At 67.3% G+C, this 55242-nt stretch carries 56 protein-coding genes (1 of these 56 only partly in view); 27 read left to right on the forward strand and 29 right to left on the reverse strand.

The features are described 5' to 3' along the window. The 3 genes from BLS42_RS18370 to BLS42_RS18380 all read left to right on the forward strand — a co-directional run. Window positions 1-302, forward strand: a 302-nt coding sequence (locus BLS42_RS18370) for an IS30 family transposase (RefSeq protein WP_143019238.1), incomplete at its 5' end; no start/stop codon positions are given. A gap of 112 nt (window positions 303-414) precedes the next feature. After that, window positions 415-900 carry a MarR family winged helix-turn-helix transcriptional regulator gene (locus BLS42_RS18375; protein WP_090583755.1) on the forward strand — a complete coding sequence of 162 codons (486 nt, stop codon included), beginning with the start codon at window positions 415-417 and terminating at the stop codon, window positions 898-900. Between the two features lie 37 nt (window positions 901-937). Then, entirely contained in the window at window positions 938-2164 is a 1227-nt protein-coding gene (locus tag BLS42_RS18380; RefSeq protein ID WP_090583757.1) for an MFS transporter, read from the forward strand. 119 nt (window positions 2165-2283) lie between these two features. On the opposite strand, the gene BLS42_RS18385 is transcribed toward BLS42_RS18380, so the two are convergent. The 4 genes from BLS42_RS18385 to BLS42_RS18400 form a co-directional block, all read right to left on the reverse strand. Further along, window positions 2284-3747 carry a sugar porter family MFS transporter gene (locus BLS42_RS18385; protein WP_090583759.1) on the reverse strand — a complete coding sequence of 488 codons (1464 nt, stop codon included), beginning with the start codon at window positions 3745-3747 and terminating at the stop codon, window positions 2284-2286. 279 nt (window positions 3748-4026) lie between these two features. Next, window positions 4027-5685, reverse strand: coding sequence for an MDR family MFS transporter (locus BLS42_RS18390; protein ID WP_090583760.1), 1659 nt, complete (start codon window positions 5683-5685; stop codon window positions 4027-4029). A 153-nt stretch (window positions 5686-5838) separates the two neighbouring features. Beyond that, complete coding sequence (rraA, locus tag BLS42_RS18395) at window positions 5839-6315, reverse strand: ribonuclease E activity regulator RraA (RefSeq protein ID WP_090583761.1); 477 nt, start codon at window positions 6313-6315, stop codon at window positions 5839-5841. An 83-nt stretch (window positions 6316-6398) separates the two neighbouring features. Next, the gene (locus BLS42_RS18400; protein ID WP_176803537.1) at window positions 6399-7439 is read right to left on the reverse strand and encodes a thermonuclease family protein; all 1041 of its coding nucleotides are present in this window, start codon (window positions 7437-7439) and stop codon (window positions 6399-6401) included. Window positions 7440-7675: 236 nt separating this feature from the next. Here BLS42_RS18400 and BLS42_RS18405 point away from each other — a divergent pair, with 236 nt between their 5' ends. From BLS42_RS18405 to BLS42_RS18430, 6 genes are all read left to right on the forward strand, one after another. Next, window positions 7676-8956: an MFS transporter gene (locus BLS42_RS18405; RefSeq protein WP_090583764.1), complete on the forward strand. Its 1281-nt coding sequence runs from the start codon at window positions 7676-7678 to the stop codon at window positions 8954-8956. 181 nt (window positions 8957-9137) lie between these two features. Further along, the gene (locus BLS42_RS18410) at window positions 9138-9695 is read left to right on the forward strand and encodes a TetR/AcrR family transcriptional regulator (RefSeq protein ID WP_256336565.1); all 558 of its coding nucleotides are present in this window, start codon (window positions 9138-9140) and stop codon (window positions 9693-9695) included. A gap of 305 nt (window positions 9696-10000) precedes the next feature. Beyond that, window positions 10001-11194 carry an NAD(P)-dependent malic enzyme gene (locus BLS42_RS18415; protein WP_090583844.1) on the forward strand — a complete coding sequence of 398 codons (1194 nt, stop codon included), beginning with the start codon at window positions 10001-10003 and terminating at the stop codon, window positions 11192-11194. Between the two features lie 94 nt (window positions 11195-11288). Further along, window positions 11289-11789, forward strand: a complete 501-nt coding sequence (locus BLS42_RS18420; RefSeq protein WP_090583767.1) for a DUF456 domain-containing protein — start codon at window positions 11289-11291, stop codon at window positions 11787-11789. A gap of 33 nt (window positions 11790-11822) precedes the next feature. Next, window positions 11823-12827 (forward strand): hypothetical protein, encoded by a 1005-nt coding sequence (locus tag BLS42_RS18425; RefSeq protein ID WP_090583769.1) that lies wholly within the window; start codon window positions 11823-11825, stop codon window positions 12825-12827. An 81-nt stretch (window positions 12828-12908) separates the two neighbouring features. Continuing rightward, complete coding sequence (locus BLS42_RS18430) at window positions 12909-13265, forward strand: nuclear transport factor 2 family protein (protein WP_143019239.1); 357 nt, start codon at window positions 12909-12911, stop codon at window positions 13263-13265. A 15-nt stretch (window positions 13266-13280) separates the two neighbouring features. Here the strand turns inward: BLS42_RS18430 and BLS42_RS18435 are convergent, their stop codons facing one another. Next, on the reverse strand, window positions 13281-13958 hold the full coding sequence (locus BLS42_RS18435) for a LysE family translocator (protein WP_090583772.1): 678 nt from the start codon (window positions 13956-13958) through the stop codon (window positions 13281-13283). A 118-nt stretch (window positions 13959-14076) separates the two neighbouring features. Between BLS42_RS18435 and BLS42_RS18440 the strand changes: the two genes are divergently transcribed. After that, the gene (locus tag BLS42_RS18440) at window positions 14077-14532 is read left to right on the forward strand and encodes an Lrp/AsnC family transcriptional regulator (RefSeq protein ID WP_218122136.1); all 456 of its coding nucleotides are present in this window, start codon (window positions 14077-14079) and stop codon (window positions 14530-14532) included. A gap of 41 nt (window positions 14533-14573) precedes the next feature. On the opposite strand, the gene BLS42_RS18445 is transcribed toward BLS42_RS18440, so the two are convergent. Then, window positions 14574-15032, reverse strand: coding sequence for an Lrp/AsnC family transcriptional regulator (locus BLS42_RS18445; RefSeq protein WP_176803545.1), 459 nt, complete (start codon window positions 15030-15032; stop codon window positions 14574-14576). Between the two features lie 337 nt (window positions 15033-15369). On the opposite strand from BLS42_RS18445, the gene gluQRS reads away from it, so the two are divergent. Genes gluQRS through BLS42_RS18460 form a run of 3 tightly spaced genes read left to right on the forward strand, consistent with a single transcriptional unit; the run spans window position 15370 to window position 17990 of the window. Then, window positions 15370-16305, forward strand: coding sequence for a tRNA glutamyl-Q(34) synthetase GluQRS (gene gluQRS, locus BLS42_RS18450; RefSeq protein ID WP_090583775.1), 936 nt, complete (start codon window positions 15370-15372; stop codon window positions 16303-16305). Window positions 16306-16314: 9 nt separating this feature from the next. Continuing rightward, window positions 16315-16986, forward strand: a complete 672-nt coding sequence (locus BLS42_RS18455; protein ID WP_090583777.1) for an HD domain-containing protein — start codon at window positions 16315-16317, stop codon at window positions 16984-16986. A 2-nt stretch (window positions 16987-16988) separates the two neighbouring features. After that, window positions 16989-17990, forward strand: a complete 1002-nt coding sequence (locus BLS42_RS18460; protein WP_090583778.1) for an NADP-dependent oxidoreductase — start codon at window positions 16989-16991, stop codon at window positions 17988-17990. Here the strand turns inward: BLS42_RS18460 and BLS42_RS18465 are convergent. From BLS42_RS18465 to BLS42_RS18500, 8 genes are all read right to left on the reverse strand, one after another. Then, the gene (locus BLS42_RS18465) at window positions 17987-18664 is read right to left on the reverse strand and encodes a transmembrane-type terpene cyclase (RefSeq protein ID WP_218122137.1); all 678 of its coding nucleotides are present in this window, start codon (window positions 18662-18664) and stop codon (window positions 17987-17989) included. The genes BLS42_RS18460 and BLS42_RS18465 overlap by 4 nt on opposite strands. A 7-nt stretch (window positions 18665-18671) precedes the next feature. Then, the gene (locus BLS42_RS18470; RefSeq protein ID WP_090583780.1) at window positions 18672-19988 is read right to left on the reverse strand and encodes an ATP-binding protein; all 1317 of its coding nucleotides are present in this window, start codon (window positions 19986-19988) and stop codon (window positions 18672-18674) included. A gap of 130 nt (window positions 19989-20118) precedes the next feature. Then, window positions 20119-21702, reverse strand: a complete 1584-nt coding sequence (locus BLS42_RS18475) for an amino acid permease (protein ID WP_256336566.1) — start codon at window positions 21700-21702, stop codon at window positions 20119-20121. Window positions 21703-21729: 27 nt separating this feature from the next. Further along, complete coding sequence (locus BLS42_RS18480) at window positions 21730-23145, reverse strand: aspartate ammonia-lyase (RefSeq protein ID WP_090583781.1); 1416 nt, start codon at window positions 23143-23145, stop codon at window positions 21730-21732. An 8-nt stretch (window positions 23146-23153) separates the two neighbouring features. Beyond that, on the reverse strand, window positions 23154-24215 hold the full coding sequence (locus tag BLS42_RS18485; RefSeq protein ID WP_090583783.1) for an asparaginase: 1062 nt from the start codon (window positions 24213-24215) through the stop codon (window positions 23154-23156). Beyond that, window positions 24212-24913 (reverse strand): FadR/GntR family transcriptional regulator, encoded by a 702-nt coding sequence (locus BLS42_RS18490; protein WP_090583785.1) that lies wholly within the window; start codon window positions 24911-24913, stop codon window positions 24212-24214. The genes BLS42_RS18485 and BLS42_RS18490 overlap by 4 nt, the downstream gene beginning before the upstream one ends. 134 nt (window positions 24914-25047) lie before the next feature. After that, window positions 25048-25791: a YcnI family copper-binding membrane protein gene (locus BLS42_RS18495; protein WP_090583786.1), complete on the reverse strand. Its 744-nt coding sequence runs from the start codon at window positions 25789-25791 to the stop codon at window positions 25048-25050. 119 nt (window positions 25792-25910) lie between these two features. Beyond that, window positions 25911-26522: a hypothetical protein gene (locus tag BLS42_RS18500; RefSeq protein ID WP_090583788.1), complete on the reverse strand. Its 612-nt coding sequence runs from the start codon at window positions 26520-26522 to the stop codon at window positions 25911-25913. 321 nt (window positions 26523-26843) lie between these two features. On the opposite strand from BLS42_RS18500, the gene BLS42_RS18505 reads away from it, so the two are divergent. Next, window positions 26844-27128: a type II toxin-antitoxin system Y4mF family antitoxin gene (locus tag BLS42_RS18505; protein ID WP_090583847.1), complete on the forward strand. Its 285-nt coding sequence runs from the start codon at window positions 26844-26846 to the stop codon at window positions 27126-27128. After that, on the forward strand, window positions 27125-28393 hold the full coding sequence (locus BLS42_RS18510) for a type II toxin-antitoxin system HipA family toxin (protein ID WP_090583789.1): 1269 nt from the start codon (window positions 27125-27127) through the stop codon (window positions 28391-28393). The genes BLS42_RS18505 and BLS42_RS18510 overlap by 4 nt, the downstream gene beginning before the upstream one ends. A gap of 49 nt (window positions 28394-28442) precedes the next feature. On the opposite strand, the gene BLS42_RS18515 is transcribed toward BLS42_RS18510, so the two are convergent. Both BLS42_RS18515 and BLS42_RS18520 read right to left on the reverse strand, forming a co-directional pair. Continuing rightward, window positions 28443-29060: a uracil-DNA glycosylase family protein gene (locus BLS42_RS18515; protein ID WP_090583792.1), complete on the reverse strand. Its 618-nt coding sequence runs from the start codon at window positions 29058-29060 to the stop codon at window positions 28443-28445. Between the two features lie 554 nt (window positions 29061-29614). Beyond that, window positions 29615-31183, reverse strand: coding sequence for an HNH endonuclease (locus BLS42_RS18520; protein WP_090583793.1), 1569 nt, complete (start codon window positions 31181-31183; stop codon window positions 29615-29617). Between the two features lie 327 nt (window positions 31184-31510). Here BLS42_RS18520 and BLS42_RS18525 point away from each other — a divergent pair, with 327 nt between their 5' ends. Continuing rightward, window positions 31511-33211: a serine hydrolase gene (locus BLS42_RS18525; protein ID WP_256336568.1), complete on the forward strand. Its 1701-nt coding sequence runs from the start codon at window positions 31511-31513 to the stop codon at window positions 33209-33211. 64 nt (window positions 33212-33275) lie between these two features. After that, on the forward strand, window positions 33276-33785 hold the full coding sequence (locus BLS42_RS18530) for a hypothetical protein (RefSeq protein WP_090583794.1): 510 nt from the start codon (window positions 33276-33278) through the stop codon (window positions 33783-33785). 37 nt (window positions 33786-33822) lie between these two features. On the opposite strand, the gene BLS42_RS18535 is transcribed toward BLS42_RS18530, so the two are convergent. Next, window positions 33823-35382, reverse strand: a complete 1560-nt coding sequence (locus tag BLS42_RS18535; RefSeq protein ID WP_090583796.1) for an amidohydrolase — start codon at window positions 35380-35382, stop codon at window positions 33823-33825. Between the two features lie 243 nt (window positions 35383-35625). On the opposite strand from BLS42_RS18535, the gene BLS42_RS18540 reads away from it, so the two are divergent. The 4 genes from BLS42_RS18540 to BLS42_RS18555 all read left to right on the forward strand — a co-directional run bounded on the left by BLS42_RS18540 (window position 35626) and on the right by BLS42_RS18555 (window position 38911). Beyond that, on the forward strand, window positions 35626-35961 hold the full coding sequence (locus tag BLS42_RS18540) for a hypothetical protein (protein WP_143019240.1): 336 nt from the start codon (window positions 35626-35628) through the stop codon (window positions 35959-35961). Beyond that, complete coding sequence (locus BLS42_RS18545) at window positions 35958-37013, forward strand: zinc-dependent alcohol dehydrogenase family protein (protein WP_090583799.1); 1056 nt, start codon at window positions 35958-35960, stop codon at window positions 37011-37013. Before BLS42_RS18540 ends, BLS42_RS18545 begins: the two co-directional genes overlap by 4 nt. Further along, the gene (locus BLS42_RS18550) at window positions 37010-37204 is read left to right on the forward strand and encodes a hypothetical protein (protein ID WP_090583800.1); all 195 of its coding nucleotides are present in this window, start codon (window positions 37010-37012) and stop codon (window positions 37202-37204) included. Before BLS42_RS18545 ends, BLS42_RS18550 begins: the two co-directional genes overlap by 4 nt. A 75-nt stretch (window positions 37205-37279) precedes the next feature. Continuing rightward, the gene (locus BLS42_RS18555; RefSeq protein WP_090583802.1) at window positions 37280-38911 is read left to right on the forward strand and encodes a DUF4389 domain-containing protein; all 1632 of its coding nucleotides are present in this window, start codon (window positions 37280-37282) and stop codon (window positions 38909-38911) included. 30 nt (window positions 38912-38941) lie between these two features. Here BLS42_RS18555 and BLS42_RS18560 read toward each other — a convergent pair whose 3' ends face one another. The 3 genes from BLS42_RS18560 to BLS42_RS18570 all read right to left on the reverse strand — a co-directional run bounded on the left by BLS42_RS18560 (window position 38942) and on the right by BLS42_RS18570 (window position 40949). After that, window positions 38942-39892, reverse strand: coding sequence for a hypothetical protein (locus BLS42_RS18560; protein ID WP_090583803.1), 951 nt, complete (start codon window positions 39890-39892; stop codon window positions 38942-38944). Then, complete coding sequence (locus BLS42_RS18565; RefSeq protein ID WP_090583805.1) at window positions 39889-40371, reverse strand: hypothetical protein; 483 nt, start codon at window positions 40369-40371, stop codon at window positions 39889-39891. Before BLS42_RS18565 ends, BLS42_RS18560 begins: the two co-directional genes overlap by 4 nt. Before the next feature lie 125 nt (window positions 40372-40496). After that, a complete protein-coding gene (locus tag BLS42_RS18570; RefSeq protein WP_090583807.1) occupies window positions 40497-40949 on the reverse strand; it encodes a hypothetical protein in 453 nt (150 codons plus the stop codon). A 337-nt stretch (window positions 40950-41286) separates the two neighbouring features. Between BLS42_RS18570 and BLS42_RS18575 the strand changes: the two genes are divergently transcribed. After that, window positions 41287-42066: an SDR family NAD(P)-dependent oxidoreductase gene (locus tag BLS42_RS18575; RefSeq protein WP_090583808.1), complete on the forward strand. Its 780-nt coding sequence runs from the start codon at window positions 41287-41289 to the stop codon at window positions 42064-42066. A gap of 6 nt (window positions 42067-42072) precedes the next feature. Here BLS42_RS18575 and BLS42_RS18580 read toward each other — a convergent pair whose 3' ends face one another. From BLS42_RS18580 to BLS42_RS18595, 4 genes are all read right to left on the reverse strand, one after another. After that, a complete protein-coding gene (locus tag BLS42_RS18580; RefSeq protein ID WP_090583810.1) occupies window positions 42073-42732 on the reverse strand; it encodes a GntR family transcriptional regulator in 660 nt (219 codons plus the stop codon). 102 nt (window positions 42733-42834) lie between these two features. Beyond that, window positions 42835-43827, reverse strand: a complete 993-nt coding sequence (locus BLS42_RS18585; RefSeq protein ID WP_090583811.1) for a transketolase family protein — start codon at window positions 43825-43827, stop codon at window positions 42835-42837. Next, the gene (locus BLS42_RS18590; RefSeq protein ID WP_090583813.1) at window positions 43824-44723 is read right to left on the reverse strand and encodes a transketolase; all 900 of its coding nucleotides are present in this window, start codon (window positions 44721-44723) and stop codon (window positions 43824-43826) included. Before BLS42_RS18590 ends, BLS42_RS18585 begins: the two co-directional genes overlap by 4 nt. A gap of 70 nt (window positions 44724-44793) precedes the next feature. Continuing rightward, window positions 44794-46131 carry an MFS transporter gene (locus BLS42_RS18595; protein WP_090583814.1) on the reverse strand — a complete coding sequence of 446 codons (1338 nt, stop codon included), beginning with the start codon at window positions 46129-46131 and terminating at the stop codon, window positions 44794-44796. 194 nt (window positions 46132-46325) lie between these two features. Between BLS42_RS18595 and BLS42_RS18600 the strand changes: the two genes are divergently transcribed. From BLS42_RS18600 to BLS42_RS18615, 4 genes are read left to right on the forward strand one after another with little or no spacing between them, the layout of a single operon-like run. Then, a complete protein-coding gene (locus tag BLS42_RS18600) occupies window positions 46326-47150 on the forward strand; it encodes a sugar phosphate isomerase/epimerase family protein (RefSeq protein WP_090583816.1) in 825 nt (274 codons plus the stop codon). Window positions 47151-47183: 33 nt separating this feature from the next. Beyond that, window positions 47184-47957: an SDR family NAD(P)-dependent oxidoreductase gene (locus tag BLS42_RS18605; protein WP_090583817.1), complete on the forward strand. Its 774-nt coding sequence runs from the start codon at window positions 47184-47186 to the stop codon at window positions 47955-47957. A 60-nt stretch (window positions 47958-48017) separates the two neighbouring features. Continuing rightward, window positions 48018-49775 (forward strand): dihydroxyacetone kinase family protein, encoded by a 1758-nt coding sequence (locus tag BLS42_RS18610; protein WP_090583819.1) that lies wholly within the window; start codon window positions 48018-48020, stop codon window positions 49773-49775. A 14-nt stretch (window positions 49776-49789) separates the two neighbouring features. Beyond that, on the forward strand, window positions 49790-50254 hold the full coding sequence (locus tag BLS42_RS18615) for an RpiB/LacA/LacB family sugar-phosphate isomerase (protein ID WP_090583850.1): 465 nt from the start codon (window positions 49790-49792) through the stop codon (window positions 50252-50254). Between the two features lie 7 nt (window positions 50255-50261). On the opposite strand, the gene BLS42_RS18620 is transcribed toward BLS42_RS18615, so the two are convergent. From BLS42_RS18620 to BLS42_RS18635, 4 genes are all read right to left on the reverse strand, one after another. Next, window positions 50262-51383 carry a sulfite oxidase gene (locus BLS42_RS18620; protein ID WP_090583851.1) on the reverse strand — a complete coding sequence of 374 codons (1122 nt, stop codon included), beginning with the start codon at window positions 51381-51383 and terminating at the stop codon, window positions 50262-50264. Window positions 51384-51555: 172 nt separating this feature from the next. Then, window positions 51556-52410: an SDR family oxidoreductase gene (locus tag BLS42_RS18625; protein WP_090583821.1), complete on the reverse strand. Its 855-nt coding sequence runs from the start codon at window positions 52408-52410 to the stop codon at window positions 51556-51558. 4 nt (window positions 52411-52414) lie between these two features. Beyond that, window positions 52415-53419: an aldo/keto reductase family protein gene (locus BLS42_RS18630; protein WP_090583822.1), complete on the reverse strand. Its 1005-nt coding sequence runs from the start codon at window positions 53417-53419 to the stop codon at window positions 52415-52417. A 40-nt stretch (window positions 53420-53459) separates the two neighbouring features. Beyond that, on the reverse strand, window positions 53460-54125 hold the full coding sequence (locus BLS42_RS18635) for a hypothetical protein (RefSeq protein WP_090583824.1): 666 nt from the start codon (window positions 54123-54125) through the stop codon (window positions 53460-53462). Between the two features lie 230 nt (window positions 54126-54355). Here BLS42_RS18635 and BLS42_RS18640 point away from each other — a divergent pair, with 230 nt between their 5' ends. Continuing rightward, window positions 54356-54754 (forward strand): YchJ family protein, encoded by a 399-nt coding sequence (locus tag BLS42_RS18640; protein ID WP_090583825.1) that lies wholly within the window; start codon window positions 54356-54358, stop codon window positions 54752-54754. A 25-nt stretch (window positions 54755-54779) separates the two neighbouring features. On the opposite strand, the gene BLS42_RS18645 is transcribed toward BLS42_RS18640, so the two are convergent. Next, on the reverse strand, window positions 54780-55242 hold the 3' portion of the coding sequence (locus BLS42_RS18645; RefSeq protein ID WP_090583827.1) for a hypothetical protein. It continues 422 nt past the right edge of the window; 463 of the gene's 885 nt are visible here — the last part of the coding sequence; its start codon lies beyond the right edge, outside the window; it ends in the stop codon at window positions 54780-54782.

A 55242-nucleotide genomic window follows, 5' to 3' on the forward strand; every position in this document is an offset into this window, starting at 1 on the left:
ATCACCTGCGCCGCTCGATCACCTGGGACCGCGGAACCGAACTCGCCGAGTATGACCGGATCCAGACCGCCCTGGACACCACGCTCTACTTCTGCGACCCGCACTCGCCCTGGCAGCGCGGGTCCAACGAGAACACCAACCGGCTCCTGAGGTTCTGGTTCGAGAAAGGCTCCGACCTCTCCGTCCACACCACGGAGGACCTCCGCCAGATCGCCGCGAAACTCAACCGCCGGCCCCGGCCCACCCTCAACCTGCAGACCCCGGCCAACCGGCTGAACCAGCTGCTGCAAGCGGCGGCTTAAACCCCGGCGTTGCTCCGACTCCTTGACTTTGCCCCGGTTTTGGCAACCCAGAGTGATAGGGCAACGCGCCTTCCTTGACCATTAGGTAGCCTAACTGTTAGGCTACCTAACTATGAACGCCAGTGAACCGGCTGACTCCGGCCTCCTCGCTCTCGCGCAGGACTTCCGCGAAGCCCTCCGCCACAGCATCTATCTCGTCCGCCGCCTCGACGCCGACGGCGAACTCAGTGCCGCCCAGCTCAGCATGCTCAAGATGCTGATGGACGCCGGCCCCGCAGCAGGTGGCGGTGCTTCCTCCGCCAGCGGCGTGCGGGTGGGCGAAATCGCCCGGAACCTCGGCGTCAAGGTGCCCAGCGCCACCGAGCAGATCATCAAGCTCGAGCGTGCCGGCCTCGCCCGCCGGGAGCCGGACCCCAGCGACTCCCGCGCCGTCCGCGTGACCCTCACGGAAGCCGGCCTCGCCGCCGTCGCAACCGCCAATGAGCGCCGCAACGCCGTCATGGCAGGCGTCCTCTCGTCCCTTTCGGACGATGACCGCGCCGCCCTCGCCGCCGCACTTCCGGTCATCGGCAGGATCAACGCGACGCTCCAGGCCTGATATCCAACCAAAATTCCCATCATTTAGGAGTGCCCCCATGCACGGCCACCCCGCCGACACCCTGCCGGCCGCCGAAGCTACCCTCGAGGCCGAGAAGGCCTCACTACTCAAACAGCCCAAGGCGGTGTGGGCCACGGCCCTCGCAGCGGTGTTCGCCTTCATGGGCATTGGGCTGGTGGATCCCATCCTGCCGGCAATCGCCAAGAACCTGGACGCCTCCCCGAGCCAGGTGTCGCTGCTCTTCACGAGCTATTTCCTGGTGACCGCCGTCGCCATGCTGATCACCGGCTACGTCTCCTCCCGGATCGGCGGGAAGCGGACGTTGCTGATCGGACTGGCCGTGATCGTGGTGTTCGCCTCGCTATCCGGCACGTCGGGCAGTGTGGATGAGCTCATCGGCTTCCGGGCCGGCTGGGGACTGGGCAACGCCCTGTTCGTGGCCACGGCGTTGGCCGTGATTGTCGGCGTCGCAAGCGGCGGGGCCGGCACGGCGATCATCCTGTACGAGGCCGCCCTCGGCCTGGGAATTTCCCTCGGCCCGCTCCTGGGTGCAGTGCTTGGCGGCTGGCAATGGCGCGCCCCGTTCTTCGGTACCGCCGTGCTGATGGCCTCCGCCTTCATCGCGCTCATTGCCCTCCTGCCCAAGACTCCGTTGCCTGCGCGGAAAGTCCGGCTCCGGGATCCGCTGCTTGCCCTGGGGCACAAGGGACTGCGGACGACGGCGGCCAGCGGCCTGTTCTACAACTACGGCTTCTTCACCGTCCTCGCCTTCACACCCTTCATCCTCGGCATGGACGCCTACGGGATCGGCGGGGTGTTCTTCGGCTGGGGCGTCGCCGTCGCCGTCTTCTCCGTGTTTGCCGCCCCGGTGCTGCAGAACCGCTTCGGAGCGGTGCGGGTCCTCACCGGCACCCTGGCCCTGCTGATGCTGGACCTTGTGGGACTGGGCCTGGCCGCCGGGCACTCGGTGCCCGCCGTCGTCGTCCTCGTGGTCATTTCCGGGGCGCTCCTGGGCGTCAACAACACCATCTACACGGAGCTGGCCATGGGCGTTTCAGATTCGCCGCGGCCGGTGGCCTCCGCCGGCTACAACTTCGTGCGCTGGATGGGCGGCGCCCTGGCACCGTTTGCCGCCGCGCAGCTGGGCGAGCACTTCGGCCCGCAGGTGCCCTTCTTCGCCGGCGCGCTGGCCATGGTGGCCGCGATTGCCGTGGTCTTCGGCGGACGCCGTTACCTCACGGCGCACGAGCCGCACGTGGTGTAGCAACGCCCGGCTTCGTGCAGAACCCGCTGCGGTGACAGAGAACGCCCATGCTTCCGAGGAAGCATGGGCGTTCTTTGTCATGCCGCTGAGTAAAGCCGGCGTCCTCAAGCGGTGCCGGATCAGACTTTCGCGGACTCCTTGGCGGAACCCTTCGCGGAACCCTTGGGCACGAACAGGGTTTCGGCCTGTTCCAGCGACATGCCGTTGGTCTCCGGCACCTTGAACATGACGAAGAAGAACGACGCCGCCGCGAACAGCGCGTACATGGCGTACGTCAACGGCAGCGAGGTCGCGGCCATGACGGGGAAGCTCAGGGTGATGGCGAAGTTGGCGATCCACTGTGCGGCCGCGGCCAGGCCCAGGGCGCGGGCGCGGATGCGGGACGGGAAGATCTCGCCCAGCAGCACCCACACCAGCGGGCCCCAGGAGGCGCCGAAGCTAATGACAAAGACGTTGGCGGCGACCAGCGCGGCCGGACCCCACGCGCCGGGCAGCGAGATCGCGTCCCCGGACCCGGTGGCCGAGCTGAAGGCCAGGGCCATGGTGCCGAGCGAGAGGGCCATGCCGATGGAGCCGGCCAGCATGATGGGACGGCGGCCGATCCGGTCCACCAGGGCAATCGCCACGAGCGTCACCACGATGTTGGTGATGGCGGTGGCCACGGAGATGGTGAGCGAATCCTTTTCCTGGAAGCCCACGGCCTTCCACAGGGTGGTGGAGTAGTAGAAGATCACGTTGATGCCGACGAACTGCTGCAGCACGGACAGGATGATGCCGATCCAGACCACCGGCTGCAGGCCCAGGGCTTTGCCGCGGAGGGATCCCTTCTGGCCGGCGACCTTGTCCTCGTCGATGGCCTTCTTGATGTCGCGCAGGTGCCGGTCCGTGTCCTCGTCCGGGGCGATCGACTTGAAGACCTTGAGGGCTTCCTCATCCTTGCCCTGGAACACCAGGAACCGCGGCGATTCGGGCAGGGTGTAGGCGATCCAGCCGTAGACGACCGCGGGAACGGCGGCGGCCATGAACATCCAGCGCCACGCTTCCAATCCAAACCACAGGGCCTGGTCGGCGCCGCCGGCCGCAGTCGCGAACAGCGCGTCGGAGAGGAGGGCGGCGAAGATGCCGGTGGTGATGGCCAGCTGCTGCAGCGAGGCCAGGCGGCCACGGACGTGGCGGGGGGAGATCTCGGAAATGTAGGCCGGAGCTATCACCGATGCCAGGCCGATGCCGAGCCCGCCCACCAGACGCCAGAAAATCAGGTCCCAGACACCGAACGCGAACCCGGTGCCGATGGCGCTGACGAGGAACAGCAGTGCGCCCAGCTTCATGGCCGGGATCCGGCCGTAGCGATCGGCGATCTTGCCGGCCAGGTAGGCGCCTGCCGCGCAGCCGAGGAGGGCCACAGCGACGGCGAAGCCGGTCACGGCCTCGCTGAGCGCGAACTCGTCCTTGATCGCGTCCACGGCGCCGTTGACGACGGAGGAGTCAAAGCCGAAGAGGAAGCCGCCGACGGCGCCCGCCACGGCCAGCCAAATGACCCGTTTAGGGATCTTGGCGGCGGTCTGGTCCTGGGTGATGGTCATACGGCTCCCTTGGCAGTTCGCGGTCCACGGCCTTCGCCGCAACTACCCAGTCTTACACCCGACGCGGCGTGCCGCCTGTCACAACCACCGGAAAGTGAGACGAAACATACACTTTGCCCGTGTCATCGTCCGTGCTTGCCGGGCCGGGAACCGAAGGCATCACGCAGAGCAGGTTTTCGGCGTCGGGCCCCTTCCCGGGACCCGGTTTTGCGGGCAGACGACGACGGCAGGCAGTCCAAAGATTGCCTGCCGTGACGTGACCTAACTGTCGGAGCGGCCCTAGTGGGCTGCGGCCGTGGCGACTTCCCTGGCGGCCACCTTCGGGTCCGTGAGTTTCTTGTTCGGCAGGGCGAAGGTGATCAGGAAGGCGATGCCGGTGAGCACGGCGGCCGTGAGCATGACGGCGTCGATCGACTGCGCGAAGCCCTCGATGATCGGGCGGGTAAGCGTCGGGTTGGCGGTGTGCAGCCAGCTGGTGTCGTTCAGCGAATCGTTGCTGGCACCGTTTTTGAAGAACTCGTAGAGGTTGGCGTTGGCAGGGTCGGCAGCCACGGCCGGGTCCTTGAGTACCTTGAGGTAGTCCGCATTCTGCGCGGCGTCCTTCATGCCCGTGGCGATCTTGTCCGCCGCGAGGCTGAAAAGCATCGAGATGAACACGGCCGTGCCCACCGCGCCGCCCATGGAGCGGAAGAACGCGGCGGAGGAGGTGCCCACGCCCATGTCCTTCGACGGAACGGAAACCTGCATGGCCAGCGTCAGCGGCTGCATGCAGAAGCCCAGGCCCAGGCCGAAGAACACGGCGATGGCGCCCGGAACCCACAGCGGCGTGTCGACGCCAAGGGAAAGTCCCATCACGACGGCGGCCACCGTCAGCGTTGCGGTGCCGAGGATCGGGAAGATCCGGTATGTGCCCGATGCGGAGATGGTCCGGCCGGCCGTGATGGAACCGGTGAGGATGCCCACCGTGAAGGTGATCATCATGAGGCCGGCCTCAGTGGGCGTAAGGCCCTTGACCAGCTGCAGGTACATGGGAAGCATCGCGATCGCGCCGAACATGCCGATGCCGATGATGAAGTTCAGCAGCGAGGACAGGCCGAACGTCATGTTCCGGAACAGCCGGAGCGGGATCAGGGCGTAGTCGGCGGCATGCCGTTCGGCCAGCAGGAACGCGATGATGCCCACAACGCCGAGTCCGTAGCAGAGGTAGGAGTTCGCGGAGCTCCAGCCCCAGCTGCGTCCCTGTTCGGCCACGAGGAGGAGCGGAACGATCGCCAGGGTGATGGCGGCGGCGCCCCAGTAGTCGATCTTCTGCTTCACGTGCTTGGCCGGGAGGTGGAGGTACATGAACACCACCGTGAGGGCCGCGAGGCCGATCGGGATGTTGATGAGGAACACCCAGCGCCACCCGTCGATTCCGAGGATGGTTTCGGTGCCTGCGAAGGCACCGCCGATCACCGGACCCAGGACCGAGGAGACGCCGAAGACCGACATGAAGTAGCCCTGGTACTTGGCGCGGTCCTTGAGCGCCACGATGTCGCCGATGATGGTCAGGGCGAGGGCCAAGAGGCCGCCGGCGCCCATGCCCTGGATGCCGCGGGCAATGGCGAGCTCGGTCATGGAGTGGACCGAGCCGGCGTAGAGCGAGCCGGCGAGGAAGATCAGGATGGCAATGAGGTACAGCGGGCGGCGTCCGAAGATGTCGCTGAGCTTGCCATAGAGCGGCGTGCTCACCGTGGAGGTGATGAGGTACGCGGTGGTGGCCCAGGCCTGCAGGGAAAGGCCGTCGAGGTCGTTGGCGATCGTGTAGATCGAGGTGGACACGATCGTCTGGTCCAGCGAGGACAGGAACATGCCGAGCATGAGTCCCACCATGACGGTGATGGTCTGACGGTGGGTCAGGACCTCTCCCGCGGCGCGCGCGGAGGTGGTTTTGGACATGACTGCTCCAGGGTGAATTGTGGGGATCGGTGAAGTGTGGGGAAACAAGCGGATAGTTGCTTTCAGTAACTATGTTACTGGCTCAAATGTTCCCGCCCTTACCTCCCGGCGAAAAATGTCCCCGGCGAAGAAAGTGCCCAGCGAAGAAAGTCCTCAGCGTTCGACCAGGATCCCGTCCGGATCGCACCAGATCATCGCACCGGGCCGGATGGCCACGCCGTCGATCTCCAGCGGCACGTCGATTGCCCCCGCGCCTTCCTTGGCGGTCTTGCGCGGGTTGCTGCCCAGCGCCTTGACCCCCAGCGGCAGCCCCGCGATAGCGAGCCGGTCCCGGATGGCGCCGTTTATTACGACGCCGGCCCAGCCGTTCGCGACGGCGCTCGCCGCGATCATGTCCCCCATCAGCGCCGTGCGGAGGGAACCGGCGCCGTCGACCACCAGCACAGAGCCGTTGCCGGCAGTGGCCAGCAACGACTTGACCAGCGCGTTGTCCTCGAAGCACCGAACGGTCCGGACCGGCCCGCTGAAGTGCGACTGGCCGCCGAGGGACTGGAACTGCACGGCCAGGGAGCTGAGCTCCTCGCCGCGCTCGTCGTAAAGGTCGGCGGTGCTGACGGCGGAAGCGTTCACAGTGACTCCTTATAGGGTGGCGGCGGGCTCAACCCCGAGACTCGCACATGCCGAACGGATCTGCCGAGTCTCGGGGGTTGGGGCTACCTTTTGCTACAAGGTGTCCAAGTCCTACCGCCCGGGGCATAACAGCGGGGGCCGGTGTATCCCGGATACGGGTTGGGCGCCGGGGCGGGGGGAACATAAACAGGTGGTACATAGGCGGGCGGGACGTAGGGGGCAGGTGCCGGGGGCACGTAGGGCGCCGGCGCGGGCGGCAGGTTGCGGATCCGTTCGGCCTCAGCGGCAGCAGCCGCTGCTGCGGCTTTAGCGGCTTGGCGGACGGCGGCAGCAGCAGCTGCGTCCCCAAGTTCCTTCTTCTTCGCGCCTATCGCGGTCTGCTTGGCTGCCCCGGCCGTAGCCGCCGAATCCAATCGGTTCATCATCGCCGCCAGCTGCGCCGGCTTGTACGCGGCCCAGTGGATGCTTTCCTTGGCTTTGGCCACTGCTTTCAGCGCGGCAAGCGTTGCGAGGGCCGTGACCAGTCCGGCGTGGCCCTTGTCCAGCCCGGACACGGAATCGGAAAGGGGTGCGGCGGCGAGGGCTTCGACAGCGTGGGACGCCTTTTCGACCTGCTGGGCCGGCAGGCATGCGAGGTCTGAGGAGTTCAAACCCACACCCCGAGTGCGAGCCTCGTCAAAGGCCGCAACAACCGGCGGATAAAACTTCTTGTTGAGCTCGAACAGGACTGGAACGCCGAGTCCCAGACGAGCGACCTCAGCATTGACCAGCTTCCCTGCTGAGTCGAAGACCCCCGCCAGGGTGCGTCCGTACTTGTCCAACGGCTCGACGTCCAGTTCGAGCCTGACCGTGGCTCCGACGGGCAGAAGTTGTTCGAGGCCTTTGGTCGCCTCGGGACCCATGCATTCGACGGGTGCGTTGGGGTCCTTGGTCTCTGGAGTGTCGACGTTCAGGAGCCGGACAGTCTTTTCTTCGCCGTCTATTGAGGCCTTGAATGTGTCGCCGTCGATGACACGTACCACTGTGGCCTGAGCTGCGCCGGAGCCGGCTTCTTCGCTCGGGGCAGAGTTCCTCTCTGCTGCCGGGCTGGAGTTACAGCCACTGAGCGCCATAAGTGCTGCCATGGCGATCCCCACGGCCTTCGTTCGGGCATGACTGCCCGTCATTGGTGAAAACAAAAGGTATTCCCCCACGGAATGAGTGATGATGATCTTCTCCATAGTTGGAGGTTCAACGATGACCTTACTGTGCCGGAATGCAAATGCGTGGATCGGGCACATTGCTTCCAGATTTGCCGAGTCCCGATAGTCTGGCCCCACAGAGATCATCAGCTTGAGCCGCCAGTTCCGGGGGGAACCACATGAGCTTGTCCGACCTACCGAGCGCAGCTCCGACGTCGGCGGCGCTCGCCGAGCCGGAGCGGCGTGTCCGTCCGGTCTGGACCGCGGGCGTGGTCCTGGTCAACCTCGGCATCAATGCGGCGTTCTTCGGCCCGATCCAGGTGCTGCTCGGACAACAGGCGGCGGCGTTCAGCGAAGGGGACAAGGAGGCCATCCTCGCCCTCGTGACGGGCGCCGGTGCCGCGGTATCGCTCGTGGCCAACCCCCTGTTCGGCGCCTTCAGCGACCGCACCACCTCGCGGCTGGGCCGCCGCGTGCCGTGGGTGTTGTTCGGCGCGGTCCTTGGCGCCGCAGCCCTTATCGCGCTCGCCGGGGCGCCGAACGTGGCCGTCATGACGCTGCTCTGGTGCCTCGTGCAGGCCGGCTGCAACGGCGCCTACGCCGCCATCACTGCCGCCATCCCGGACCGCGTGCCGGTCCCGCAACGCGGCACGGTGGGCGGACTGGCCGCCACGGGCCAGACGGTCGGGATCCTCGCCGGCGCGGTGATCGCCGCCGCCGTCACGGGAAACTTCGCCGCCGGATACCTGGTGTGCGCGGTGGCGCTGCTGGCCGGCGTCGTGCTCTATTACTTCAAGAACGACGACGTGCCGCTGCCCGCGCAGGTCCGTCCCCCGTTCAGCCTGGGCGGCTTTGTGCGGGGCTTTTGGATTTCCCCGGCCCGCCACCCGGATTTTGCCTGGGCCTGGCTGACGCGGCTCCTGGTGAACATCGGCAACCACATGGTCACCCTCTACCTGCTGTTCTTCCTCCACGACGCCGTCCGGGTCCGCGAAACCCAGGGCATCGAGCCCGAGTTTGGTGTCCTGATCCTCACGGGCCTGTATGCGGTCATGGTGATCATCACCAGTGTGATCGGCGGCCGGGTGAGCGACCGGATGGGCCGGCGGAAGCCACTTGTCATCATCTCCTCCGCCGTGATCGCCGCGGCCTCCCTCATTCTTGCGTTCGCCCCCACGTGGCCGGGTGCGCTGATCGGGGCGTCGGTGTTAGGCATCGGCTTCGGCTGCTACCTGGCGGTGGACTTCGCCCTCATCACCCAGGTGCTTCCCACGGCCCTGAACCGGGGCAAGGACCTCGGCGTCATCAACATCGCCAACTCGCTGCCCCAAGTGCTCGCCCCGCTCATCGCGTATCCGTTTGTGACCCTCTGGGGCGGCTATGTTGCGCTGTATGTCGCGGCCGCCGTGATCGGGCTTCTCGGCGCCGTGTTCGTGGTCAAGATCAAGGGCGTGGACTGACCCGCGAGCGTCCCGTGGCGGGGCTTCCTGCGCCCCCGTTTGACTGGCGGGAGGCCCGGGTTCGTGGCGTATAGTGGACCGCAATTGCCGCGGCAGCGCTGTGGGGGATCACTCCCGGCTGCCGAGAAAAACGACTCCCGGAACGCTGCTGATGCCTGACTTTTACTCAGATCTTCCACCGATGGCCCCGCCTCCCACTCTGCCCCGGCAGCGGCTCCGCTACGTGCGGATCCTGGACGTCGCCGCGGGTTTTGCCCGCAAGGGCCTGGACTCTGTGGTCCTTTCCGAGGTGGCGGCCAAGGCGGATGTTCCTCTGGGGACGCTGTACCGCTATTTCCCGTCCTCCACCCAGCTGGTCCTGGCCCTGTACCGCAAGCAACTGGGCGAACTGCTGGCGGGCAGCGGTCCGGCGGCGGGGAAGGCTGCGGCCCAGGGCCTCGTGGGGGTGGTGATGGAGATCTTCCACATGCGCCTCATGCAGCCTGCGGTGGAGCAAAGCCTCAACCGGGCCGTTTACGCCAAGGACACCGACACCACCAGGCTGCTGCGCGAGATCGATGCGACGGCCGAGAAGGCAGTGACGGCCGCGTGCGACGACGCCGCCGTCGCCCGGGTCCTGCTGCTGACGGTTACGGGCCTGGTCCAGGCCGTCCGCTGCCGCCGGCTGTCCCTCTTCGAAGCGGAGGAGGACCTGAAGAAGGCCTGTTCGCTGCTCCAGGGCGCCCGGCAGGCCGCGTAACCGGTCTAGACCAATGACCCGGAAAAGCCGCGCTTGCACGTGATCCGGGTCACTTAATCATGCAGGGAAACGTTTCACCACAGTGCGCTACCCCTCCCGCCCGGCGTAACCGGCGGGAGTCGTTGCTTACCATTGCTGGACCGGATAGACGGCTGACGCCAGCAAATCGGGGGCTCCACCGGCGACCGCCACCTCTGGTCGCCACGGCCCCCGCCAGACCAACTCGAGCATCCGTGCTTGAGCTTCCATGAGCCGTGCGCCCACGGTGAGTCCCAGGAGACAACGACGTGTCCACTGAAACGATCATTCCCGCCGATTCCACTTCCCCCGCTGAGGCAGCAGCCGTGCTCAGCGACGAGGAAATCTTCGCATCCCACGAGGGCGGCAAGCTTTCGATTTCCAGCACCGTCCCGCTCGCCAGCAAGCGCGACCTCTCCATTGCCTACACGCCCGGCGTAGCCCAGGTCAGCCGCGCCATCCACGCCAACCCGGAGCTCGCCAAGACGCTCACGTGGGCCCAGCGCCTTGTGGTGGTGGTCAGTGACGGCACCGCCGTGCTGGGTCTGGGCAACATCGGCGCCAGCGCCTCGCTGCCCGTGATGGAGGGCAAGTCCGCGCTTTTCAAGGCCTTCGGAGAACTTGACTCCATCCCGCTGGTCCTCAACACCACCGACGTCGACGAAATCGTCGAGACACTTGTCCGGCTCCGCCCCAGCTTCGGCGCCGTCAACCTCGAGGACATCGCCGCGCCCCGCTGCTTCGAACTCGAGGAGAAAGTCATCGAGGCACTGGACTGCCCGGTCATGCACGATGACCAGCACGGCACCGCCGTCGTGGTCCTTGCCGCCCTGACCAATGCCGCCAAGGTGACCGGCCGGACGCTCGACAGCCTGCGCGTGGTGGTCTCCGGGGCCGGGGCGGCCGGGATCGCCGTCGCCGAAATCCTGCTGACGGCCGGGATCGGCGACGTCGTTCTCCTGGACTCCCGCGGCACCATCAGCAAGGACCGCGCGGACATCGCCGCCGATCCGGCAAGCAAGAAGGCCCAGCTCGCCGCCCGCAGCAACCCCCGCGGCGTGGCCGGCGGCCCGGGCGAAGCGCTGCTCGGCGCCGACGTGTTCGTCGGTGTCTCCTCCGCCAAGCTGGACGAGGAGCACTTGAAGCTGATGAACCACAGCTCGATCGTGTTCGCCCTGTCCAACCCGGACCCGGAAGTCCTGCCGGAGGTCGCGAGCAAGTACGCGGCTGTGGTCGCCACCGGGCGCAGCGACTTCCCGAACCAGATCAACAACGTGCTGGCGTTCCCCGGCATCTTCCGTGGCGCCCTCGACGCCGGCGCCCGCCGGATCACGCCGGCCATGAAGCTCGCTGCAGCCCGGGCCATCGCGGAACTGGCCGAGGACGATCTTTCAGCGGACTACATCGTGCCCAGCCCGCTGGATCCGCGCGTGGCCCCGGCCGTCTCCGCTGCCGTCGCGGCGGCGGTGGAAGCCGAGTAGATCCGCGCACACTGCGGCCCACACGGCGGCGCTGCCTTCGGGGCGCCGCCGCTGGCGGGCCCGGTGGGGTCCGTTCCCCGCCTAGACTAGGCCCATGAACCCCGAGATTCTGGTGACTGTGCTCTGCGGCCTCGCCATCCTGGTCGGCGTGGCCGGGACCATCATTCCCGTCCTGCCCGGCAGCATCCTGATCGGGTCGAGCCTGCTTGCCTGGGCACTGTGGGGCGGCGCCGGAACCACCGGCTGGGTGGTCTTTGGGATCGGACTGGTGTTCGTCCTGGCCGGCATGGCCGCCAGCGCGGTCCTGACGGGCCGGAAGCTTAAAGAGCACAGCATCCCCAGCCGGTCCGTGGTGGTGGGCCTGGTGCTGGGCGTGGCCGGCATGTTCATCATCCCCGTGGTGGGGCTCGTCGTGGGCTTCGCCGCTGGGCTCCTGCTCAGCGAGCTGCAGCGCACCCGCGCGTTCGGCACGGCGGTGGCCTCGAGTTGGGCCGCCCTGAAGGCCACAGGCTTTGGCATGATCGTGGAATTCGGCCTCGCATGCCTCGCCGCGAGCACCTGGGTGATCGGCCTCTGGGTGGCCTCGGCCGCCTAGCATCGGCGTGCCGGAGCCTACTACGATGGGGGCATGAGCGCCGGACCTGGCGAATCCGCCCCCCGCATTTCCGACGACCAGCGCAGCCCGTACACGGACACCCGCGACCTGACGCCGTTCCGCAAGGCTGTGGTCCGGACACCCGTCCGCGGCCTGGCCGGGAACGTGGGCTCCGTGGTGACCGGCCTCATGGCGGGCCGGGCCCCCGGGACGCTGGCCGCCGAGGGCGGGGTGCCCCGCCTGGGCAGGGTGGGAATCCGGGCGTCCGCCAAGAGGACGAAATCCGTGCACGCCGCCATCTTCGGCAGCACCGATCCGGACCGCCTGATCACCCTGGCCCGCGCCTACCCCGGCTGGGCCGGAGTCTGCTACCTCATGGCCGGGCTGCTGGCTTACGCCCACGACGGGCATTTGCGCGCATCCGAACTCCTGCAGCACGGCCTGAGCCTGCGCAACGACGAGGAAGCCAACCGCTACGCCGCCATGTACCTGGCCGGCGTCGTCACGAGGGTGGAGGTGGCCGAGCGGATCGAGGTTCCGGTGCTGTTCAGTGAGGAGGCCGTGTTCCTGGCCTTGTCGCATTCCCTGCGCGAGACCGGCCAGGCGGAGGCGGCGCTTGCGGCGCTTGCCGGCCTGCCCCCGTCGCTGCCGCTGGCCCTGGCCCGCTGTTCGCTTGAGGCCGAGCTGGGACGCGACGCTGAGGTAGTGGCGGAGACGGAGGGGCTGCTGAACGCGGACGACCTGGCCGCCGCGCTGTTGCTGATCCGGGCCCGGTCCCTGCGCAGGCTCGGAGCCTACAGCGCTTCGCGTTCTGCCCTGCAGGAAGTCCTGCGGCGCAGGAAGACAGACTTCACCCTCCGCAGCGACGCGCTGACGGACACCGCCCTGCTCCTCCTGGACGCGGGCCGCAAAACCCTCGGGGCCCGGGAATGGCCGCGCCATAAACCGGCACAGCTGGAGGCCGTGAAGGCCATCCGCAAGGACGCGGAAATGCACGAACTCTGGGACCGCGAATACGGGCGCACTGACGACGACTGACAGGTTTCCGCGCACGATCAGGGCCAAATACACGTATCCACTACTCTTGCGGGCCCCTGTGGCGGGGAGTACAAACGAGGCATGAGAGATGCGGTGGAGCGCTGGATGCAGCACTACCTCACGGCGTGGACCACGAATGATCCGGGGGACATCCGGGCGCTGTTTACCGAGGACGCCATCTATGCCACCAGCCCGCAGGAAGCCGAACCGTGGTGGGGCCGGGACGATATCGTCGAGCACTGGATTGCCGGGCGCGACGAGCCGGATGACTGGACGTTTGAGTGGAAGCTGCTGGGGGTCGACGGCGGCCGAGCCTTCGTGCAGGGCCTGACGACCTACCGCGGCAACAGCAGAAGCTATGACAACCTGTGGATCATCCAGTTGACCGCGGACGGCCGCGCGTCGTCTTTTACCGAGTGGTACATGCAGCGCAAGTAGCCGGGATTCGCGCCCTCACCCGCGGTTCATGGCCGCGCTGACGGCGGGCACAATCTGTTCGGCGAGGAGCACGGCGCCCAGGATTAGCATGATGATCCCGCTGGCCAGCGTCACTTGGCGTGCTGCGCCCGGCCTGGCCTGCAGCAGTTTCCGCGCCAGAAGTGCCACGCAGCTGTAGATGACGCCCACGAGCAGGACGAAAGTCAGCCCGAGCAGTCCCGACTGGACCGGAACCGGCAACGCGGCGTCAGGGCTGACGAACTGCGGCACCAGGGCCACGAAGAACAGCAGGCCCTTGGGGTTGATCCCGCTGATGCCCATGCCCTGGAGGAAGATTCGGAACTGGCTCGCGGGCGCAGCCGCACCGGGGGCAGCCGTACCGGTGCCGAAGCCGGGGCCGTTGAAGCTGGCGCCCCGCCAGGAGCGTAGGGTGCTGAAGCCCAGCCAGAGCAGGTAGAGGGCGCCCGCGGCCGTCAGCCAGCCGAGCACGCCGGGCATCCCGGCCAGCAGTGCCGCCAGTCCCAGCACTAGGAGCGCAGTGTGGAGGGCGTAGCCGCCGCAGAGCCCGGCGACGGCGGGCGCGAAGCTGCGCTGCCTGAGCCCGGCCGCGATCGAATAGGCCCAGTCGACGCCCGGGGTGCATGCCAGTGCGACGGCAACAACTAGGAAGGCGAGGAAAAGCTGGGGGTTCATGGCGGGCTCCAGGGGGTGCGGCACCTCGTAGTGGGTACAAGGAAAACTCTAGGCAAAAACGGCCCCAAGGTGTTCGCCTATTTACTGTAGAATCGCCGCTTTTGGGTAAGATAATTGCGTGATGGACAACATTGACAGAAGTATTTTGCGTTACCTCCAAGCGGACGGCCGAATGACTGCCACGGCCCTGGCGGCCAAGGTCGGGCTGACCGTGGCGCCGTGCCATCGCCGGCTGCGGGATCTGGAGGTCGCCGGGATCATCCGGGGCTACCGGGCGGACATTGATCCGGCCGCCGTGGGGCTCGGTTTCGAGGCGATCGTCTTCGTGACCCTGCGGCAGGTGGACCGTTCCACCATGGAGATCTTCGAGAACCGGGTGGCCGAGAATCCCAACATCGTGGAGGCGCAGCGGCTCTTCGGGTCGCCGGACTATCTGCTCAAGGTCATCGCTGAGGACCTTCCGTCCTACCAGCGTTTCTATGACAGCGAACTGACCTCGCTGCCCGGCGTCGAGCGCCTGACGTCAACGCTGGTCATGAAGAACCTGAAAGCCAACGCCGGGCCGCCGGTCTAAACCAAGGCTGGAAGGCCCGGGCGCCGGCCTTGACGAAGAGTTCAGGCGCCGAGCAGTCCCGTGGTCCGGTAGGGAATGACCTCGCGCAGGAACATGCTCGTTGAGGTCCGGACGATGCCGGGGCACAGCCGGATTTCCTCGGATACGCGGTAGAGATCGTCCGGGCTTTTGGCCACCACCCGGATCAGGAGATCGGTGTCGCCGGCCGGGGCGTGGCATTCGAGGACTTCCGGGATGTTGCGCAGGGCAGCGATCGCCTCGTTGAGGTGGCTCTGATCCAGTTCCGCGCTCACCGCGGCCGCCACGCCCCGGCCCAGGGCGGACGGCAGCACCCGGCTGCTGTTCGGGCGGAGCGCGCCCGACGCCGACATCCGCTCCAGGCGGGACTGGACGGTGCCGCGGGCCAAGCCCAGCTTTTGCGCCAGCACCATGACCGGGACGCGGGGATCTTCGTCCAGCGCGGCGAGGATCCGCCGGTCCGTCGCGTCGAGCTCCTGCAAAATGACCACTTCCTGTTCACTGTCCCGGCTGTAGTTGATCAGATTGACCACTCCAGCGCCGGTCCGTTGCACCAACTGTAGGGCTTCTGCTCAAATGGTGACAACAAGGGAACGAGACCACCGCCACGATCCCGAAGGCTACGGACATCCCGGCACACCACCCGGACCCCGGATGAGGCTCCCGCAAGGAACCCGCCGCTGATTGACTCTTGTTCACGCATCGTCATTCCGCACATCGCACCATCACGCGGCAAGAGCCCCTGAGCCACCGACGTCGGATTTCCCGAAGTCATCGGTAGCTGAGGGGCTCTTGTGCTGCTCCGCATAGGCTTGTCCCATGACCTCAGCTGGCCGCTTCGCTCCCAGTCCCTCCGGCGAACTGCACGTGGGCAACCTCCGGACGGCCATTCTGGCGTGGCTCTTCGCCCGGTCCGAGGGGCGGCGGTTCCTGATGCGGGTGGAGGACCTGGACCGTGCCCGGGCCGGCGCCGAGGCTGAGCAGCTTCGCGACCTTGCGGCGATCGGCGTGAGCTGGGACGGAGGCGTCGTGCGCCAGACGGACCGTGAGCACCTGTATGCCGAGGCGATCGCCCAGCTGACGGCCGCGGGCCTGACCTACGAGTGCTTTTGTACCCGTCGGGAAATACAGGAGGCCCCCTCCGCGCCGCATGCTCCGCTGGGCGCCTACCCGGGGACGTGCCGGAACCTCACCGTCGCCGAGCGCGAGGCCAAACGGGCCGCCCGGCCGCCTGCTGTCCGGCTCCGTTCCACCGTGGCTGAGGTGACGGTGCGGGACGTGCTCCACGGCAACTACACGGGGGTGGTTGACGACTTTGTGCTCCGGCGCAACGACGGCGTGACGGCCTACAACCTGGCCGTCGTGGTGGACGACGCCGCGCAGGGCGTCGACCAGGTGGTCCGCGGCGACGATCTGCTGCCGTCCACGCCGCGGCAGGCATATTTGGCGTCACTCCTCAATATGCCTGTTCCGGAATATGCGCATGTGCCGCTGGTCCTGAACGCCGACGGCGCCCGGCTGGCCAAACGCGACGGCGCCGTGACGCTCGCCGACCTGGCGCTGGCCGGCGTGACCGCGGACCAGGTCCGGGACACATTGCTGGCATCCGTGGGCCTCCCGCCCGGCCGCCTGGAACACGCACTTTCTGCCTTCGACCCGGCCGCCCTGCCGCGCGAGCCCTGGGTGTGGCCCGGCATGCCGGAAGCGCACCCGGGAACCGGCAGCCGGGCCCGGACGGACAGCCGCGGCGCGTAGGCTGGATTCATGACCGAGCCCGCACACCCCCAGCCCCGCTTCACTGTCGAGACAGCCAAGGTCCTGGCCGAGGTGGCCCACAACCGGCAGAAGGACAAGCTCAAGCGGCCCTACCGGGAACATGTACTCGCCGTCGGGGATGCCCTGGCGGACTTCGACGACGACATCCAGATCGCAGGGTACCTCCACGACATCGCCGAGGACACCCCGATGACACGGCAGGCCCTTTTGGACATGGGTGTCTCCGAGCGCGCCGCGGACATCATCGAACGGGTCACGAAGCGCCTGCATGAGAACCCGGACGACTACCAAGCCGGCATCCGGTACATCGCCGAGGACCACGACGCCACGCTAGTAAAGATCGCCGACAACGCGCACAATTCGCTGCCCGAACGGGTGAAGGCGCTGGCCGAAAAGTGGCCGGACAAGCCCCCGGTCACCCGCTACGACGACGCCCGGCCGGTGCTCTACGCCGCCGTCCCGGTCGAGGAAACCCGGAAAATCCTGGCCCGGATCAATCCGTGGCTGCTGAACGAACTCGACGACATGCTCGACGAGGCGGACGACACCGACTACGAGAACCTCTCCTACGACGCCCCTGCAGCGGTCACGGCGGCAGGAGTCACGGCGGCTGCGCCGGGCGAGACTCCCTCCGGCGAATCCGAGTCTGCCCGGAATTAAGCGTGCGTGCCTATGTCCTCACGCGCTACGGCGGCCCGGACGCCATGGAATTCCGGGATGTTCCGGCTCCCCAGCCGGGCCCCGGTGATATCCGGATCAAGGTCGCAGCGGCCGGGCTGAATCCGGTGGACTTCAAGTTCCGCCGGGGCGCGCTCCGTCCCATCAGCCACGTCCGCCTGCCGATCGTCGCCGGCTGTGAAGTGGCCGGGACGGTAGAGGCCGTCGGACCCGGGCCCAACCGCTTCGCCATCGGGGACAGCGTCTACGCCCGGGTGGACAAGCGGAGGCTGGGAGCGTTCGCCGAGCTGGTGTGCGTGCAGCAGGAATTCGTGGCCGCCATGCCGTCCTCGCTCGGGTTCGCCGATGCCGCAGGACTGCCGCTGGCCGGACTCACGGCGCTGCAGGCCCTCCGCGATGAACTCGGCGTGGGCCGTGGCACCAGACTCTTCATCTCCGGCGGCGCAGGCGGCGTGGGAACGCTGGCCATCCAGCTCGCAAAGTATTTCGGGGCCGAGGTCACCACCACGGCATCGGCCCGCGGCGAGGCGCTGGTGCGGCGGCTGGGGGCGGACCGCGTCATCGACTACAACCGGGAGAACTTCGCCGAGGTACTGCACGGCTACGACGCGGTGTTGGACCTGGTGGGCGGCAAGACTCTCAGGGATTCTTTCCGCATTCTCAAGTCCGGCGGTCGGGTGGTATCCATCGCCGGCGTTCCGGAGCCCCTCACCGCGACCAAAGACCTGGGCGCTCCGCCGTTGATCACCGCCGTGTTCCGGCTGATGAGCATGGGCATCCGCCGCCGCGCCCGCAAGGCGAAAGCCAGCTACCGCTACCTGTTCATGCACCCCAGCGGGGATGATTTGCGGACCCTGGCCGCAATCGTCGACGGCGGCCACGTGCGGCCGGTCGTGGACAGCACCTATCCGTTCGCGGAGATTGCGGAGGCCTTCGCTGCGCTCGAACAGGGCCATGCCAAGGGCAAGATCGTCGTCACCCTCTAGGGCTCCCGGCTTCCGGTGGCGGCCGCCAGGCCCCCGCGCCCGCGGGGACCGACCGGAGCCATCTGCCGACGGTGCCGCGACCCCCACAGCAGCCCGATGTACGCCAGATCAAAGATGCTGCAGAGAATCCCCACGCCCAGGATCAGCGGAGAGTTGCCGTACCAGCCGAGGGCGATGGTGGGCGCGAGGGTGCCGATCCACTTGGCCACGGCGATCAGCAGGGTCTGGCCCCGGGGCCCGCCGCGGGCGACGAACATCGCGATGAACAGCCCGGACATCAGCAGGTTCTGCAGGAAGGCCGCATAGCGGGCCGCCTGGCCCCAGCCGAACTCGGCGATGAACAGCAGCTGCACGGCGAAGGACGTGACGCCCAACAGGACGGCCCAGCCGATGAACAGCCGCCGCGTCACCCAGGCCGGCAGTTCGGAGCGGCCGAACTTCAGGAAGGTGAACACGATCACGACGTCGGCCAGTCCCCACGCAATGTTGAAGACCCCCTGGACGGTAATTCCGGTCGCGATGGAGCGGGCTGCGTAGATGGCCTCCCAGGCGAAGTTGAGCCCGAGCGCGGCGGCCGGAATCGCGTAGCTCCTGTCCCTGAAACCGATCCGGATGGCATCGACGTAGACCGCGGTCCAGGCCAGGCCGCTCGCGATCGTCAGAAACAGGATCACGCTTCGCCTACACCCGGCCCAGGGCGTCGATGTCCTCGAGGAAGTCCTGGTGCACCTCGTCGCTGACCGTCGTCCGGGTGTCCCGGATGGCATCGAGGTAGTCCTGGGTCGAGGGGCCCTTCCGGACAGCCGCGCGGGAGGCGGGGTCGCCCCCGGATGCCGCGCCGCCGTCGTCGTACACCGCCTTCTCCAGCGCCCGCTGGGAGGCGCTGCGGGCGGCATACTCGATGTCCGCGGGGGAGAAGCCCTCGGTGCGGTCGACCAGAAGCTCGACGTCGACGTCGTCCACCACGGCAACGGGGATGAAGCGCTGCCACATGGCCTCGCGGGCCTGCCGGTCCGGCAGGCCGATCGGGATGACGTAATCGAACCGGCCGTGGCGCAGGAACGCCGAATCCAGGGCGCGGATGAAGTTGGTGGCGCAGACCAGGAGCCGGCCGGGCTGTTCCCGGAAGGCGGGGATGATCTTGAGGAGCTCATTGGTGACGCCCTGCAGGGGAGAGGGCGGTTCGCCCGAGCGCTGCGCGGCGATCTCCTCGACCTCGTCGATGAAGACCACGGCGTGCTCCAGTTCGGCGATTTCCAGGAAGGTCTCGCGCAGCGCCCCGGCCAGTCCCTTGGGGTCGGAGGCCAGCCGGGAGGGGAAGACCTCCACGAACGGCCATTCGAGCCGGGACGCGATCGCCTTGGCAAACGTCGTCTTGCCGGTACCGGGCGGCCCAAAGAGGACCACGGCCCGCGGCGGCACCACGCCATATTCGTCGGCGAGGTCGGCCTCGGCCAGCGGAAGGACCAACCGGCGTTCCAGCAGTTCCTTCTCGTTGCGCATGCCGGCCACGTTCTCCCACAGGTCGCGGGCCAGGATCCGGCCGCCAAGCAGGCTGAGGGGTTCCAGCTCCTGGCGCTGGACCGGGATTTTCCGTTCGAAGTAGCGCAGGTTCTTCTTCAGCGCGAAGCCGCGGCCCAGGAACGCCTCCACCCGGGTTTCGGATTCGGGCATCAGGGCCGAGAGCTTGTTGAGCCCGTGCGGGGCCATCCGGTTCTCGACCGCGGCCAGCAGCGAGGTGCCGATCCCGCGGCCCCGGAACTCGGGCAGCGTGGCCAGGAAAACGATCCAGCCCTGGTCATGGGCGGCCCGTCCGACGGCGGCGCCCACCACCTGCTCGCCCTGCACCGCGACGACCGCGTGGTCCTTTTCGCACGAGGCCAGGACCTCGGAGAGCGCGTAGACGGGCTCCACGTTCGATTCCTTGAGGGATTCCCAGAGGTGCAGGATGCCGTCGAGGTCGGCCGAGTGGAAGTCCCTGATCCGCCAATTGGTCATGAAGTGTCTCCCGGTTGGTTCGTCGCTGAGCCAGTGGGCGCCAGTGTGGGCTCCTCTGCTGAGCATATGCGAACCATCCGGGCCGGGACGCTGCGCGGCGTTCCGTTACGGGGTGGTGGAATGCCGGGTGTTATTCCGAATTGCCGCCGGCGTTGCCCGTGGGGCGGCTGGCCACCAGCGGGTACGGGCCGGTGAAGCCGTCGCGGACGGCGGCGATTTCCAGGATGCGGTGCCGGCAGAGCCGCCAGCCGAGCATCAGGAGCGGGACGATGACCACGAGGGAGGCGATGGTCCACGTTCCCACGGGCGAGTCGAAGGCCATGAGGACCAGCACCGCCAGGAGGAAGGCCAAGGTGATCCAGCCGGTGACGGGTGCGCCCGGCATGCGGAACGCGGGCCGGAGCAGTTCTCCGCGGGCTGCGAGCCGGGCAAGCTGCATCTGGCACAGCACGATCATGGCCCAAGTGCTGATGATGCCCAGCGATGCGACGTTCAGGACGATCTCGAAGGCCTCGGTCGGGACCGCGGCGTTCAGGATCACGCCCAGGACAGCCACGCCGGCTGTGAGGGCGATGCCGCCGTAGGGGACGCCGGACTTGTTCATCCGGGCGGCAAATTTCGGCGCGGAACCCGAAACGGACATCGAACGCATGATCCGGCCGGTGGAGTAGAGGCCCGCGTTGAGCGAGGACAGCGCCGCGGTAAGGACCACGAGGTTCATGATGGCGTCCACGCCGTCCACCCCGATGGAGCCGAAGAACGTCACGAAGGGGCTTTCGCCGGCCTTGTAGGAGCTGTATGGCAGTAGCAGGGAAAGCAGCACGAGCGAGCCGACGTAGAACACCGCGATGCGCACGATCACCGTGTTGATGGCCCGCGGCATGATCTTCTCCGGGTTTTCGGTCTCGCCGGCGGCGGTGCCGATCAGTTCGATCGAGGCGTAGGCGAACACGACGCCTTGCATCACCACGATGGCCGGCAGCAGGCCGTTGGGGAACATGCCGCCGTTGTCCGCGATCAGGCTGAAGCCTACCTCCTGCCCGGCCACGGGCGTGCCGAAGATGACGAAGTAGATGCCTACGAGCAGGAAGGACACGAGCGCCACGACCTTGATGAGCGCGAACCAGAATTCAAGCTCGCCGAACACCTTGACGCTGATGAGGTTCAGGCCCAGGACCAGAATCAGGGCCGCCAAGGCCCAGGCCCACTGCGGCACGTCAGCGATGGGCGCCCAGTACTTCTTGAAGAAGTTCATGTATAGCGCGACGGCGGTGATGTCCACAATCGCTGTCATGGCCCAGTTCAGCCAGTACAGCCAGCCGGTGACAAACGCGGCCTTTTCACCGAAGAATTCCCGGGCGTAGGAGACGAAGGAGCCCGACGACGGCCGGTGCATCACGAGTTCGCCGAGCGCGCGCAGGATCATGAAGGCGAAGAACCCGCAGACGGCATAGCTGATGATCAGGGCCGGTCCGGCGGTGGCGAGACGGCCGCCTGCGCCCATGAACAGACCGGTGCCGATAGCGCCGCCGATCGCGATCATCTGGACCTGCCGGGGTTTCAGGCCCTTGTGGTAGCCCTGGTCCTCGGCATGGAGCGCGGCCCCGGAGGCATGGGCATGCGCCGGAATGGTGTGGTCGGAGACGGCCCCTTGTTGGGCCGGCAGTTCTTGGGTCGGCTGTTTTTGGGCGCGGGCAGTGTCGGGATGAGTCATGGGGGTCCTTCGGGGTTCGGAGGTGCGCTACTTGCTCAGGTTGGCCAGGCGCTGCGGGCTGAGGAGCTCGGTGAGCTGCTCTGCGGTGAGCAGCCCGTGTTCGAGCACGAGCTCCGCGACCCCCTTGCCGGTGGCGAGGGCTTCCTGCGCGATGGCCGTGGCCGTGGCGTAGCCCAGTTGCGGGTTGAGGGCGGTGACGAGGCCGATTGACTGTTCCACGGTGAGGCGGAGGTGTTCGGTGTTGGCGGTGATGCCCCGGACGCAGCGGGCCGTGAGGGTGCGGCAGGCGGCTTCGAGGTGGGAGATGCTCTTGTGGAGGCTGTGGACGATGATGGGTTCGAAGGCGTTGAGCTGGAGCTGGCCGGCCTCGGCGGCCATGGTGATGGTAACGTCGTTGCCGATCACCTCGTAGGCGACCTGGCTGACCACTTCCGGGATGACCGGGTTGATCTTGCCGGGCATGATCGAGGAGCCGGACTGCACGGCGGGCAGGTTGATCTCGCCGAAGCCGGCGCGCGGGCCGGAGGAGAGCAGCCGGAGGTCGTTGCAGATCTTGGACAGTTTCACGGCGACGCGCTTGAGTACCCCGGAGAGGTGCACGAAGGCGCCGACGTCCTGGGTGGCCTCGATCAGGTCCACCGCCGTCACCAGCGGCAGGCCGGTGATCTCGGCGAGGTGCCGGCAGGCGGCCTCGGCGTAACCGGCCGGTGCGTTCAGGCCCGTGCCGATCGCCGTGGCGCCGAGGTTGATTTCGTGGATCAGCAGGTCGGCTTCGGCCAGGCGGAGCCGGTCCTCGCCGATCGTGACGGCATAGGTGCCGAACTCCTGGCCGAGCGTCATGGGGACGGCGTCCTGGAGCTGGGTGCGGCCCATCTTCACCACTGTGCGGAACTCGAGGGCTTTGGCGGCGAAGGCGTCCTCGAGCTCGGTGAGGGCTTCGAGCAGTTCCCGGGCCGCGAAGATCGTGCCGAGTTTAACCGCGGTGGGGTAGACATCGTTGGTGGACTGGCTGAGGTTGACGTGGTCGTTGGGGTGCAGCCGGGTGTAGTCGCCCTTCAGGTGTCCGAGGATTTCCAGGGCCCGGTTGGCGATCACCTCATTGGCGTTCATGTTCGACGACGTCCCGGCACCGCCCTGGATGACGTCCACCACGAACTGCTCGCTGAGCTTACCGTTCATGACGTCGGTGCAGGCTTCCCCGATGGCCGCGGCACGCTCGGCGTCGAGGAGCCCGAGCTCGTGGTTGGTGCGTGCGGCGGCGAGTTTCACGGCGGCCAGCCCGCGGACCAGGTACATGTTGGAGGACAGCGGCTGGCCTGTAATGGGGAAGTTCTCCACGGCGCGGAGGGTGTGGACGCCCCAGTAGGCGTCGGCGGGAACATCCCGGTCGCCCAAGAGGTCGTGTTCGGAGCGGAATTCTGCGCGTTCGTCGAGCGAGGTCATGGCGGTCCTTACAGGTCTTCGGGGGCGTTGGAGGTCTTGGTGGCGGCGAGGAAATCGGTGGCCTGCAGCATCCCGACGGGGCGGCCGCCGCCCAGCACAGGGGTAGCGGCGAGGCGCGCCAAGGGTGAGGTGTCGACGTCGAGCGCGGCAAGGACCCGCACGGTGACGGGCATCCGGGCGCGGTCGCCGCCGTCGGAGACCTTCACGGCGACGGCGCGGCCGTCCGGAAGCCCCACCAGCTGGACGCCCTCGAAGCCGTCCTTCGCCAACAGGCCGGGAACCAGGCGCATCAGCGCGGTGACGTCCCGGTCCTCGCCCGCAACCATTTCGGGGTGGCGGCGCATGGCGCGGGCGACGGCGGCTTCCGCGCCGCCGCCGCCCTCCTCGCCGTCGCCGGATCCGGCGGAGGCGGCCAGACGGCCGAAGGCGCGGGCCATGCCGCGCAGCGTGAGGGCGAACAGCGGGGTGCCGCAGCCATCGGTGGTGGTGGCCTGCGGGTCCTCGCCGGTCAGGTCCACCACGGTTTGGGCGATGAGTTGCTGCAGCGCGTGCGCCGGGTCAAGGTAACCCTGGACCGGCCAGCCGTTGATGACGCAGGTGGCAGCCATCGCGGCATGCTTTCCGGAGCAGTTCTGCGCCAGCTGGGTGGCCTGGCCGCCGCCACCGAGCCAGTCCCCGCGCTCGCGGGCGCCGTAGGGAAGGTCGGTGCTGTTCTCGAGGTCGCCGGGCGTCAGGCCATGCAGGTCCAGGATGCGGCGCGCGCCGTCGCGGTGGGTGGCGGCTCCGGAATGGCTGGCGGCGGCGAGGGCGAGGAGATCATCCGGGACATCCAGGCCGGCACGGACCATGGCGACGGCCTGCAGGGGCTTCAGGGCGGACCGCGGGTAGAACGGGGCGAGGGGCTCGCCGGCGGCCAGGAGAATCTGGCCGTCCGCTGCGGTGGCGATGACCGAGCCGTAGTGGACGCTTTCGACGATGCCGTCCCGGGTCTGGACCGCAAGCGGGGCGTGCTGCGGGAGCCGCTCCGGGGCAAGCGGGGTCGGGGTGTGTGCGAGAGCAGAAGAAATCATTGCGTCCTTTGGAGGATTGAGTCGAGGGCAATGCCAACGGCATGGAGGTGTTGGCTCATGGCGATGCGCGCCGTCGCCGCGTCGCCTGCTTCGATCGCGGCCAGGATGCGCCGGTGTTCCTCGTCGGAAGCGAGCTGGCGGTCGGCCACCATGTTCAGGGTCTCGGACTGGTGGGCGAGGGCATCGCGGATGTCCGCGACGACGTTTTCGAACACCTTGTTCCGGCTGGCCCGCGCGATCAATGCGTGGAAGCTGGAGTCCAGGCCCACCCACACTTCGGGGTCGTCCTCGCCGCTCATCGCGGCAACAATGTCCCGCATGGTGTCCAGTTCCTCGGGCGAACGGCGTTCCGCAGCCAGCCCGGCGGCAGGTACCTCGATATGGGGACGGGCCTCGGTGAGGTCGCGTGCGGAGTATTGGCCCAGGACCAGGTCCTTGGCCACGTGGTTGGCGACGACGAACGTGCCCCGCCCGGTTTTGGTGACAGTCAGGCCCAGGGCGGTGCAGGAGCGCAAGGCCTCGCGGACCACGGAGCGGCTCACACCGTACTGCTGGGCGAGGCTGGCCTCGGAGCTCAGCTTGGCGCCGATGTCGAGCTTGCCGGATTCGATTTCGGAGCGGAGGACGTTGAACACGGCTTCGGCGGCGCTGAGGCGGGCCAAAGGCTGTCCTGCTGTCCGGCTGTCTGACAGGTTCACGCTTCAAATATGGCAGGGATCACAACGGGGTGTCAATTGTGACGGCGGCCCCGGGTGTCCGGGGCCGCCGTCGTGTCTCGCGCCGGAGGTCCGGCGGCGCGTTACTTGTTACTTGATCGGGTTATCTGCCTGGGTTACTTATTTCGGGACGGGCGGGTGCGGGCCAAGGCGGTCAGGCCCGCGGCGAGTCCGATCAAGCCCGCGGCCAGCCCGATCCAGCCGGCCACGGAGCCGGCATCACTTGATGTGCTCGCTGCCGCGGCGGGGGCGTCGGACGGCGAGGGGGCCGTTGTTCCGGTGGATCCTGCGTGGGCTGCGGTCTCGGCGTCCTTGGCCGTGGTCACGAACGAGGGAGCCGGGTGCTCGGGTTCCGCCTGGCCCTCGACCGTCTTCTCGTCCCACTTCACAACCGTCCCGTCGGTGTAGGTCTGGGCCGTCGGCAGCGTCACCGTGGTTCCGGCGTCCGGCAGGACTCCCACGGAGAGGGAGAACGCCTGGTATTCGTTCTGGCCGATCTGGTGGGCGGCGTCGGCGGTCCAGACCACGGAGCTGGGGGCCTTGGTGACGGTGGCGCCGGCGATGGTGATCGGCTTCGGCAGGTCGCTCGTGGTGATTTCGGCCTTCCAGCCCTCGACAGGCTTCACCGACACTGAGGTGAACGGGGTGTCCGTGGGCAGCGTGACCTCAAGTTTGCTGGTCTTGGCCGAGGCGGACTCGGTGGGGACATTGAACGTCAGGTGGCTGTAGCCGCCCGCGGCCGGGTCATCGGAGTCGACGTGGACGTGAGCCGAAGCGGCCGCCGCGCCGGCGGCGAGCAGGCCAGCGGTCATCGTGGCGGCCGCGGCGATCTTGAGGGTACGGCGGAAGAAGGATTTCATGGCAAAGGTGCCTTTCACTAACGAAATAAACGGTGGGGAGCCGGCCGGTGCGGTGTCCGTCCGGCGGTAGCAGCGGGTGGCCGCCTGCTGTCCCCGTCCGTTTGTGAAAGGGGTTGGTATCAGGCGGCGGCCAGCAGCTGCGGAGGTCCGCGCCGGCTCGGCAAGCGACGGCCAACCCGGACCTTGGGGCGGGCCACGCTGACCGTGCAAGGGCCGGGGACACGCATCGGTACGACGGCGCAGGGCCGGGGCACCTGCACGAGGGGTCGCAGCCAGGAGGCCAGTGCGGACAGGGCCCGCTCGCCGCGGGCGAGCAGCAATGCCGTGCCGAGGGTCGTCACCGCGTGGGCGGCGAACATGGCCCCGTCCATGGCGGCCGCGGAAGCCCCCATGGACGGGTCGACCATCTCCGGAGCAATCGCAGCCGCCGCATGGCCCGGATGGTTGGTGGCCATGCGTGCGGGCCCGTTCACGGGCGCCGAGATGGACAGTGCGCCGAACGACCAGTGAAGCCACATTTGCCCCACGCCGAGGAGGCCGGCCAGGGCGGGAAAGGACAGGCGGAAGCGGGTCAGGACCGCCACCGGGATCATTGCCACGGCACACAGCGCCGTCACGATCGCGGGCTCGGGCAGCCGTCCGCCGCCGGCCAGGTGGCCGCCGGCCGCCAGCGCCACGATGATGGATCCAATCAACCCGGTGCGGAACAGCCGGAAGGAAGCGCGCGTCATCGTGAGCTGTCCTTTCCGGATTCCCTGGGCGGGCGGGGCGGTTTTCTTGGGTTCCTTAAATCCTACGGGCCATTGCGCACCGCCGCGCGCCACCTGACAGAAGCCGTCCGCTCTGTGACGGCGGCATAGATCCCCAATCAGGGGTGCGGCGCAGCAGCCCATGCCAGCTGCGCCGCACCCCTCGCCGCCGGTACGAACGTGCCGGAATGACGCTGTGCAGACGCGTTTGTTCGTTCTATACTGAAAATGCCGGCAAAACGGCACGTTCGTACCTACGAGGCCAGGTCTATTGGACGTATCTTGATCGACGGGGAGGCGGCCATGGGGAACTCGTTTCCGGACGAACTCGCTGACGAGGCCCGGGCCCGGCGCGGGTCGCTCCGGCTGAGCCAGCGTGAGCTGGCCGAACTGGCCGGAGTCTCGGAGCGCTTCGTCCGGTTCGTCGAGCAGGGCAAACGCACGGTGCAGCTGGATTCCCTGCTGGCGCTCCTGGACACGCTGGGGCTGGAGCTCCGCGTCCAGACCCGGACCAGCGCCGCAGCCCGAGCCCTCGCCGGCCCGCGGGCCGGCAGCGAACTGCGGGACGGCCCGGAAGCCCGGCCATGAGGCACCGCATCGCGGATATCTACAAGGCTGGCGTGCTGGCGGCGCGGCTGGAACGGCACGACGGCGGCACCAGGTTCAGTTACTTGCCGGCTTATCTAGCATCCGGGGGCCCCGCCGTCGCGAGCTCCCTGCCGCTGACTCCGGACCCCGTGCTGTCCGCGGCGGGGGCAGCCCCGCCGTACTTCACCGGGCTCCTGCCGGAGGGAAGGCGGCTGAATGCATTGCGCCGCTCCATCAAGACCAGCGTGGACGATGAGCTGTCCTTGCTCATCGCGGCCGGCGCCAACCCCGTGGGTGACGTCCAAATCGTTGGCCATGGCGAGAAGCTGGACCCGGACGAGCACGCCGTCGAGCTTGACCCCGGCACGCCCCTGGATTTCGAGGCCCTGCTGGGAGACTCCGGGCTGATCGACCCGGTGGCGCTAGCCGGCGTGCAGGACAAGCTGTCCGCAGGCATGATCTCCATGCCGGTGGCCAGCGCCGGCCGGAGGTACATCCTCAAACTCAACGCGCCCGAGTTCCCGCACGTCGTCGAAAACGAATTCCTGATGTTCCGGTATGCGGAGCGGCTGCGGATTCCCTTGAGCCGGGTCCAGCTGATCCGCGATGTCGTCGGCCGGCCGGGGTTGCTCGTGGAGCGCTTCGACCGGGTGCCTGTTTCCGGGGTGCCTGTTTCCGGTATGTCCGGGCCCGAGGCGGCGGCCGCGTCGCCGCGGGCGGTGCAGCGGCTGGCCGTCGAGGACGGGGCACAGGTGCTGGGGCTCTACCCTGCGGACAAGTACAACGTGGGATACGGGCAGGTGTGCCATGCGCTTGCGGCGTATTGCGCGGCGCCGCTACCCGCCCTGCGGAATTTGGCTCTCCAGGCGGCATTTGCGTGGCTGACGGGCAACGGTGACCTGCACGCGAAGAACGTTTCCATGGTGCAGCAGCCCGCCGGGGAGTGGTCCATCGCGCCGGTCTACGACATTCCCTCAACTGTGGTCTACGGGGACAAGACGCTGGCCCTGACCCTGGACGGCAAGCGGACTGGTATCTCCCGGAAGCACTTCCTGGGCTGGGCCGCGGGGATGGGACTGTCTGAGCGTGCCGCCGTCCAGGTGCTGGAGCTGGCGCTGAGGGCGTCGGCGCCGCTGCTGACGGACCTTCAGGCGGGCACGGCGTTCCGCTCCATGACCGACGACGGCGACTCGCCGTTTTCGGCGCTTGTCACCCGCGACTGGGCCAAGGAACTCAAGCACCGGCGCAGGCTGCTGATGGGGTGAGGCCGCCGGCGTCGGATAGTGCTGGCGTTGGCTGCTGCTGCGTGAAGCCTCAGAGGTGTTGGATGCCGGCCCGCTGCATAGCGTCTTTGTAGACTTCAACGTTCTTGGCGAGGAGCTCTTCTTGCTTGGCCGGAGAGATAGCGAAGGCCCGGCCGCCGAGCGCGGTGGCCTTGTAGATCTTGACGCCATGGTTCTTCAGCGAGGAATGGTAGGTCTTCTCGAAGAGCGTCAGGAAGGAGTGGGCGTCCGCGCCGTGGGCAATAACGGCCGAGACGCGCTTGTTGATCTTGAGGAACTGGCGGAAGGGCCGCAGGCCGTCCGTCTTTTCCTGGACGTTCAGGGCCGAGGAAGCGTCAGGATCGCGGATCCACGGATAGGCGTTCCACGGCATCACATAGCGGGGATCCAGCTCTGCGGCCTCGTAGATAGAGGTGGCGCGGCGGGCGGCCTCGTCGTCGTTGAAGTGCGAAACAAAGCCCGATTCCGTGCCCTTGCCGGGGCTGATATGCAGGCTGACGATCCGGCATTCGTCCTCATCATGGATGGGGTCGATGTACGGGACCACGGATCCAGGCTTCTTTTCCATGAGTTCGTCGCACAGCTGCGTCACGGCGGCGATGTTCGGCTCCTGCAGCAGGGTCTTTTTTTCGTCCCAGTCAATCGTCACGATTTCTCCCTCAGCACTTGGCGTCCAGAATCAGGCGGCTTCCTCCACTCTACGCTTTCGCGGCAGGGGGTGTTTCGGCCGGGGCCCTTGTGGCCGGGTCTTCATGGTGGGGGTCGTCACGATGGGCCTTCATAACGGAGCCGGTGGCTCTCGGCCTCTGGTGATGGCCATGAGGCGGGCGTAGGCTTAAATCGCCTGCAGGTAACCATCTGATGACGCCGGGTTGTTCGGGACATTGAAGTGTCCGAGCCATCTCATAGCGAGATCGCGAAGGTACCTGCAGGCCTGACGTCAGGCTCCCACCCGAGGTGGGGGAGGTCATTCTGTGACGTCCGCTGGCGGCGTCACCCAGCAGTCGGTCCACCTGTTGGCCGGCGACCCAAACGCCGCCCTACGCTCCACTGCTTCGGCTCAGTCGACGATGTACGGTCCTTCTTTGCCAACCCGGACTTGCTGGACGCCATGAAGCGTGGCGGGGTCCAGGGCGAGCCGCGGATCGACTTCTTCGAATAGCGGCCGGGCCCCGGCAGGCGCGCACGGCAGCCACCTGCTCCCTAGGCTGCAGTCGTCTCTTTGAGCCTGCTCTCTTTGAGCCTGCTGCGTTTGAGCGTTTTGGCGTGGCGCCGGAGCTGGCGCCGTTGGCGGGAGCCGGGCTGGGAGCCCGTTTGGTCCGTGGCTGATGAGCGAAGCGACGACGTGCCGGGCAACACTGTCCCGGGTAGGGGTGGTGCGGTGGAGTGGTAGGTGTGGCCGGTGGGGGTGGTGAGTTCGATGGTGTGCCGGGGACCGGGCCGGGGATGGGCTGCCCAGCCGGGGGTTTCTTTGGTGTGGTTGCAGGCCTCGCAGAGTCCGGCGCCGTTGGCCTGAGTGGTTTCTCCTCCGTGGTGCCAGGGGATGATGTGGTCCAGATGCCGGATCGGGGCGTCGCAGTAGGGGGTGCGGCAGGTGTCGTCCCGGGCCTGGATGAAGCGGCGCAGCCCGGTGGGGAAGATCCGGGTGCGGGAGTCCAGGCCGATGAGGTCGCCGGTGCGCGGGTGGGTGTAGAGCCGTCGGAGCCAGACACCGAACGCGGTGTCATCCGCTGTCCCGGCTATGCCGCCAAGTTCAGGGGGACCGCCGGTCGCGTCGCCCGATTCCGGGAATCGGGCGGTGTCTTTAGCCTTGGTGCCGTTGATGAGGGTGCGGGCCCAGCCGGCGGGGACGGTGCCGTAGCCGGGCAGCCGGGCCGGTTCGGAGTCTCCCTGGAAGAGGGTGCGATCCGTCATGACGAGCTGGATCTCGACCCCGCTGATCCCGGCCGGGGTGCCGGTGGCGCGTTCGACCAGGGTGTCGGCCATCAGCTGCCCGCGGGAGCGGGGGTCTCCGGTGTTGCGGAGGGTGTCGGCGTGCCGGGTCAGGGCGGTGTAGACGCCCACGCCGGCGCTCATCGGGAGCAGCGCGGTCAGATAGCACATGGTGTCCGGGGCCGGGCGGAGGCTGATGTGCCGCTCGTTTGCGGCGTGCGCGGCGCGTTCGGTGACGGTGCGCGGGTCGAGCCGGTATGCGGCGGCCCGGGCCCGGGCGGTGAGTGAACGGTCACCCACGCCCTGGAGTGTGCCGGTGTCGGCGGCGAGTTCCTCATCGACCGCGCACCGGTCCGCGGCGGTCAGGCACGCGGTTTCGCGCACGAGCAGGGTGGCGCGCCATTCGTTCAGCTGCCCTGTCTCGAGCGCGGCGAGGGTGTGTGGCATTTCGGTAACGAGGGCTTTGGCCAGGCCCAGGAGCCGGCCGCCTTTGGCCGGGGATTCGTGCCGGGCGAGGGCGATCTGCGCGCCGACCCCGGCGCCGAGTTTCTCGGCCGGGACGCCTGCGGCACGCTGCTCGTGGCGCTGGATCAGGTCGAAGGCGACGGCGAGGCAGGCCTGCTCCGCGGCCAGAGCGGATTTCCGGTCTTCCAGTTCCCGGATCCGATCAATGATCTCGGCGGAGGTCGTTGCCGGCGGGAGGGCGGCCAGCAGGCCCGCCGCGTCCGAGACGGCCGTCTCCACGGTTCCCAGGCCGGCGGCCGCACCACGCCCGGCGCGACTGAGGCCAGCCTCGCCGTGTCCTGCCGGAGCCATTTCGGGCCCCTGATTGCCGTCCATGAATCAAGTCTCCCTTGGGGGTCAGACATTAAAAGGAACAGCCAGAGGAGGCAAAAGGAACAGCCAGAGGAGGCCGGGAGGTTAGCGGAGTTAGTGAGTTTCGTTGACGTATGGGCGGTGCGGACAGTGCGGGCGGCGCGGAGACCGGGATGCCGTGCGGACGCCAGGATGTGCTGGGTTCCAGACGCAGAGCTGGCGAGGGTGAAAATGTCGGAGTTCCCCACCGGCTGACAGACCAGAACTCCCTGTCTCAAACACCGGCGCGGGTCCATCATGGGAGAGGGCGTCAGCTCGGCGCCCCAGGCGGTATCGGGTGGAGGATTGTCTATGAACCAAAGGGAATATATCGCGATGAAGATCGGCTCGCTGCCCTCGGACCGCCGTTCACTACTCAAGGCGGTCGGTGTCGGGGCTGTGGGCATAGCGGGGATGCCGATGCTGGCCGCCTGCACGACCCAAAGTGCCCCCGCCGGTGCCGGAAGCAGTGACCCTGGCGCCTCCGGTACGCCGTCGGCGTCGCTGCTTCCGGCGCCTGAACCGCAGGTCAAACCGCTCCTGGACCAACAGAAGGTCAACGATGCCCTGGCCAAGCTCGACGGAATGGTCCAGAGCGCGATGGAGAGTACCGGCGTGCCCGGCGTCGCCGTGGCTGTGGTCTACAGAGACCAGATGCTGTACGCCAAGGGCTTCGGCGTGCGGGAGTCGGGCAAGCCCGAAACAGTGGACGCGGACACCGTCTTTCAGTTGGCCTCGGTGTCCAAACCCTTGGCCTCCACGGTGGCGGCCGTGGCGGTGGGCCGCAAGGCCATCTCCTGGACGGAGCCGGTGATCAACCACAGCCCCGGCTTCGCCCTGAAAGACCCCTACGTCACGCGAAACGCCACGGCTGCCGACCTGTTGTCACATCAGGGCGGTCTAAAGACAGGGGCGGGGGATCTGCTGGAGGATCTCGGATTCGACCAGTCCTACATTCTCAGCCACCTCAACCAGCAGCCGCTGGACTTCTTCCGCTCGAGCTACAACTACAGCAACTTCGGCTACACAGCCGGCGCGCTGGCTGTGGCCGACGCCATGAAATTGCCCTGGGCAGACCTCGCCGAAGAAGTCTTGTTCAAGCCCCTCGGCATGACATCCACGAGCTATCGCCACGCGGACTACCAAAAGGCGTCGAACAGGGCACTGATCCACGTGCCTGCTGGGAACAAGACCTGGGTGGCCAAATACAGCCGGGACGCCGACGCCGAAGCACCCGCCGGCGGGGCCAGCTCCTCCGTGCACGACCTGGCCCGCTGGATCCGCCTGCAGCTCGCCAACGGCAGCTTTGAGGGCAAGGAGGTCATCGACCCGGACGCGCTAGGTGTCACGCATGTCCCGCACGCGGTATCGGGCCCTCCCCCGACACCTGCCGCCCGCACCCGCTTCTACGGCCTGGGCTGGAATGTCTCCTACGACGACCACGCCCGGCTCTCGCTCGGGCACTCTGGAGCCTTCAACCTGGGCGCCGCGACCGCCGTCTCGCTACTGCCCGGCGAACAGTTGGGCATTGTGGCCCTGACCAACGGCCGGCCGCAGGGCATCCCCGAAGCCATCTGCGCCGCATTCCTTGACACGGCCCAGAACGGCGCCCCGACAGTGGACTGGTTGGGATTCACCGCGGGCGTTTTCCAGAAGATCGATGAGGCGGAGAAGCCAAAGGTCGATTACTCCAAGACGCCGCCGCGGGTCGAACCGGCGCGCGGCAACGATTTCTACGTCGGCAGTTATGCGAACTCCTACTACGGCCCGCTCAGCGTCGCGGTGGAGAGCGGCGTGCTGTCCCTGGAGCTGGGGCCGGCCGGCAGGACCACCAAGTTCGCGCTCAAGCACTTCGACGGCAACACCTTCAGCTTTGAATCCATCGGCGAGAACGCCAACGGACTAGCCGGGGCAATCTTCGCGCCCGGCGCGGACGGCGCCGGCGGCACGGCGTCGAGTGTGAGGCTCGATTTCTACGATCAGACCGGACTGGGCACCTTCACCCGCGGCTGAGCCCGGACTTCCGTGAGCTTCTTCCGTAAGCTTCTAGGGCGAACACCCCCGAGCCAAGGAACCTATGCCGATCAACAAACAGTCACTCAAGGAAGACGGGTTTACGGGGTTTAGGACTCTCGCCGCACTGGACATCAACCGGATCCCGCAGCGGACCGGGATCTTCGCCGTGCTGCAGCCTGCAGGCTATGAGCCGCGGTTTCTGCCCAAGAGCACGGCAGGGGTCTTCAAGAAGAAGGACCCGTCCGTCCCGGAGCCAGCGCTGACTGCCGAGTGGGTTGACGGCGCCGACGTCGTATATCTCGGGAAAGCGGGTGCCGGCAGCAAGGGCAACCGCGGCCTTCGCCGGCAAATTCAGGAGTTCATCGATTTCGGCAAGGGCAAGCCGCCGGGCCACTGGGACGGCAGACTCGTCTGGCAGCTCGCCGATCCCGGATCCCTCCTGATTGCCTGGAAGGAGCTGCCAGCGGAGGCAGTCAACGAGGCGGAGGCCGGATACCACGCACGATTCCGCGATGACTACGGCCGGCTGCCGTTCGCCAACCTCGTCCAGGCCCGCGTGAAGGGCAAATAAGTGAAGGACAAATAGGTCAAAGGCAAATCGCAGGCAGCTATTGACTGCCGTGCGTGAACCGACCCGCCACCAACGTGGCGGCCACCGGCATCGCGGCAAACTCCGCGTCGGAAACCGTCAACGGGTCGCCGTCGAGCACTGCAAGATCGGCGGGGTCCCCGACCCGGATCAGGCCCCGACCGCGGGTCGACGCCGTGAGGGCCTCCTGCCGCGTGAGCGCCTGCTCGGCATGCCATGGTCCGCGGCCATCCTGCCGGGCTCGCGCCGTGGCGGCGGACATGGCAATCCACGGGTCCAGTGGGGCCACCGGAGCGTCGGAGCCAAGGGCCAGCGTCGCACCGGCAGCTACCAACGAACGGAGCGGGAAGGACCGGTCTGTGCGCCCTGGCCAGTTCGCCTCGGCGGCGTCCCGGTCGTCGAGGGCCTGCGCAGGCTGGATGCTCGCAGTCACACCCAACCGGCCGAAGCGGGCGAAATCCTCGCTCCGGACAAATTGCGCATGTTCCACCCGCCCGGCAATGCCCGCCGCCTCGAACGCATCCAACGCGACCCGGTTGGCGGCGTCGCCAATCGCGTGGACCGCCGGCACAAAACCCGCCTGCCGCGCCCGGACCAGCAGGGCGAGCAATTCCGGCTCGCTCACCGTCAGCAGGCCGTGGCCGCCGTTCGGATAGGGGTCAACGCAGTACGCTGTACGGGTATTGAGCGAGCCGTCGATCAGCACCTTCAATGGGCCCACGGTCAGGAGCCCGCCGCCGCCGGCCACCGTCAAACCTGTCCGCAGCCCCTCGGCCTCGGCCCGGTCCAGATCCTGCGGATAGACCCCCGCCTCAACCCGCAGGGCCGCGAAGCCGCCGGAGATCCTCCGGAGCCAGGCGTCGCGGTTCCAGGTCATCTCGAAGTCCACGATCCCGACCACGCCCCGCGTCGCAGCAGCCCGCCCCGCCTGCTGCACCCACGGATCCACCACCGTGTCCGGAAGCTGGCCGAGCTCGCGGGTCAGGGCGAACGCCGGATCTTCCCGGAGCAGTCCGTCCGCGTCCACCCGCACTCCGTACCGTTGGGCCGCTGCGGAGTTGAGCCAGACACAGTGGAGGTCGTGGCTGATCAGCGCCGTCGGCCGGCCGCGCGTCACGCCGTCGAGGAGGGCCAAGCTGGGCAGGTCCGGCCAGACGGCATCGCGGAAACCGACACCCACTAACGTCTGGACAGCTCCCGGAGCCGCAGTGCCGCCGCTGACCCCGCTGCCGCCGCCCTCGGCGACATGGGACTCGGCGACATGGGACCCGACGACGGCGGCCGCCTCGCGCGCCGAGCCGGCGTCGGAGAGGTCAAGACGGTTGGAGGCCAGCGCCCACTGCGTCATGTGGACATGCTCATCCCACAGCCCTGGTATGACGTAGCGGCCGTCCAGGTCCACCACACGGGTCGCGGCGGGGAGCGCAGGCGCGTACTGGCGCGACGGGATGATCGCAGACACGGCACCGCCGCGGAGATGAACGTCGAAGCATATGTCGACGCCGGGTTGCCGCACCGAGGCCAGCACGAGGTCCGGCACGAGGTCCGGCGCGAGGCAGGGATCGAGCGGATCAGACATAGAAACAGGCTAGGCGTGCAACGCCGAAGGACCTAAAACATACACAAGGGACTTTTGCCCCTTACCCCTGCCATGCGTGCCCACCAAGCTGAATTTGGGGAGGTTCCTGCACGGCCAGTTGGGGTCGTAGTTGAGGGAGGAACCGCTTCATGGAATGCAGCACTGGTCTCATCGCGAATTGGGGAAGGAAATGGCGTTTGCACTTTCCGGCTTCAGCAGGAAAAGGCAGGAGACCACGGCCACATGACTATGCGCCACCATTCGGGGGACCCCAAACTGAAGGTTTTCATCCGCCTGAACGCCGACGCCGAAACAGCTCGGATCGAAGTGCACGGCGTGGTGACCGTAGCCAACGTGCGGGCACTGTACGTTGTTTGCCGCCGGGTCACGAGCAAGCTACCCACTTTTGAACTCGTGCTCGACCTCGCCCATGCCCGCGTCTCGGCCGCCGCAATCGAGGAACTCCGTGAGCGCGCCCGCGCCTCGCTGATGTCTTCGGGGATCGATGGCACCGAGACGCCCTGCCGTCTGCGGCTCGTTGACCCGCTGGTCATCCTCAAAGCTAAGGAACACGTATGAAAGCCCTCGTCTACGGCGGGCCCGGGGAGAAGTCCTGGACCGACGTCCCTGATCCCACAATTCAGAGCCCCAGCGATGTGATCGTCAAAGTCGACACGACCACCATCTGCGGCACCGATCTGCACATCCTCAAAGGTGACGTCCCGGCCGTGGCCAAGGGCCGCATCCTCGGGCACGAGGGGGTCGGCACCATCACGGAGATCGGCGCGTCCGTCACCAGCCTCAAGGTCGGGGACCGCGTCATCATTTCCTGCATCAAGTCCTGCGGGCACTGCGCCAACTGCAAGACAGGCCTGTATTCGCACTGCTTGGGGGAGGAAGGCACCTCCGGCATCGGCTGGGTTTTCGGGCATCTGATCGACGGCACCCAGGCCGAGTTCGTCCGCGTCCCGTACGCCGAGAACTCCCTGCACCTCCTGCCTGACGGAGTCAGCGACCAACAGGCCGTCATGCTGTCCGACATCCTGCCCACCGGCTTTGAGATCGGCGTGCAGTACGGCCGGGTCAAGCCCGGCGACACGGTCGCCGTGATCGGCGCCGGGCCGGTCGGACTCGCCGCGATCTGTACCGCCGGACTATACGGCGCCGCGACGATCATCGCCGTCGACCTCGACGCGAACCGGCTCGAAAAATCCCGCGAATTCGGCGCCACGGATATCGTCCTCTCCAGCGATGCCGACTGGAAAGAACAGGTGATGGTCCTGACCGACGGGCAGGGCGTGGACGTCGCGATCGAGGCCGTCGGCGTCCCGGCGACGTTCACGATGTGTACAAACATCGTGCGGCCCGGCGGCAACGTGGCCAACGTGGGCGTGCACGGCAAAGCCGTGGAACTGCACGTCGAAGACCTTTGGATCCGGAACATCAACATCAGCATGGGCCTGGTGAACACCAACACCACACCCATGCTGCTCAAGCTCGTGGCACAGCAAAAAATCCCCGCGGACAGCTTCGCCACCCACCACTTCATCTTTGACGAATTCATGGAGGCGTACGACACTTTCGCCCGCGCCGCGGAGACGAAGGCCCTCAAAGTGGTGATCACGGCATGAAAGCGTTCTTCGTCCACAGCCCTGACTTCGGGCGGCGCCGGCCAACGGCAGTCCAGGGGGCCGCCCGCGACACACGCCTGCGCACCTTCAGCCACGGCGACGCCGTCACGAAGATTGCGCGTGTCCTTCGTGCCGGCGGTGCCGACATCATCGCCGAAGCCAAGCCCTTCCTGGCTTCCCTCGGGCGGTAGCGGCCCCGGCCGCCAGTTTCCGGAAGCCCCGCCCAGCCGGGCGTGGCAAACGGACCATCTGAAAGGACGGCGGCCATGAAAGCAGGCCGGATTGTCATGCTGGTGATCGGCTCGCTGTGCGCGCTGGTCGGGCTGGGACTGCTGGCGGGTGCCGGCGTAGCGGGCTGGGTCAATTACCAGCAGCGCGACGGCAGGTACTTCATTACGCCGGCGGAGCAGTTCTCAGGCAATTCTTACGCGCTGACGACCCCACGGCTGGACCTCATGACCGGAGGCGGCGTGAACGACGACGCCCCAGTGGACTTTGCGGGCAGCGTACTGCTCCGCGGTTCCACCACGGATCCCGGCAAGGAAATCTTCATCGGAATAGCCCCGCGGGCCGACGTCGCGGCGTACCTGGCCGATGTCCAGCGCACCGAAATCGTCGACGTCAGATTCGACCCCTTCCGCGCCCTGTACCGCGAAGTCAACGGTGCCAAAATCCCGTCCGATCCGGCACAGCAGAACTTCTGGGCCGCGACTGCCACGGGCCCGGGGGAACAGGAACTGACATGGGACCTTCGCTCCGGGGCCTGGGCCGTGGTGGTCATGAACGCCGACGCGAGTTCCCCGGTGAGCGTGAATCTGCAGGCAGGGGCACGCACCGATCTGCTCTTGCCGGTGTCCATTGGCCTGCTGATCGGCGGCCTAGTGATGCTGCTGATCGGAGTGCCGCTGATAGTGCTGGGCGCCGCAGGACTCGGCCGTGGCGGGCCGGGCCAAGGCGGTACGGGCAGCGGCGTTCCTCCCGGCTACCTGCCGGCCCAGCCCGGCCAGCCGTATCCGGCGGGCCCCCATCCGCCCGGGGCCGCCCCCGGCCAGCAGAACACTGCTGCCCCGCCCGGTGCTGTAGCGGCCTACGCTGCCGCGCCGGGAGCTCCGTATCCGGTAACGCCAGGAGCGACTCCACCGTACGTTTACCCCGCACGCCTCCACGGCTACCTCGACCCGAACCTGTCACGGTGGATGTGGCTCGTGAAGTGGTTCCTGGCCATCCCGCACTGCATCATCCTGTTCATCCTCTGGTTCGCCTTCGGTGTGGTCACGATCGTGGCATGGTTCGCAATCCTGTTCACGGCGCGCTACCCCCGCTCGCTGTTCAACTTCAACGTCGGCGTGATCCGCTGGAACTGGCGCGTGGCCTTCTACGCCTTCAGCGCGATCGGCACAGACGCCTATCCGCCCTTCACGCTCGCCCGTACCGATTACCCGGCAGACTTCGACGTCGACTATCCCGAACGGCTGTCCCGCGGCCTGGTGCTGGTGAAATCGTGGCTGCTGGCCATTCCGCATCTGCTGATTATCGGCGTGCTGACGGGGACCGCGAGGACGTGGGAGTTCCAGGGCGGCGAGTGGGAACTGCAAGGAGTGGGCATCTCCCTCCTGGGGCTGCTGGTCCTCATTGCCGGCGTGATTCTGTTGTTCACGGGCCAATACTGGCGGGGGATCTTCGACCTCCTGCTCGGCCTGAACCGCTGGATCTACCGCGTCATCGCCTACGTTGCCCTCATGCGGGACGAGTATCCGCCGTTCCACCTCGACATGGGTCCCGTCGATCCGGGTGAGCTGCCGGTACCGGCCGACGCAGGACCTGCAGGGGGTCCGGCCGTCGGACCGGCAGCAGGACCCGGCCCCGGACCCGCCGTCGGACCGGCAACAGGTGGGTGAAGCGGGCCCGGATGGCCGCCGCGGGACCTGTCACGAGAGCCGGTTCAGATCGAGCTGTTCCTCGGCAGCAAGGAGGAATGTGCGCTCTTGCGCAGTCAAGGTCCCGCCGGACGCGAGCTCGGCGTCCCAGACCTCGACGATCATCCGGTGAAGCCGTTCCCGGGCCGGCGCGGCGGGGTCGGTTTCGAGGAGGCGATCGGGGTCGACGTTCTGCAGGATCCGTTTCCGGATTGGTTCGACGCCGGCGAGGGTGTCGGCCTCCCAGCGGGCCCGGCGTCTGCGTCCGGTCCGGCCCGCCAGGGCTGGCAGCATCAGGCCCGCCCCGACCAGAATGAGGGCGAGCATCTCCACGACTCGGATAACTGAGTCGGAGGGGAGCGGAACGGCCGCGAACGCCGGCAAGGGGATCGAGAGCAGCCCGATCGTGAACTTGATCGTGACGAACAGGCCGAGGACGCAACCGGCGCCGGCCATGGTGAAGCCGGCTTTGAAAGACCGGCGCATCCGCGGGACATACCGGAAACACGCGACGGCGCCGCCGCCGCAGATCCAGCCTAAGAATCCGACGAGCACGGCGGAAAACAGGGCGGCGGGCAGACGGTCGTGGTACAGGCCCCAGCTGTCCGTGGTGGTAGTGGGCCCCGTCAGGACGAACAGCATGAACTCCAGCGCTAACGTGAGCGTTAGCGGCAGCGTGGGGATCACGGCCCGGCGGGTGTCGGCCGGCATGATCGCCTCAAGGACGGCCCGCCGGAGGTACCAGAGACTGAGGATAACTGAGGAATGCAGGGCAAGCTTTGAGAGATTGATGCCGCCGATGTACTGATCAACCGTGGCGTACACCTCAGGCGACATCAGCACCGAGCCGGCACCAGCGAACACCGCTGCAAGGAACACCGTGTCCCGGCGGTTCCGAACCATGGCCGGGACGCGGACCGCGGCCAGAACAAAAAGAACAGCGGCCGTCAGGAGCTGGATCATCCGAACACTGAGCTGAAGTTGCCCGGCTGGCCGCCGGAGCGGTCCCGGGAGTTGCGGATACGCGCGGCGAGACGGTCGGCCAGGAGCTCCGCGGTGACCTCGACGTCATTGAGGAAATCAGTCCTCTTGAGGGCCCTGACGACCCGCTCGGGATCTAGGTCCGGGAAGAAAGTGCCGGCATAATCTGCGGATACGATGTCCTGCTCGTGGTGCAGGACCATGTGGGCGAACTCGTGGAGGACTATTTGCTGCCGGTGGACTTCGGAGGCTGCCCGGGCGTGCATGATGAGGTCCATGTGGTCAAGGCCGAACCACAGCCCGCAGACTTTATCGGTTGCCCCTTCGATCGGCTTGATGACGATCTTGCGGCCCCGCTGGAGTTCAAGGTGCTTCTGGATTGAAGCCAGCGAGACCGGCTCGCTGAGACGGAGGCTGGCCTCTGCTTCCCGTGCCCGCGACCGGGCGGCGTCGTAATCCATGTACCGAGTCCTTGGCTGTTGATAGAGCGTCAGCCTGGATACGCCACTTCCTAACGGCCAGACCTCGCCAGAATCCTATCAGTGCAGGCCGAAGCCTGATTTAGGGGCTCAGGGGAACACAGGCGTCAGGGCTGGTCAGAATCCCCGCGGGAGAGCTGCTCGTCGATCAGGTCCCGGATCTGGAGCAAGGTTTCCGGGGAGAGTCCATCCAGCTGGCGGGCGGCGAAGTTGCGCACCTTGTTGGCCCGCATGGAGGCGAGTAATTCAAGCTGGGCCTCCACCCGGGGCGGAAGTTCGTCCTCGCCGTCGATCAGGTAGTTCTCGTTTACGCCGAAGAACCTGGCCAGATTCTGCAGGAGTTCGACTTTCTTGACGGCCGGACCCGAGCCCGATCGCATGTAGTGCCACCTGGCCCGCGAGAGCGGCGTCCCCGCCGCGGACATGGCGTCGCGGACGTCATTGAACGTGATTTTCCGGCCCTCGGCTTCGGCGGTGTCCAAGAGGACGTTCAGCTTGCGGGCCAGGGCTAGACCTGGCGCGGAGGTCGGCTGGTCGTCGCTCACAGTGGCTTCTTTCATCAGACAAATGTCATCAGGCACGGGTTGTCACAAAACGTCAGGTCGCCTGCGAGTCTAGCAGATTGGACATGTCTAATCTGTTCCGTGTACGCTCAGGGCGGAGAATTGGACGTGTCCAATTCTCCGTGTGCAGGGGCGGCAACGGCCCGCCCGGCACGTCGTGGTTCGGTCAGGAGTGTGCATTGGGGGGACGCCTGGCCGGGTCCCGGCGTGGCCATCATCCCTGTCACGCCTCTGGCCGCGACTGTCTGCGCGGCTCCCGGTACTCTTGCCACCTGCCCTCCGCAAGAACATAGTTGAGGGAATTCACGAACTCCGCGGCACTAGGCAGGCGAACATGCTGAATATCGGGATTCCGGACAACGGCTTGCTACACGGCAAGACCGCCCTGATCTACGGTGGCGGAGGGGCGGTCGGCGGGGCGGTGGCGAGGGCTTTCGCGGCCGACGGCGCCACGGTCCACATCGCCGGGAGGACCGAATCGCGGCTGGAAAAAGTAGCCCATGACATTCGCGCGGCCGGCGGCACAGCCGAAACCGCCGTCGTCGACGCCCTCGACGAAGAGCAGGTGGATGCGTTCGTAAGCCGGGTGGCGAAGAAGAGCAAGAGGATCGACATCTCCTTCAATGTGATCTCGTTCGGCGACGTCCAGGAGCCACTCATGGAGATTGATGTGGATGACTTCACCCGGCCCATCACCCTGGCCGCGCGCACGCACTTCCTTACCACCCGCGCGGCCGCCACCTACATGGTCAAGCAACGCTCCGGCGTCGTGCTCATGTTCGGCGGCTCTGGCCCGCAGACCATCCCCGGCCTGGGCGGTTTCAAAGTGGCGCTCGACGCTATGGAGGGGCTGCGCCGGCAGTGGGCCCTCGAGCTGGGAAAACACGGCATCAGGGTGGTCACCATGGTCACCGGTGGCATTATCGAAACCATCCCGTGGCAGACCGAGGGCCGCGAGGAGATCGTGGTGGAGATTGCCAGGACCGCACACCTGAACAGAACGGCCACGCTGGCGGACGTCGGAAACGTGGCTTCCTTCATCGCCTCGGACAAGGCGGCGGCCATCACCGACGCGACCGTCAACATCTCCGCCGGCGCGATCGTGGACTACTGACGCGGGCTAGGCAACCAGGTTGGCTGCGGCGACATCCATGTGTTCGAGGACCGTTGTGCGGGCCAGGGTCGCGTTACCGGTCTCGATCGCGGCGACGATGTCGTGGTGCCGGTCCACGCTCATGTTCTTAACGGCCCGCTCGATGCCGGCAAACATGATGGACATCCGAATGGAGCCCTCAAGCGACTCCCAGGAGTGCAGCAGGGTCTCGTTTCCGCTGAGACGGCACAGTGTTCGGTGGAACTCTAGATCTGATTCAATCCGTTCCTCCAGGCTCGCCTCGGCGGCCGCGGCCATGGCATCGACGGCCAAGCGCAGGGATGCAATCACCGAGGTCCGGTCCGGCAATTCACAAAGCGTCCGGACCGCGAGCGATTCGAGCGCCGCCCGGACGGCGAAGATGTCCCGGATTTCCTTGTCGTCCAGGTGCCGCACGGACAGCCGGCCGCGCGGTCCTGCCGACAGCAGTCCTTCCTGTTCCAGCTGGCGCAGGGCCTCGCGCAGTGTTCCCCGGCTGATCTGGAGCATGTCGGACAGCTCGGTCTCCACCAGATGCCGTCCGGGCTCCAGTTCACCGCTCGTGATGGCCGTGCGCAGCGCGGATAGCGCCTGCTCGCGGAGGCTCTTCTTTTCCAGTCCGAGAAGCGGGGCTGTTGCTCCGGCCATGGGTTGTCCTCACTGTCAGTGGTCAACTGTCTACAGTTGGTGTGTTAACAGTTGATGGTACGGCACGGACGCGGGACCGGCAGCTGCCGGCCCCGCGCATCATCAGGCAAGCTCGGCGAGGACCTTGGCAACGATCCGCTGAACCGAAAGCCCGTACCGTTCGTGCAGGGTGGGCAGTGCGCCCGCGTCGAGGAACTCATCGGGCAGCGCCACCGGCACCACCCGTTTGCCGAGTCCCGCCGTGACCACGGCCGAGGCCACTGTCTCGAACAGGCCGCCCACCACGCTGTGGTTCTCCAGCGTCACCGCGAGGCGGTCGGTGTTCAGCTCGGCGAGGACCGTTGCGGTGTCGAACGGCTTGATGGTGGGGGCATGGACGACGGCGACATCCACGTGGTGCGCCGCCAGTGCCTCTGCCACCTGAAGAGCCCGCATGGTCATCAGCCCGCTGGAGATGAAGACGACGTCGCGGCCCCCGCGGAGGACTTTGGCCTTGCCGAGCTCGAAGCTGTAGTCGTACTCGTCCAGCACGGTCGGAACGTTGCCGCGCAGCAGGCGCAGGTACGTGGGCCCTTCGCTGGCCGCCAGCTGCGGGACGGCCTGCTCGATGTCCATCGAGTCGCAGGGATCCACGATGGTCAGGTTGGGCATGCCGCGGAAGATCGCCATATCCTCGGTCGCCTGGTGGCTGGGCCCATACCCGGTGGTCAGCCCGGGGAGCCCGCCGACGATATTGACGTTGAGGTTCGGCTCGGCGGCGTCCAGGCACAGGAAGTCATAGGCGCGGCGGGCGGCGAACACCGAGTACGTGGACGCGAACGGGACCAGCCCTGTCTCAGCCAGACCGGCCGCGGCGCCGAAGAGCAACTGCTCGGCCATGCCCATCTGGAAGAAGCGTTCCGGGAAGGCCTGGGCGAAGATGTGCATGTCCGTGTATTTGCCTAGGTCCGCGGTCAGTCCCACGATCTTGTCGTTCTCCTGCGCGGCCTTGACCAGGGCGTGCCCGAACGGCGCGGATGCGGTTTTCTGGCCCGGATCCGCGAAGGACGCGATCATGGCCGACGTCTTTAGCTTCGGTGTGGTGGCGGTGCTCATCGTGCGGCCTTTCCTTCGTATCCTGCGGTCAGTTGCTCGCGGCAGAGCTGCCATTCGTGTTCTTCGATGCGCATGAAGTGGGCTTTTTCGCGGTCCTCGAGCAGCGGAACGCCGCGGCCAACTTTGGTGTCGCAAAGGATCACGGAGGGACGTCCGACGGCGGCTGCCTGGGTGGCAGCGTTGTCGAACGCGGCCAGCAGCGCGCTGACGTCGTTCCCGTCCACACGCTGGGCGTACCAGCCGAACGCCTGCCATTTTTCGGTGATGGGTTCGGTGCGGAGCACGGTGTCGGTCTTGCCGTCGGCCTGCAGGGCGTTGATGTCCACCATGGCGGTGAGGTTGCCGAGCTGGTGGTGATGGGCGCCCATGGCTGCCTCCCACGTGGAGCCCTCATCGAGTTCGCCGTCGGAGAGGAAGTTGTAGACCCGGGAGTCCGAACCCTGGTACCGCAGGCCCAGTGCGGCGCCGACGGCGATCGAGAGGCCGTGGCCGAGGGAGCCGCCGGAGATCTCCATGCCGGGGGTGTAGGTGGACATTCCGGACATCGGCAGCCGGGAGTTGTCCGAGCCGTAGGTCTCCAGTTCTTTCACGGGGATGATCCCGGCCTCGGCGAGCGCCGCGTAGTGGCCGATCGCGTAGTGGCCGGTGGAGAGCAGGAACCTGTCCCGCCCGTCCCATTCTGGGTCATCGGCGCGGAAGCGGAGCTGGTCCGCATAGACAACCGCCAGCATGTCGGCCGCGCCGAGGGCCTGCCCGACATAGCCCTGGCCCTGGACCTCGCCCATGTTCAGGGCGTGGTGCCGGATCCGGAACGCGGCCCCCTCGACCCGGTCAACCCGTTCTTTCCCGACGCCGGAGGCTTTGCCTCGGGCTGCTTTTTCCTGTGTGAGAACCACAATTCTGCCTTTCAAAAGTGATGTGACGAGCTTGCGGGAGGCCGTCGACGGCGTCCCGGGGGGTGCGCCCCTACGCGCTCACGTGGGCGGGGGTGCTTTTGGTGGCCTCGTCCGCGAGCTGGCGTTCGCGCTTGCCCCAGGTTTCCCGGGTGGCGAGGGCTGCCCAGAGGCCGATGGCGGCGTAGGTGCCGAAGAGCAGCGCCGGGCCCATCCAGCCGAAGCTGACGAACAGCAGGGTGGTGATGAACGGGGTGAAGCCGGAGACCATGGCGGAGATCTGGTAGGCCAGCGAGGCGCCGGAGGCGCGGGTCTTGGCCTGGAAGAGCTCCGGGAACCAGGCGCCCTGAGCGCCGGCGAGCGAGTTCTGGCAGACGGCGTAGGAGATCACCAGGGTGGCGATGATGAAGATGAACAGGCCGGTGTTGACCAGGAGGAACATCGGTACGGCGAACGCTACCGCGAAGGCGCAGGACCAGATGTAGAGCGGGCGCCGGCCGATCCTGTCGGTCAGTCGTGCCCAAGCCTGCGTGGCGAAGATGCCGATTGCGGAGGCGATGCACAGTGCTACGAGCGTCTGGGTCTTGTCGGCCAGGTGCTGGCTGTTCAGATAGGAAATCATGTAGGTGATGGACACGGCGTAGCCCGCGGTCTCGGCAATGCGCAGGCCGATGCCCTTGACGATGTTGCGCCAGTCCGTTTTAAGGACCTCCGTGATGGGCGACTTCACGATGTCGCCGCTGTCCTTGACCTCGTCGAAGACGGGGGACTCGGGGACTTTGGAGCGGATGATCAGGCCGACGATCACCAGCACGATGCTGGCGAGGAACGGAATGCGCCAGGCGAGTTCGCCGCCGAGCTGGACGCTGAAGAGGAAAACCATGTTGGCCAGCAGCAGCCCGACCGGGAAGCCGGCCTGGACCATGCCGGTGTACTTGCCCTTGGACTTCCACGGGGCGTGTTCGTAGCTCATGAGGATGGCGCCGCCCCACTCCGCGCCGAAGGCCAGGCCCTGGACGATGCGGACGAACACCAGCAAAGCAGGGGCCATCAGGCCGACCTGGCCGTAGGTGGGAAGCAGGCCGATCACGAAAGTGGCGACGCCCATGAGGATCAGGGAGGCCACCAGGACGGGTTTGCGGCCGACCTTGTCGCCCAGGTGGCCGCCGATGATGCCGCCGATCGGGCGGGCCGCAAAACCCACACCGAGGGTGGCGAAGGCGGCCAGGGTTCCGGTCACCGGGTCGCCGGTGGGGAAGAAGGCCGTACCGAAGTACAGGGCGGCCGCGGTGCCAAAGCCGATGAAGTCATAGGTTTCGATGACTGCGCCGACGCTGGAGCCGATCGCGACGCGCCGGGCCGCATTCGTGCCATGCACAGGGCCCCGCATGCTGAGAGCTTCGTTGCTCATGTCAATCCCTTTCGAAGAGAGCTGCCGACGCTTCCGCATCGACACTGTCGACTGTTAACAGATGATATGCCCAGTGTGACCCGCGTCATAGGCAATGTCAACAGTCAACTTCAAAGGTTGACTGTTGACAGTTGAATTTTGTAATGTGGTCCATATCACCACCGCCCGAGGGCGCAACCAGAGGATCAACGACGATGTTCAATTCCCGACTCGGCTGCTCGTCCATCAGCTTCCGCCACCAGGACCTGTCCGAGGCCCTGCGTACCATCGCGGGCCTCGGCTTCGAGGAAATAGATCTCGGCGCCCTCCCCGGTGTGTGCGACCACGTTCCCTACGACCTCGATGCCGAGGCCGTAGCCGCCGTGACGGCCGAGGTCCTTGCGTCCGGGCTGCGGGTCCGGTCGGTCAACGGGGACATCGGGGACCTCAACGCCGTGCTCGACGCCGCCGCACAGTCCGCCCGGAACCGGCACCTTGATGCCCTCCTCACCTTGGCGGCCGGCACCGGCGCCAAGGCCCTGGTCCTGCCCTGCGGCGCCCTCGGCCACGACCCTGTCCGCAGCCTCGACGAGGACCTGGACACCATTGCCGCGCAACTTATCAGGGCCAAGCGGCGGGCGGACGAGTTCGGCGTCGAACTCTGGACCGAGTCACTGCACTTCCTTCGGTTCTGCTGGAACCTGGAGCGCGCGGAACTGCTGGCCCGGCGGCTGGCCGGTTCCGGCGTAGGGATCGTCATGGACTTCAGCCATATCGTGGCCGCAGGCGAGGACCCGCTGGACTACCTCACGCGCCATCAGGGCCGGATCGCCCATGTCCACCTACGCGATGCCGTGCCGGGGAACATCAACCTCAGCATTGGCAACGGCCAGGCCGATTTCGCCGCGGGCCTGGGCGCCCTCGCAGCCGTTGGCTACACGGGGCACTTTTCCCTGGAACTGGAGACCCGGGACGTCACACACGGGGAACGCCCCGCCGCGGCCGCCAAGGCCGCCAGCTGCATCACTGACCTCATCTGACTTTCCACACCAACGAACAACCCAAGGAGCATCATGAGCACCATCCAGCGCACCGCCGTCCTCACCGGGGCAACCTCGGACCGGGGGATCGGCATCACCACCGCACGCCGCTACGCCAGCCAAGGCTGGGCCGTGGTGATCCTGGACCTCGACGGCGAGAAGTCCGCCAAGGTCGCAGCGGAGATCGGCAACGAGTTCAACGTGCCCGCGTTTGGCTACGAGGTCGACGTCGCCAGCGAGGACTCCGTCAACGCCGCTTACCAGGCCGTGGCCGCCGAGGTCCGCTCCGGCAGCCTCCCCGCCGTCGGCGCCTTGGCGAATATCGCCGGCATCACCTCGCCGGTGCCGTTCCTCGAGACCACGCTGGAGCTGTGGAACAAGGTCATGGCCGTGAACGCCACGGGTACCTACCTGGTCACCAAGGCGTTCCTGCCCGACATGATCGCAAGCGGCTGGGGCCGGATCGTGAACATGTCCTCCGTCTCCGCCCAGCGCGGCGGCGGCGTCTTTGGCAAGGTCCCGTACTCCGCAGCCAAGGCCGCGATCCTGGGTTTCACCAAGGCCCTGGCCCGTGAGCTCGGAAGCACCGGCGTGACCGTCAATGCCATCACCCCCGGCGCCGTGGACACCAACATCCGCGTGGGCAGCACCGAGGAACAGGAAGCGGCCATCAACGCCGGCATCCCGCTCGGACGCAACGCCAGCACCGAAGAAATCGCCGCCGTCATCACGTTCCTGTCCTCCGAGGAATCCGCCTACCTCACCGGAACCACCATCGACATCAACGGCGGAAGCCACATCCACTAGCAGCCACACTGTTCAGTTGATCGAGCGTCAGACGACCGAGCGCAGCCGAGAGAGCCCACGATGACCAGAATATTTAACAACCCGTCAGATTTCGCCGAGGAGGCCCTCGCCGGCTTCTGCGACGTCCACGCGAACCAGGTGCGCCAGGTGCCCGGCGGCGCTGTCCGCCGGCACCGGCCCCGCCAGCCGAAGGTGGCCGTGCTGGCCGGCGGCGGCTCGGGGCACTACCCGGCGTTCGCCGGGCTCATCGGCACCGGACTGGCCGACGGCGCGGTCGTCGGGAACATCTTCACCTCGCCGTCGGCCCAGCAGGCTTACTCTGTGGCCAAGGCAGCGGATTCCGGCGCCGGAGTGGTGTTCGCCTACGGCAACTACGCCGGCGACGTCATGAACTTCGGCATGGCCAGCGAACGGCTCGCCGCCGAAGGGATCCAGGTGGCGAATGTCTTGGTGACCGACGACGTCGCCAGCGCACCGCCGTCCGAATCGGAAAAACGCCGCGGCATCGCCGGCGACTTCACGGTCTTTAAGATCATGGGTGCGGCGGCCGAAGCGGGCGCCAACCTGGCCGACGTCGTTCGTCTCGGCCGGAAGGCCAACGGCCTGACCCGCACCATCGGCAGCGCCTTCCACGGCTGCACCTTCCCCGGTGCCGAGGCTCCGCTGTTCACCCTCAAGGACCGGCAGATGGGGCTCGGCCTGGGCATTCACGGCGAACCCGGCCTGTTCGACACCGATCTGCCGCCCGCCAAGGAGCTGGGCCAGGAGTTCGTGTCCCGGCTGCTGGCCGAGACGCCGCACAGTGCGGGCGACCGCATAGCCGTCATTCTCAACGGGCTCGGTTCCACCAAGCACGAAGAACTTTTTGTCCTCTGGCTTAGCGTCGCATCGCTGCTTCGCGCCGCCGGTTACACGCTGGTGATGCCGGAGGTCGGCGAACTCGTCACGAGTCTGGACATGGCCGGCGTTTCACTGACCGTGACCTGGCTGGATGACGAACTCGAGTCGCTCTGGACCGCTCCCGCCGAGACCCCTGCGTACCGGCGCGGGAATGCCGCCCTCCCCGGCGGGGAGGCCGACGAGTCGACGCCGGCCGAGGATGCGGCGGTACCGGAAGCCTTCGCCGCGGCCGAAGCTTCTCGTGACTATGCACAGCAGTGCGTCGCTGCCTTGGCGGCAGCCCGCGCAGCCATCCACGACGCCGAGAAGTTCCTGGGCGACCTCGATGCCATTGCCGGTGACGGAGACCACGGGCGGGGCATGGTCCGCGGGATTGATACGGCCTGTGCCGCCGCCACAGGGGCTGCGTCCCGCGGGGCCGGGGCCGGGGCCGTCCTGGCTACCGCTGGCGACGCCTGGGCGGATAACGCCGGTGGCACCTCTGGCGTGCTGTGGGGCGCCGGCCTTCGGGCCTTCGGCGAGTCCCTCGGCAACGACCACGCGCCCAGTGCGGCCGAACTGGCGGCAGCGGTGACTGCCTTTGCCGCCCGGATCACGGAGCTCGGCAAGGCCGACGTCGGCGACAAGACCATGGTGGACGCGCTAGTCCCGTTCACCGAGACGTTCAGCCGGCTCGCCAGCGACGGAGCCGGAGCGGACGCCGCCTGGGCGGAAGCGGCGCGCGAGGCTGCCTCCGCGGCGCAGGCCACCGCGGCCCTGCGACCGCTGAAGGGACGGGCGCGGCCCCTTGCGGAAAAGAGCGTGGGTACACCCGACCCGGGCGCCACGTCCCTGGCGATGGTATTCACTGTGTTAGGTCCGCACCTTGCCGGTTTGAATATTGCCGGTGTGGGGCAGCCGGCAGGAGCACGCCCGTGAGCCCGGGAGCAGGGATCCGGCTAATTGTGGGCGCGGACGAGGCCGGGGTGGATTACAAGGACCAGATCCTGGCGGACCTCCGGACAGACCCGCGTGTGGCGGAAGTCATCGATATCGGCGTCAACCGCGGCGACGTCCCGGAGCTGTTCACCAAGCCCTACCCGTATGTCGGCATTGCAGCGGGGGAGCTGATCCGGGACGGGCAGGCGGACCGGGCCATCCTGTTCTGCGGCACGGGGATCGGCGTCGCCATTGCCGCCAACAAGGTGGACGGCATCCGGGCCGCAACCGCCCATGACTCCTTCAGCGTGGAGCGGTCCGTGCTTTCCAACGACTGCCAGATCCTCACGATGGGCCAGCGCGTGGTGGGGCTGGAACTGGCACGGCGGCTCGCCCGGGAATGGATCGGCTACACCTTCGATCCCGACTCCGCCTCGGCGGACAAGGTGAAGGTGCTCACCGACTTCGAGGGCTGCTGAGGCCCGGCTACTCCACGCTGACTTTGATCCGCTGCACCACGTTGTTGCCCATGCCCTGGTAGTTCCATGCCTGTTCCAGCGGTTGTACCGCGCCGCTGGCGTCGGTGGCACGGCAGGAGAGTTCGTGTTCGCCGGGATCGGCCACCCAGGGCATCGACCAGGCGCACCAGGCGAACGGCGCGGCCGGGTGCTCCAGATGGGCCGGTGCCCACTTTCCGTCGATCCCGACATCGACGCGCTGCACGGCGTCCTGCCCGGACCAAGCCCGGCCGGTCAGCACCACCGGTCCGCGGGGCAGGATCCGGCTCCGGGTGAAGAAATCCGGGACGCCCGGCGGAACCATGAGCGAGCGGACCTTTATCCACGTGACCGGGGTGCCGGGATCGTCAGCATCCTGCTGGTATTTGTAGGCCACGGCCTGCTGGAAACCGTCATAGGGCTTGGTCAGGACCTTGATCGTGGACAGCCACTTCACGCTCGCCATGCCGTACCAGCCGGGCACCACGAGCCGGAGCGGATAGCCGTGCTGCGGTGGCAGGTCTGCGTTGTTCATCCGGTAGGCGAGCACGACGTCGGGCCGCAGGGCCTCGCCGATCGGCAGGCTCCGGGCAAACTGCTGGGCGACGCCACCCTGGACGCCGGAGTCCGCCCCGGTGAACAGCACCTCCACGGCGTCGTCCTCCACTCCGGCCTGGGTCAGCAGGTAGGCGAGCGGGACGCCGGTCCATACGGCGGTGCCCACTCCCTCCAGGACCCAGGGCTGGCTCAAAGGACGGGGCCGCAGCAGGGAACGGCCGTTGCCGGCGCACTCCAGAGTGACCGGGAGGGTGATGCTCGGTGCCCGGCGCAGGGCACGCAGGCTCAGCTCCAGGGACCGCTGCACGGCGCCGCCGATCTGCAGATGCCAGTGCTCGGCGTCGATGAATGGGATGTCGAAGTGGGTGAGCACATAGTGCAGCCCGGGTGGCGTGGTATCGATCCGTAGAGCCTCGAGCGGCATGGAATGATTCCGCACGGCGAGCTGGAGCTCGTCCGCTGTCAGCGGGCCGTGGCTCGGTTCGCCGGAATGCGCTGCGAGTTTCCGGGCCTGTCGGCGCGGACTCTTCAGGACGGCGGAGTGTCTGGACATTTGCTTCGGCATGGCGCGCTGCGATTCTTCTCCGCACCGGCCCGTTTCTGGCCGATGTCACCTGAAATCAGGTCTACGCCGCAGCCCGGAAACCGTCAACACCGGGCCGGGCCTGTCCTGTCAGGTGCCGGGGCCGGTCCCGGCCGGTCCCGCGAGACAGCCGGTGCGGGAGCTACAGCGTGTGCGCCTCGGCCAGGAACTGCTCCAGGCTCAAGGGTTCGCGGCCCGTCAGCTCGTGCACCGCCGACGTCGGACCGGCCAGTTCGCCGGCCGCGATGGCCGTGTACGTGCTCACCCAGGCGTCCACCTGCCACGGCGGGGCACCATAGGAGGCGCGGGACGCGTAGGCCTCCGCCAGGGTCTCGTTGTGGAAGGTGATGGTCCGACCGGTTCCGGCCGTCAGGAGTTCCGCGCCGCGGACCAGCGAGATGTCCTCCGGGCCCGTCAGATTGTAGATCCGTCCCACGTGCATGGCAGGGTCCCGCAGCACGGTGACGGACGAGCGGGCAATGTCCGCCCGCGCCACGGCCGCCATGACGCCATCCCCGGCGGGGCCGCGGATGACGCCGTCTTCCCCGGCCAGCAGCGGCAGGAAGTCCAGGTAGAAGTTGTCCCGCAGGAACGTGTAGTCCATGCCGGAGGCCTTGATGCGCTCCTCCGTCGCGAAGTGGTCCCTGCCCAGGGTGAACGTGGAGTCCGGCGCCGCGCCGAAGAACGAGGTGTAAACGATGTGTTGGACGCCCGCTGCGGCCGCCGCGTCGACGAAGGCGTAGTGCTGCTGCAGCCGGTTCTCGGCCTCGGCGGCAGAGACCATGAACAGCGTTTTCGCCCCGACCAGCGCCGCCGTCGTCTGCTCTTGATCGGCGTATGTGGTTACGACGGGGACGGCACCTTCGAGAGCAGGAGCCCGGGCGGCGTCCCGCACCAGGAGCCGTTGTTGGCTTCCGGCCCCGGCCAGCAGCCTGGCCACCAGGCCGCCCAGGTGGCCGGTGGATCCGGTGACGGCGAGCTCGGGCGCGTTGGGCATGGGCCTAGGCCTCGCGGGAGGCGGGCGACTTGGTCTGCGCGGGGTCGCGTTCTGCCAGCGAGCCGATGACGGCGTCGATCTTGTCCATGATCACCGCGTCCAGCTTCACGCCCGCGGCTGCCACGTTTTTCTCGATCTGCTCCGGCCGGGACGCGCCCATGATCGCCGAGGCCACGTTCTTGTTCTGCAGCACCCAGGCGATGCTGAGCTGCGCCATGGTCAGCCCGGCCTCGTCCGCGATCGGCTTGAGCTGCTGGACACCGGTAAGGACCTCGTTGGACATCCAACGCTCGATCATCCGCGAACCGCCCTTGGAATCCGTGGCGCGGCTGCCCTCGGGGGCCGGCTTGCCGGGGTGGTATTTGCCGCTCAGCACGCCCTGCGCGATCGGGGACCAGACGATCTGGGACAGGCCCAGCTCTTCCGACGCCGGAATCACCTCGGCCTCGATCACCCGCCACAGCATGGAGTACTGCGGCTGGTTGGAGATCAGCTGGAAGCCCAGTTCGTTGGCGAGGGCATGGCCATCGCGGATCTGGTTGGCCGTCCACTCGCTGACCCCGATGTACAGGGCCTTGCCCTGCCGCACGATGTCCGCGAACGCCTGCATGGTCTCTTCCAGCGGCGTCTCGTAGTCGTAGCGGTGGGCCTGGTAGAGATCCACGTAGTCGGTCTGCAACCGCCTGAGGGAGCCGTTGATGGACTCCATGATGTGCTTGCGGGACAGTCCAAGATCGTTGTGGCCCTTGGGCCCGGTGGGGCCGAATACCTTGGTGAAGACTTCGAGCGACTCCCGGCGCTCGTCCTTCAAGGCGGCGCCGAGGACCGTCTCCGCCGCGGTGTTGGCGTAGACGTCGGCCGTGTCGAAGGTGCTGATACCGGCGTCGAGCGCGGCCCGCACGCACTGGGTGGCAACGTCGTTCTCCACCTGGGAGCCATGGGTCAGCCAGTTGCCGAACGTAATTTCTGAAATCTTGAAGCCGCTGTGCCCGAGGTATCTGAATTCCATGGGTTCCAACGTATCGGACTTGCCTGCCCGGGGTAAGGGCTCAGCCCGCTTTGCGCTCTTGGGCTGGCGGTTTGGCCTTCCCGGCCGGAAGACTGCCGCGCAGCGACACGAGCGAGCCGGTATCCAGCAGGGACTTCGCCGCGGGCATGGGCGGCTTTTTGAACGCCCGCGGGACGACGCCAAGTGTTCCATTGGTGTCCATGGCCGACTGCACGAGGGCTGAGACTTCCTTGATGTCCCCTGCCGGTGCCGTGGGGTTGGGCAGGTCCCGGACGGTGACACGGACGGCCGGGCCGGCTTCGGCCTTGGCCCTTGCGGCGGCGCGGGCATCTGCCCGGGCCACGGCGGCCGCCCACTCCGGCGACAGCGTCGGCTCCTTCTTGGCTGCATTTCGGGCGGGGCGGCGCGGTTTCATCGCCGCGGCCGGGCGCACGGGCTTTGCGGCCTTCGCCGGCGCGTTCCGCGTCCGATCATCCCCTGCTGCATCTTCCCCTGCTGCAGCTTCGCGTGCTGCACCTTCCCGTATAACGGGGTTTCCGCGGAGGAGCCCGGCGACGGCCAGGACGACGACTGCCGCCAGTCGGCCGATCCCTGCGAGCACGAGTGTGGCGGCGAAGACCATGAAGAGACCGAGGAACATCAAGAACGCCAGGCCGAGGGTCCCGAAAAAAGTCAGGTTCAGCGCAATGGTCGTTGGATCTTCCATGTCACCTCTCCTTGCCGGCCTGCTGCAGCGTGGTCCCTGTCGCAAGCACGTGGCGGGCAGGAGCCCCCTTAACAATACGTACTTTTTGCAGGCCCCGTGCCGCACCCGTTCGGTCGCGGTGAAGATGCGTCAAAGCCGTTATCCGGGAGCAGGGCGCGGCCCAGCCGCCCCGGCGTCTATAGTCAAAGACAGCCCCGCCGGCGTCGTCCGGCCCGCCGGAAGGACACCTTATGACGTACGCCGCAGTAGCCGATTCCTGCCCGTGCCTGTCCGGCGAAGAGTATGCCCACTGCTGCGGCCGGTTCCACCGCGGAGAGGCCGAGGCGCCGACGGCGGAGCAGCTCATGCGCTCCCGGTACAGTGCCTTCGTGGTCCGGGACGCAGATTACTTGCTCCGGACCTGGCATCCGGACACGCGGCCAGCTGAATTGGAGTTTGATGCCGGCACGCAGTGGCGCCGCTTGGACATCCTCTCCACCAGCCGGGGCGGCCCGCTGGACAGTGAAGGCGTGGTGGAATTCGCGGCGCACTGCCGGCACGACGGCGAACGCGCTGTGCAACGTGAAACCAGCCGCTTTGTCCGGGTGGACCGGCGCTGGTACTACGTGTCCGGAGTCGTGTCCGGCTGACGCCTCCGAGCCAGGGGTGCCCGGGCTAGCGGCGCCCGAGTGAGGAGTCCCCGGCTGAGGAGTCCCTGACTGCGTTGTCCCCGGAGGGGTGGTTCTCGACCGTTGCCGCCGGGCTGAAGCCGGCCCGATCCACCTTGCGGTGGAAACGCATGCCCGCGAGGCCGCCCAGCACCGCGCCCACCAAAGCCACCAAGGCCACGACAATCGCCGCGACGATGCTTAGGGTGTTCAACTGGCCCTCGTTAATCGGGATACGCGGGAAGCTGTTCAGGTTTGCCAGAATGTTGAAGCGCTGCCCGGCGACCGTTCCCAGCACAGCGACCACGACCGCGGCGATCAGGGCCCAGATCCAGACCATGAAGCCCTGCTTGGCACCGTTAAAACGGGCCATCCGCCCGGCCACATACCCGCCGCAGTAGTAAGCGATCAGGAGGATCACCAGCAGCACGATGATGCCGGCCAGCCCGACCGTCTGGTTGTTGGAGGCC

The sequence above is a fragment of the Arthrobacter sp. ov407 genome, from assembly GCF_900102895.1.
Lineage (GTDB): Bacteria > Actinomycetota > Actinomycetes > Actinomycetales > Micrococcaceae > Arthrobacter.

Coding starts and splice junctions, on each gene's coding strand:
- BLS42_RS18600 (WP_090583816.1), top strand. CDS start 46,326: ATGTTCAATTCCCGACTCGGCTGCTCGTCCATCAGCTTCCGCCACCAG.
- BLS42_RS18565 (WP_090583805.1), bottom strand. CDS start 40,371: ATGGATTACGACGCCGCCCGGTCGCGGGCACGGGAAGCAGAGGCCAGC.
- BLS42_RS18535 (WP_090583796.1), bottom strand. CDS start 35,382: ATGTCTGATCCGCTCGATCCCTGCCTCGCGCCGGACCTCGTGCCGGAC.
- BLS42_RS18500 (WP_090583788.1), bottom strand. CDS start 26,522: ATGACGCGCGCTTCCTTCCGGCTGTTCCGCACCGGGTTGATTGGATCC.
- BLS42_RS18570 (WP_090583807.1), bottom strand. CDS start 40,949: ATGAAAGAAGCCACTGTGAGCGACGACCAGCCGACCTCCGCGCCAGGT.
- BLS42_RS18380 (WP_090583757.1), top strand. CDS start 938: ATGCACGGCCACCCCGCCGACACCCTGCCGGCCGCCGAAGCTACCCTC.
- BLS42_RS18390 (WP_090583760.1), bottom strand. CDS start 5,685: ATGTCCAAAACCACCTCCGCGCGCGCCGCGGGAGAGGTCCTGACCCAC.
- BLS42_RS18495 (WP_090583786.1), bottom strand. CDS start 25,791: ATGAAATCCTTCTTCCGCCGTACCCTCAAGATCGCCGCGGCCGCCACG.
- BLS42_RS18540 (WP_143019240.1), top strand. CDS start 35,626: ATGACTATGCGCCACCATTCGGGGGACCCCAAACTGAAGGTTTTCATC.
- BLS42_RS18410 (WP_256336565.1), top strand. CDS start 9,138: ATGGCCCCGCCTCCCACTCTGCCCCGGCAGCGGCTCCGCTACGTGCGG.
- BLS42_RS18430 (WP_143019239.1), top strand. CDS start 12,909: ATGAGAGATGCGGTGGAGCGCTGGATGCAGCACTACCTCACGGCGTGG.
- BLS42_RS18505 (WP_090583847.1), top strand. CDS start 26,844: ATGGGGAACTCGTTTCCGGACGAACTCGCTGACGAGGCCCGGGCCCGG.
- BLS42_RS18520 (WP_090583793.1), bottom strand. CDS start 31,183: ATGGACGGCAATCAGGGGCCCGAAATGGCTCCGGCAGGACACGGCGAG.
- BLS42_RS18470 (WP_090583780.1), bottom strand. CDS start 19,988: ATGACCAATTGGCGGATCAGGGACTTCCACTCGGCCGACCTCGACGGC.
- BLS42_RS18455 (WP_090583777.1), top strand. CDS start 16,315: ATGACCGAGCCCGCACACCCCCAGCCCCGCTTCACTGTCGAGACAGCC.
- BLS42_RS18580 (WP_090583810.1), bottom strand. CDS start 42,732: ATGGCCGGAGCAACAGCCCCGCTTCTCGGACTGGAAAAGAAGAGCCTC.
- BLS42_RS18555 (WP_090583802.1), top strand. CDS start 37,280: ATGAAAGCAGGCCGGATTGTCATGCTGGTGATCGGCTCGCTGTGCGCG.
- BLS42_RS18560 (WP_090583803.1), bottom strand. CDS start 39,892: ATGATCCAGCTCCTGACGGCCGCTGTTCTTTTTGTTCTGGCCGCGGTC.
- BLS42_RS18375 (WP_090583755.1), top strand. CDS start 415: ATGAACGCCAGTGAACCGGCTGACTCCGGCCTCCTCGCTCTCGCGCAG.
- BLS42_RS18435 (WP_090583772.1), bottom strand. CDS start 13,958: ATGAACCCCCAGCTTTTCCTCGCCTTCCTAGTTGTTGCCGTCGCACTG.
- BLS42_RS18545 (WP_090583799.1), top strand. CDS start 35,958: ATGAAAGCCCTCGTCTACGGCGGGCCCGGGGAGAAGTCCTGGACCGAC.
- BLS42_RS18385 (WP_090583759.1), bottom strand. CDS start 3,747: ATGACCATCACCCAGGACCAGACCGCCGCCAAGATCCCTAAACGGGTC.
- BLS42_RS18595 (WP_090583814.1), bottom strand. CDS start 46,131: ATGAGCAACGAAGCTCTCAGCATGCGGGGCCCTGTGCATGGCACGAAT.
- BLS42_RS18640 (WP_090583825.1), top strand. CDS start 54,356: ATGACGTACGCCGCAGTAGCCGATTCCTGCCCGTGCCTGTCCGGCGAA.
- BLS42_RS18585 (WP_090583811.1), bottom strand. CDS start 43,827: ATGAGCACCGCCACCACACCGAAGCTAAAGACGTCGGCCATGATCGCG.
- BLS42_RS18425 (WP_090583769.1), top strand. CDS start 11,823: ATGAGCGCCGGACCTGGCGAATCCGCCCCCCGCATTTCCGACGACCAG.
- BLS42_RS18625 (WP_090583821.1), bottom strand. CDS start 52,410: ATGCCCAACGCGCCCGAGCTCGCCGTCACCGGATCCACCGGCCACCTG.
- BLS42_RS18630 (WP_090583822.1), bottom strand. CDS start 53,419: ATGGAATTCAGATACCTCGGGCACAGCGGCTTCAAGATTTCAGAAATT.
- BLS42_RS18550 (WP_090583800.1), top strand. CDS start 37,010: ATGAAAGCGTTCTTCGTCCACAGCCCTGACTTCGGGCGGCGCCGGCCA.
- BLS42_RS18610 (WP_090583819.1), top strand. CDS start 48,018: ATGACCAGAATATTTAACAACCCGTCAGATTTCGCCGAGGAGGCCCTC.
- BLS42_RS18525 (WP_256336568.1), top strand. CDS start 31,511: ATGAACCAAAGGGAATATATCGCGATGAAGATCGGCTCGCTGCCCTCG.
- gluQRS (WP_090583775.1), top strand. CDS start 15,370: ATGACCTCAGCTGGCCGCTTCGCTCCCAGTCCCTCCGGCGAACTGCAC.
- BLS42_RS18475 (WP_256336566.1), bottom strand. CDS start 21,702: ATGACTCATCCCGACACTGCCCGCGCCCAAAAACAGCCGACCCAAGAA.
- BLS42_RS18575 (WP_090583808.1), top strand. CDS start 41,287: ATGCTGAATATCGGGATTCCGGACAACGGCTTGCTACACGGCAAGACC.
- BLS42_RS18530 (WP_090583794.1), top strand. CDS start 33,276: ATGCCGATCAACAAACAGTCACTCAAGGAAGACGGGTTTACGGGGTTT.
- BLS42_RS18400 (WP_176803537.1), bottom strand. CDS start 7,439: ATGGCAGCACTTATGGCGCTCAGTGGCTGTAACTCCAGCCCGGCAGCA.
- BLS42_RS18620 (WP_090583851.1), bottom strand. CDS start 51,383: ATGTCCAGACACTCCGCCGTCCTGAAGAGTCCGCGCCGACAGGCCCGG.
- BLS42_RS18480 (WP_090583781.1), bottom strand. CDS start 23,145: ATGACCTCGCTCGACGAACGCGCAGAATTCCGCTCCGAACACGACCTC.
- BLS42_RS18510 (WP_090583789.1), top strand. CDS start 27,125: ATGAGGCACCGCATCGCGGATATCTACAAGGCTGGCGTGCTGGCGGCG.
- BLS42_RS18605 (WP_090583817.1), top strand. CDS start 47,184: ATGAGCACCATCCAGCGCACCGCCGTCCTCACCGGGGCAACCTCGGAC.
- BLS42_RS18420 (WP_090583767.1), top strand. CDS start 11,289: ATGAACCCCGAGATTCTGGTGACTGTGCTCTGCGGCCTCGCCATCCTG.
- BLS42_RS18485 (WP_090583783.1), bottom strand. CDS start 24,215: ATGATTTCTTCTGCTCTCGCACACACCCCGACCCCGCTTGCCCCGGAG.
- BLS42_RS18635 (WP_090583824.1), bottom strand. CDS start 54,125: ATGGAAGATCCAACGACCATTGCGCTGAACCTGACTTTTTTCGGGACC.
- BLS42_RS18405 (WP_090583764.1), top strand. CDS start 7,676: ATGAGCTTGTCCGACCTACCGAGCGCAGCTCCGACGTCGGCGGCGCTC.